General features: G+C 52.5%; 47 protein-coding genes (1 of these 47 cut by a window edge). 25 read left to right on the forward strand and 22 right to left on the reverse strand.

Features of this window, described 5'->3' with window-relative positions; translation table 11 throughout:
• Positions 1 to 179: 179 nt before the first annotated feature.
• Entirely contained in the window at positions 180 to 566 is a 387-nt protein-coding gene (locus J2I46_RS26880; protein WP_207332184.1) for a hypothetical protein, read from the reverse strand.
• Positions 567 to 761: 195 nt separating this feature from the next.
• Here J2I46_RS26880 and J2I46_RS26885 point away from each other — a divergent pair, with 195 nt between their 5' ends.
• Positions 762 to 1,874, forward strand: coding sequence for an alpha/beta hydrolase (locus J2I46_RS26885; RefSeq protein ID WP_207332185.1), 1,113 nt, complete (start codon positions 762 to 764; stop codon positions 1,872 to 1,874).
• Positions 1,875 to 1,971: 97 nt separating this feature from the next.
• On the opposite strand, the gene J2I46_RS26890 is transcribed toward J2I46_RS26885, so the two are convergent.
• Together J2I46_RS26890 and J2I46_RS26895 are read right to left on the reverse strand one after the other, a co-directional pair.
• On the reverse strand, positions 1,972 to 4,080 hold the full coding sequence (locus tag J2I46_RS26890) for a T9SS type A sorting domain-containing protein (protein ID WP_207332186.1): 2,109 nt from the start codon (positions 4,078 to 4,080) through the stop codon (positions 1,972 to 1,974).
• A 136-nt stretch (positions 4,081 to 4,216) separates the two neighbouring features.
• Positions 4,217 to 4,498: a hypothetical protein gene (locus J2I46_RS26895; protein WP_207332187.1), complete on the reverse strand. Its 282-nt coding sequence runs from the start codon at positions 4,496 to 4,498 to the stop codon at positions 4,217 to 4,219.
• A 53-nt stretch (positions 4,499 to 4,551) separates the two neighbouring features.
• Here J2I46_RS26895 and J2I46_RS26900 point away from each other — a divergent pair, with 53 nt between their 5' ends.
• Entirely contained in the window at positions 4,552 to 5,466 is a 915-nt protein-coding gene (locus tag J2I46_RS26900; RefSeq protein WP_207332188.1) for a cation diffusion facilitator family transporter, read from the forward strand.
• Positions 5,467 to 5,517: 51 nt separating this feature from the next.
• Positions 5,518 to 6,261 carry a class I SAM-dependent methyltransferase gene (locus J2I46_RS26905; protein WP_207332189.1) on the forward strand — a complete coding sequence of 248 codons (744 nt, stop codon included), beginning with the start codon at positions 5,518 to 5,520 and terminating at the stop codon, positions 6,259 to 6,261.
• Between the two features lie 67 nt (positions 6,262 to 6,328).
• Here the strand turns inward: J2I46_RS26905 and J2I46_RS32970 are convergent, their stop codons facing one another.
• On the reverse strand, positions 6,329 to 6,751 hold the full coding sequence (locus J2I46_RS32970) for a PaaI family thioesterase (RefSeq protein WP_207332190.1): 423 nt from the start codon (positions 6,749 to 6,751) through the stop codon (positions 6,329 to 6,331).
• Between the two features lie 60 nt (positions 6,752 to 6,811).
• The gene (locus tag J2I46_RS26915; protein WP_207332191.1) at positions 6,812 to 8,491 is read right to left on the reverse strand and encodes a VRR-NUC domain-containing protein; all 1,680 of its coding nucleotides are present in this window, start codon (positions 8,489 to 8,491) and stop codon (positions 6,812 to 6,814) included.
• Positions 8,492 to 8,630: 139 nt separating this feature from the next.
• Between J2I46_RS26915 and J2I46_RS26920 the strand changes: the two genes are divergently transcribed.
• The 3 genes from J2I46_RS26920 (at position 8,631) to J2I46_RS26930 (ending at position 12,071) form a co-directional block, all read left to right on the forward strand.
• The gene (locus J2I46_RS26920) at positions 8,631 to 9,599 is read left to right on the forward strand and encodes a DUF2157 domain-containing protein (protein WP_207332192.1); all 969 of its coding nucleotides are present in this window, start codon (positions 8,631 to 8,633) and stop codon (positions 9,597 to 9,599) included.
• Positions 9,600 to 9,604: 5 nt separating this feature from the next.
• On the forward strand, positions 9,605 to 10,780 hold the full coding sequence (locus tag J2I46_RS26925) for a hypothetical protein (protein WP_207332193.1): 1,176 nt from the start codon (positions 9,605 to 9,607) through the stop codon (positions 10,778 to 10,780).
• A 238-nt stretch (positions 10,781 to 11,018) separates the two neighbouring features.
• Positions 11,019 to 12,071 carry a hypothetical protein gene (locus tag J2I46_RS26930; protein ID WP_207332194.1) on the forward strand — a complete coding sequence of 351 codons (1,053 nt, stop codon included), beginning with the start codon at positions 11,019 to 11,021 and terminating at the stop codon, positions 12,069 to 12,071.
• 5 nt (positions 12,072 to 12,076) lie between these two features.
• Here the strand turns inward: J2I46_RS26930 and J2I46_RS26935 are convergent, their stop codons facing one another.
• Complete coding sequence (locus J2I46_RS26935; protein ID WP_207332195.1) at positions 12,077 to 12,496, reverse strand: hypothetical protein; 420 nt, start codon at positions 12,494 to 12,496, stop codon at positions 12,077 to 12,079.
• Between the two features lies 1 nt (position 12,497).
• The gene (locus tag J2I46_RS26940) at positions 12,498 to 12,884 is read right to left on the reverse strand and encodes a nuclear transport factor 2 family protein (protein ID WP_207332196.1); all 387 of its coding nucleotides are present in this window, start codon (positions 12,882 to 12,884) and stop codon (positions 12,498 to 12,500) included.
• Positions 12,885 to 13,023: 139 nt separating this feature from the next.
• On the opposite strand from J2I46_RS26940, the gene J2I46_RS26945 reads away from it, so the two are divergent.
• The gene (locus J2I46_RS26945) at positions 13,024 to 14,211 is read left to right on the forward strand and encodes a phosphoglycerate kinase (RefSeq protein WP_207332197.1); all 1,188 of its coding nucleotides are present in this window, start codon (positions 13,024 to 13,026) and stop codon (positions 14,209 to 14,211) included.
• Between the two features lie 85 nt (positions 14,212 to 14,296).
• On the opposite strand, the gene J2I46_RS26950 is transcribed toward J2I46_RS26945, so the two are convergent.
• A complete protein-coding gene (locus J2I46_RS26950) occupies positions 14,297 to 14,929 on the reverse strand; it encodes a peptidoglycan DD-metalloendopeptidase family protein (RefSeq protein WP_207332198.1) in 633 nt (210 codons plus the stop codon).
• 195 nt (positions 14,930 to 15,124) lie between these two features.
• On the opposite strand from J2I46_RS26950, the gene mdh reads away from it, so the two are divergent.
• Positions 15,125 to 16,054 (forward strand): malate dehydrogenase, encoded by a 930-nt coding sequence (mdh, locus tag J2I46_RS26955; protein ID WP_207332199.1) that lies wholly within the window; start codon positions 15,125 to 15,127, stop codon positions 16,052 to 16,054.
• 215 nt (positions 16,055 to 16,269) lie between these two features.
• Positions 16,270 to 17,463, forward strand: coding sequence for an aldose epimerase family protein (locus J2I46_RS26960; protein ID WP_207332200.1), 1,194 nt, complete (start codon positions 16,270 to 16,272; stop codon positions 17,461 to 17,463).
• A gap of 90 nt (positions 17,464 to 17,553) precedes the next feature.
• On the opposite strand, the gene J2I46_RS26965 is transcribed toward J2I46_RS26960, so the two are convergent.
• Entirely contained in the window at positions 17,554 to 17,850 is a 297-nt protein-coding gene (locus J2I46_RS26965) for a hypothetical protein (protein WP_207332201.1), read from the reverse strand.
• 239 nt (positions 17,851 to 18,089) lie between these two features.
• On the opposite strand from J2I46_RS26965, the gene ffh reads away from it, so the two are divergent.
• The 3 genes from ffh (at position 18,090) to J2I46_RS26980 (ending at position 21,525) form a co-directional block, all read left to right on the forward strand.
• Positions 18,090 to 19,409 carry a signal recognition particle protein gene (gene ffh, locus J2I46_RS26970; protein WP_207332202.1) on the forward strand — a complete coding sequence of 440 codons (1,320 nt, stop codon included), beginning with the start codon at positions 18,090 to 18,092 and terminating at the stop codon, positions 19,407 to 19,409.
• 103 nt (positions 19,410 to 19,512) lie between these two features.
• Positions 19,513 to 19,968 carry a hypothetical protein gene (locus J2I46_RS26975; RefSeq protein WP_207332203.1) on the forward strand — a complete coding sequence of 152 codons (456 nt, stop codon included), beginning with the start codon at positions 19,513 to 19,515 and terminating at the stop codon, positions 19,966 to 19,968.
• A 96-nt stretch (positions 19,969 to 20,064) separates the two neighbouring features.
• Positions 20,065 to 21,525, forward strand: a complete 1,461-nt coding sequence (locus tag J2I46_RS26980; RefSeq protein ID WP_207332204.1) for a S41 family peptidase — start codon at positions 20,065 to 20,067, stop codon at positions 21,523 to 21,525.
• On the opposite strand, the gene J2I46_RS26985 is transcribed toward J2I46_RS26980, so the two are convergent.
• Positions 21,511 to 22,791 (reverse strand): T9SS type A sorting domain-containing protein, encoded by a 1,281-nt coding sequence (locus J2I46_RS26985; protein ID WP_207332205.1) that lies wholly within the window; start codon positions 22,789 to 22,791, stop codon positions 21,511 to 21,513. The two genes, J2I46_RS26980 and J2I46_RS26985, sit on opposite strands and share 15 nt — an antisense overlap.
• Before the next feature lie 59 nt (positions 22,792 to 22,850).
• Positions 22,851 to 24,023 (reverse strand): AIR synthase-related protein, encoded by a 1,173-nt coding sequence (locus tag J2I46_RS26990; protein WP_207332206.1) that lies wholly within the window; start codon positions 24,021 to 24,023, stop codon positions 22,851 to 22,853.
• Positions 24,024 to 24,261: 238 nt separating this feature from the next.
• On the opposite strand from J2I46_RS26990, the gene mscL reads away from it, so the two are divergent.
• On the forward strand, positions 24,262 to 24,648 hold the full coding sequence (gene mscL, locus J2I46_RS26995; RefSeq protein WP_207332207.1) for a large conductance mechanosensitive channel protein MscL: 387 nt from the start codon (positions 24,262 to 24,264) through the stop codon (positions 24,646 to 24,648).
• Between the two features lie 81 nt (positions 24,649 to 24,729).
• On the opposite strand, the gene J2I46_RS27000 is transcribed toward mscL, so the two are convergent.
• Together J2I46_RS27000 and J2I46_RS27005 are read right to left on the reverse strand one after the other, a co-directional pair.
• Positions 24,730 to 25,047, reverse strand: coding sequence for a hypothetical protein (locus J2I46_RS27000; protein WP_207332208.1), 318 nt, complete (start codon positions 25,045 to 25,047; stop codon positions 24,730 to 24,732).
• Between the two features lie 256 nt (positions 25,048 to 25,303).
• Positions 25,304 to 26,299, reverse strand: a complete 996-nt coding sequence (locus J2I46_RS27005; protein WP_207332209.1) for a Gfo/Idh/MocA family protein — start codon at positions 26,297 to 26,299, stop codon at positions 25,304 to 25,306.
• 69 nt (positions 26,300 to 26,368) lie between these two features.
• Between J2I46_RS27005 and J2I46_RS27010 the strand changes: the two genes are divergently transcribed.
• Together J2I46_RS27010 and J2I46_RS27015 are read left to right on the forward strand one after the other, a co-directional pair.
• Positions 26,369 to 27,217, forward strand: coding sequence for a DUF481 domain-containing protein (locus J2I46_RS27010; RefSeq protein ID WP_207332210.1), 849 nt, complete (start codon positions 26,369 to 26,371; stop codon positions 27,215 to 27,217).
• Positions 27,218 to 27,280: 63 nt separating this feature from the next.
• Complete coding sequence (locus J2I46_RS27015) at positions 27,281 to 28,756, forward strand: tetratricopeptide repeat protein (protein ID WP_310589089.1); 1,476 nt, start codon at positions 27,281 to 27,283, stop codon at positions 28,754 to 28,756.
• 69 nt (positions 28,757 to 28,825) lie between these two features.
• Here J2I46_RS27015 and J2I46_RS27020 read toward each other — a convergent pair whose 3' ends face one another.
• Complete coding sequence (locus J2I46_RS27020) at positions 28,826 to 29,914, reverse strand: endonuclease/exonuclease/phosphatase family protein (RefSeq protein WP_207332211.1); 1,089 nt, start codon at positions 29,912 to 29,914, stop codon at positions 28,826 to 28,828.
• A gap of 198 nt (positions 29,915 to 30,112) precedes the next feature.
• Between J2I46_RS27020 and purE the strand changes: the two genes are divergently transcribed.
• From purE to J2I46_RS27045, 5 genes are all read left to right on the forward strand, one after another.
• Positions 30,113 to 30,592 carry a 5-(carboxyamino)imidazole ribonucleotide mutase gene (gene purE / locus J2I46_RS27025; RefSeq protein ID WP_229379968.1) on the forward strand — a complete coding sequence of 160 codons (480 nt, stop codon included), beginning with the start codon at positions 30,113 to 30,115 and terminating at the stop codon, positions 30,590 to 30,592.
• 70 nt (positions 30,593 to 30,662) lie between these two features.
• Positions 30,663 to 31,334 (forward strand): LysM peptidoglycan-binding domain-containing protein, encoded by a 672-nt coding sequence (locus J2I46_RS27030; protein WP_229379969.1) that lies wholly within the window; start codon positions 30,663 to 30,665, stop codon positions 31,332 to 31,334.
• Between the two features lie 215 nt (positions 31,335 to 31,549).
• Positions 31,550 to 33,412, forward strand: a complete 1,863-nt coding sequence (gene htpG / locus J2I46_RS27035) for a molecular chaperone HtpG (RefSeq protein ID WP_207332213.1) — start codon at positions 31,550 to 31,552, stop codon at positions 33,410 to 33,412.
• A 251-nt stretch (positions 33,413 to 33,663) separates the two neighbouring features.
• Entirely contained in the window at positions 33,664 to 34,707 is a 1,044-nt protein-coding gene (locus J2I46_RS27040) for an adenylate/guanylate cyclase domain-containing protein (protein ID WP_207332214.1), read from the forward strand.
• A gap of 187 nt (positions 34,708 to 34,894) precedes the next feature.
• A complete protein-coding gene (locus J2I46_RS27045; protein ID WP_207332215.1) occupies positions 34,895 to 40,081 on the forward strand; it encodes a DUF11 domain-containing protein in 5,187 nt (1,728 codons plus the stop codon).
• A gap of 3 nt (positions 40,082 to 40,084) precedes the next feature.
• Here the strand turns inward: J2I46_RS27045 and J2I46_RS27050 are convergent, their stop codons facing one another.
• The 3 genes from J2I46_RS27050 to J2I46_RS27060 all read right to left on the reverse strand — a co-directional run bounded on the left by J2I46_RS27050 (position 40,085) and on the right by J2I46_RS27060 (position 44,300).
• Positions 40,085 to 41,329, reverse strand: coding sequence for a BamA/TamA family outer membrane protein (locus J2I46_RS27050; RefSeq protein ID WP_207332216.1), 1,245 nt, complete (start codon positions 41,327 to 41,329; stop codon positions 40,085 to 40,087).
• A gap of 124 nt (positions 41,330 to 41,453) precedes the next feature.
• Positions 41,454 to 42,848, reverse strand: coding sequence for a thioredoxin family protein (locus tag J2I46_RS27055; RefSeq protein ID WP_207332217.1), 1,395 nt, complete (start codon positions 42,846 to 42,848; stop codon positions 41,454 to 41,456).
• A gap of 108 nt (positions 42,849 to 42,956) precedes the next feature.
• The gene (locus J2I46_RS27060; protein ID WP_207332218.1) at positions 42,957 to 44,300 is read right to left on the reverse strand and encodes a thioredoxin family protein; all 1,344 of its coding nucleotides are present in this window, start codon (positions 44,298 to 44,300) and stop codon (positions 42,957 to 42,959) included.
• 188 nt (positions 44,301 to 44,488) lie between these two features.
• Here J2I46_RS27060 and J2I46_RS27065 point away from each other — a divergent pair, with 188 nt between their 5' ends.
• Positions 44,489 to 46,369, forward strand: coding sequence for an ABC transporter ATP-binding protein (locus J2I46_RS27065; protein WP_207332219.1), 1,881 nt, complete (start codon positions 44,489 to 44,491; stop codon positions 46,367 to 46,369).
• A gap of 23 nt (positions 46,370 to 46,392) precedes the next feature.
• Here the strand turns inward: J2I46_RS27065 and J2I46_RS27070 are convergent, their stop codons facing one another.
• Both J2I46_RS27070 and J2I46_RS27075 read right to left on the reverse strand, forming a co-directional pair.
• Positions 46,393 to 48,750: a T9SS type B sorting domain-containing protein gene (locus J2I46_RS27070; protein ID WP_207332220.1), complete on the reverse strand. Its 2,358-nt coding sequence runs from the start codon at positions 48,748 to 48,750 to the stop codon at positions 46,393 to 46,395.
• Between the two features lie 236 nt (positions 48,751 to 48,986).
• Complete coding sequence (locus J2I46_RS27075) at positions 48,987 to 51,566, reverse strand: TonB-dependent receptor (protein WP_207332221.1); 2,580 nt, start codon at positions 51,564 to 51,566, stop codon at positions 48,987 to 48,989.
• Positions 51,567 to 51,831: 265 nt separating this feature from the next.
• Between J2I46_RS27075 and J2I46_RS27080 the strand changes: the two genes are divergently transcribed.
• Both J2I46_RS27080 and J2I46_RS27085 read left to right on the forward strand, forming a co-directional pair.
• Complete coding sequence (locus J2I46_RS27080) at positions 51,832 to 52,911, forward strand: sensor histidine kinase (RefSeq protein ID WP_207332222.1); 1,080 nt, start codon at positions 51,832 to 51,834, stop codon at positions 52,909 to 52,911.
• A gap of 77 nt (positions 52,912 to 52,988) precedes the next feature.
• Positions 52,989 to 53,762, forward strand: a complete 774-nt coding sequence (locus tag J2I46_RS27085; RefSeq protein WP_207332223.1) for a LytR/AlgR family response regulator transcription factor — start codon at positions 52,989 to 52,991, stop codon at positions 53,760 to 53,762.
• 63 nt (positions 53,763 to 53,825) lie between these two features.
• Here J2I46_RS27085 and J2I46_RS27090 read toward each other — a convergent pair whose 3' ends face one another.
• Both J2I46_RS27090 and J2I46_RS27095 read right to left on the reverse strand, forming a co-directional pair.
• On the reverse strand, positions 53,826 to 54,752 hold the full coding sequence (locus J2I46_RS27090) for a YsnF/AvaK domain-containing protein (RefSeq protein ID WP_229379970.1): 927 nt from the start codon (positions 54,750 to 54,752) through the stop codon (positions 53,826 to 53,828).
• Positions 54,753 to 54,799: 47 nt separating this feature from the next.
• Positions 54,800 to 55,276 carry a YsnF/AvaK domain-containing protein gene (locus J2I46_RS27095; protein ID WP_207332224.1) on the reverse strand — a complete coding sequence of 159 codons (477 nt, stop codon included), beginning with the start codon at positions 55,274 to 55,276 and terminating at the stop codon, positions 54,800 to 54,802.
• Positions 55,277 to 55,529: 253 nt separating this feature from the next.
• Here J2I46_RS27095 and J2I46_RS27100 point away from each other — a divergent pair, with 253 nt between their 5' ends.
• Positions 55,530 to 56,351 carry an aminotransferase class IV gene (locus J2I46_RS27100; protein WP_207332225.1) on the forward strand — a complete coding sequence of 274 codons (822 nt, stop codon included), beginning with the start codon at positions 55,530 to 55,532 and terminating at the stop codon, positions 56,349 to 56,351.
• 47 nt (positions 56,352 to 56,398) lie between these two features.
• Here the strand turns inward: J2I46_RS27100 and J2I46_RS27105 are convergent, their stop codons facing one another.
• Positions 56,399 to 56,905 (reverse strand): KdsC family phosphatase, encoded by a 507-nt coding sequence (locus tag J2I46_RS27105; RefSeq protein ID WP_229379971.1) that lies wholly within the window; start codon positions 56,903 to 56,905, stop codon positions 56,399 to 56,401.
• Positions 56,906 to 57,077: 172 nt separating this feature from the next.
• On the opposite strand from J2I46_RS27105, the gene J2I46_RS27110 reads away from it, so the two are divergent.
• On the forward strand, positions 57,078 to 57,671 hold the start of the coding sequence (locus J2I46_RS27110; protein WP_229379972.1) for a methyltransferase RsmF C-terminal domain-like protein. 798 nt of this gene lie beyond the right edge of the window; only the first 594 of its 1,392 coding nucleotides appear in the window; it begins with the start codon at positions 57,078 to 57,080; its stop codon lies off the right edge, out of view.

Below are 57,671 nucleotides of genomic sequence, written 5' to 3' on the forward strand. Positions count from 1 at the left end.
TCCCACGCTGACCAGCAGACCAAGGAGCCTTAATAAAAAATTCGTCATAAATGATTGGTTGAGCCTGATCGGCCCGTGTAGAGTCAGTAACGGTTGAGAATAGCAGTTACTCGTATGGTGCTGTGCCATACAGATATAAGCAGGCGCAATACATCGCCAACTGCCACGAAACGAATTACTTACCCGATGCGGGGGGGCTGGAAGATACCGTGCAGGGGCGCGGCATAAGGCGATTGCTGGCAGTACGGAACAGGGAGGCTCGGCGTTGCGTCTCCGCTGGCGTCAGCAAACGTAAATGAGAACAAATCGGTACAGAACAGGGCCAGCACTGGCATATGCTGAATGCGCTCGGTGGTTTCGCGGTCTTCGCGGTCGTGCTGGGCCTTTAGCTTTTTGGCCAGATAACACTTACCATCACAATTAAGCTGGGGCCGGTTGCGGTTTTCGCAGAGATTTTTGGCAATAAAATCACGGTTCAACTCAAACGACATCACAATCACCTCGCGGCTGAATAGCTGCAGCAGTAAGGAGGTGATAAGCGTGTAGGTGAGTAATTGGCGAAACATGACGTGTCATCAGTACGATGCCGCAAAAGTAAGGTTGAACTCTATTTGATAGGTAGACAGTATAACAATTTTTGAACCGTGTGATCTATCGAACGCCAAAAGCTAGGTACCGGGTCTGGCTGGATGTAATGCGTAGCTAACTGAAACAATAGGAAATGTGGCCGGGTTAATCGCCGTAATTAATCCAGCTACGTTATGAATCACAACTCACGAATTTCAGCAGTTGCCTATGGTTTTCTGCTGCTAACGGGCCTCACCTTTACAGCCTGTAAAGACAAAGACGCCTCACCTGCCGATGGAACCGGCATTCAGCCAACAGGCAATAAGCCCGACTGGGGTCCAACGATAGATCCTCAAAACCAGGCAGTTATCGAACAATTGATTGCGTTTGGTACGCCGCCCCTGCCTACGCTGACGCCCCGACAGGCACGGATGACGCCGTCGCCAACGGATGCGATGAAAACGTTACTGAAGAAGAACGACATTGAAGTGCCGGAGCGTAACGTGTCTATTAGTCAGCGTGTTATTCCAAGCTCAGCACCCGATGGTACGCTGTTGCGTATCTATACGCCAACCAGCGCCAGCGTGGCGGGTGGCTTCCCGGTTATTGTGTATTACCACGGTGGTGGTTGGGTTATCGGAAGTCTGAACCAGTATGAGCCGTCGTGTAAGGCACTGGCCGAAAAAGCGGGTGCCATAGTCGTATCGGTCGATTACCGGTTGTCGCCCGAGGCTAGATTTCCGGCGGCACATGAAGATGCGTATTCGGCCTACGTCTGGGTACGTAACAATACGGCTGCCATTGGCGGTAATTCAGCCAAAATTGCTGTAGCGGGTGAAAGCGCGGGCGGTAATATGGCCGTTGGCGTATCGCTGCTGGCTAAAGAGCGGGGGGTAGCCTTGCCAGTTCATCAGTTGCTGGTGTATCCGGTGGCCGACAATAACCTGAATACGGCCTCGTATAACCAGTATGCCAATGCACAACCGCTCAACAGAGCGGGTATCGTGTATTTCACCAGCAACTACTTCAACTCACCGGCTGATGGCGACAATCGGTTAATCTCACTGGTCGACGTGGCTAATCTGTCGGGCCTGCCACCGGCAACAATCATTGCCGCAGAGATTGATCCGCTACAGACAGAAGGGAAGTCATTGGCCGATAAGCTGCAGGCGGCTGGTGTAGCCGTTACGTACCAGTTGTATCCCGGCACCACCCACGAGTTTTTTGGCCTGGAAGCCGTTATCGGTAAGGCTGGTCAGGCGCAGGATCTGGCAGCTCAACAGCTGAAAGCATCGTTTGCCAAGTAAACCTGCTTGATTCAAAAACAAATAGCCTCTGTTTCTGCTAAGTTGGTTGTAAGGCCAACAGGCAGGAAATAGAGGCTATTCGTTTATTGGCCATGCATCAGCGTAGAAGTATCCGCCGTGCTGTTGGTAATTTATTGGCTATTTGCAAACTCACAGTGTAAATACCGGTCATTAGTCCCCGCATGTTGATAATGGTCAAATCACCGCTACGGGGTACGCGCTGAACAAGCCTGCCAGACTGATCATATAAGGCTATCTGCGCCGATGAAGCCGTTTCTTTCCAGTATACCTGAAGCTGCTCACTGGTCGGATTTGGGTAGATCTTTACGGAGGAGTCAACTTGTTCGGTAGCCGTAATTACGTAACTGATCAACGCAGATGAGGCCGACGAGCAACCGTTTTGCGTACTGACAACGTAATAACTCCCGGCTTCAGCAGGCGTATAACGTACCTGCGTTGCCCCGGAAATGGCGCTGCCAGATGAGGTATACCATTGGTTACCTGCACGTGCGGTCGACACTAGTTCGTCTGCCTGTTGGGCGACTACTGGCCGGGCAGGCGTCTGGTTCAGCGTAACGGCAATAGGCTCGCCCACATAATAGGGCAGTTCGCTGATTACACGCAATCGATACCCACTCCCAGCCGCTACTGTCGAGGCAACAGCTGCCGTAATGACGCTGGAACTAAGGTATTTACCTGGTTGTGGTTGACTGATCTGACCAATTCGTGTTGCACTGGTAAATTCGCCTTTAGCATCTGACAATTGAAGCGTGAGCGGACCTTCTGTGTAGGCGGCAAATCGTCCGGTGAGTGTGAGGCTTGCTGGCGATCCGGCACACACTACTTGGGCAGGTGAATTAATGGTAAGCGCAGCTGGGGAAAGTTTAGCCAGGTAGTAAGCCGGTGCGGTTGTCGACGTAGCTATTGTCGACGTACCCAGCGTTAGCGATGTGCTTGTCGACGCAGTAAAGAGAGCAGCACCATTTGCGTCCTGTTCTAGATGGAGCAGCGCATCGTTGCCGGTAGGGCTGTTCACCTGTACAGACCAAAGCGTTGACAGATCAGATGACAACCCCGTAATGCTGAAGTAATCGTTGGGACCGTACACCGTGCGTACGGGAAATGGGGGCGTTGATGGTAAAACCGTACCCATATACTGACCACCCAACAGCAACGTACCTGACGGATTTGAGCATAGCCAGCCAATGGATGCCGAATCGGCGTTGGCCAGGAAGCGCTTTGAGTTAATCGCTTTACCCGTGTTATCGAAAACACTGATGAGTTGTCCTTTTTCAATGGCCGACTTGCTTGCCATCTGGATATCTCCGTTGGCGAGTTGGTAATTAGCCAGAATAGTTACCTGATCGGTTTCTCCAACGGTTAGGGTTGAAAATGTCTCCTGGTAATTCGTTGTATAGGATGGTGGAGTCGATGGAGAGCCGCCAATAAGGTTCCTGTAGTCAGCCTTTATGTTCAAAGCGTCTTTCGTGATGGCAACATCAGTACCACTACCGTACGTATTTGGCGACAATGCATCTCGACTTGACAGAATATTACGTAAGCTTACGACTGAGCCATGCCGTGTTCCAGCTATACCAAGTGGTGATAAGACTAGGAGATTGGATAGCAGACTACTGTACGACTCTCTGATTAGCTGCCCAGCTGAAGTAAACTTGTAGCTGGTAGTCCCCTTTTCCAGACCTCGAGCATAGATACCTTGTGTATATACACTGTTCTGCTCATCAACTGTTATGTAAAAAGGTCCATCTGACCCTGATAGAATAGGTCGCGCCCATTGTAGTTTATGTGTGCTGTCTAGCTTAATCAGAAGTCTTTTGGCGATGTGAGACGTCTGCGAATCGGTAGACTGTAACGAATAGGTTGAGTCGCCTACGGTAAACGTTCCCGAATTTGTACTACTGGCAATAAGCAGACTCCCCGCCCGATCGGTAGCCAGCTTGTCAATGCCGGGCAGATTCGTGAATGTTTGTTGCCAACGCACAGTACCACGGGTATCGTACTGAATTACGGTATTGTTGGCAAAGGAAACGTAGGTATTACGCTGTGGATCAACCGCTATGGATACAGGCTTGGCGGGCAGAAGTTTTGCAAAGTCATACTGGTGGCTGGCCTGCCCTACTAATGTAAAAGGTATACCAATAACAAGTAGAACGGCTATCCGGGCAATTACATAGCGGTGATTCATATCGATAACCGTTAAGAGCGCTGTAGTGCCCAGTACAAACAGATACCTCGGTGGTCGAGTGGCCTGCAAGGTATCTGTTTGTTGAAATTTTTGTACTATTCGGTTTATAATGATTTATTGAGTGGAATTAGGGTACCTATATATCGGGCTCTTCGGGTTTGGCCAGCAGGTAGATCACCAGGCTGAACACCAGCGCCCCGGCCCCACTCAGCAGGAAAGTGAAAACGGTCAGGTTAAAATCGTCGCCGGGTAAAATGGGGCCTGTGCGGGCCAGCAGGTAGCCAATCCGGCCTATCAGAACCAGCGCCGTAAGAGTTGACCCCACCACGATGAGCCAGAGCACGGCTGGCACGCGAAACCACCGCCAGCTCACCACGCGGCCGTCGGGTGTAACATAGGTTTTAATCGATTTTTTCATGCCCTCCGGAAATACTGCGTTGCTTTGTAAACTGACCGACTAAAGATACAACAATGCACAACCATGCGCATGATCATTCGCACGCACATTCCCCTACCGTAACCACTATCACCCGTACGCTGATTATCGGGGCTGCGCTGAACATCGTTTATGTGTTGGTCGAATTTGTGATGGGCTTACAGACCAAGTCGCTGGCGCTGGTGGCCGACGCGGGGCATAACCTCTCGGACGTAGCCGGGATACTGCTGTCGTTGCTGTCGTTCCGGCTGGCGAAAGTGAAGTCGAATCAGCGCTTTACGTATGGGCTTCGGAAAAGCACGGTGTTGGCCTCGCTGGTCAATGCAGTATTGCTGCTGCTGGCGGTGGGTGGTATTTTGCTTGAAAGTACGCAGCGGTTTCGGCATCCCGAACCAGTGGCGGGCGGCGTTGTGGCATGGGTAGCTGGCATTGGTATTGTTGTCAACGCGGCGTCGGCGTTCCTCTTTTTTCGGGATAAAGACCACGACCTGAATATGAAAGGAGCGTATCTTCATTTGCTGGCCGATGCGCTGGTGTCGGTTGCGGTGGTGGTGTCGGGACTGTTGATTGGGTACACCGGCTGGTTCTGGCTCGACCCGGCAATGGGAATCGTAGTGGCGGCGATCATTCTGGTAGGTACATGGGGCCTTTTATCAGACAGCCTTCGCCTGTCCCTCGACGGTGTACCGGTAGGCATTGACCTGGCTGAGGTGCAGAAGATTGTGGGAGCAGTGCCTGGTGTGGTAGCTGTTGATCACGTGCATATCTGGGCTATGAGTACCACCGAAAACGCATTGACAGCCCACCTGACCGTAAAGCCGGATTTAACGAACAACCAGGTTGTATTGGTAAAAAAAGAAGTGCGTCATGAGTTAGAACACCTTGGTATTGAGCACGCTACGCTTGAAGTGAATGCTGGTGCTACTGGCCCTGAACCAGACAGCCATTAGCCCTGAACGTACCCGACTAGCTGTATCTGTTCCAATAAAAAAAACGCTGTTATGTCTGTACCACTCGATCGTTTCTCCGGCCATGCTGCCGATTATGCCCGCTACCGGATCGACTACCCCGGCGAACTGTACGATTACCTGTTGACCTACGTACCTGGCCGGCAAGCAGCCTGGGATTGCGCCACGGGGAACGGGCAGGCAGCCGTTTCGCTGGCCAATTACTTTGAGCAGATCGAGGCAACGGATCTCAGCGAGCGCCAGTTAGCCAGTGCAATCCAACGCCCGAACATCACCTACCAGGTAGCCACCGCTGAAGCCGCTCCATTTGCCGACGAAAGTTTCGACCTGGTTACCGTTGGGCAGGCCCTGCACTGGTTCGACGTACCTGCGTTTCATGCCGAAGTGCAGCGGGTGCTGAAGCCAAAGGGAATCATTGCCGAATGGGGCTACGGCCTCAACGAGGTCAACGCGCCGATTGACGCGCTGGTCCGATTCATCTACAACGAAGTAGTTGGCCCCTTCTGGGACCCGCAACGGCGGCATATCGAGAATGAATACCAGAACTTGCCTTTCGAGTTCGCCGATGTGAAACAAACGCGGGTTACGGCCCGGCGCGAGTGGCTGGTTGAGTGGTACATGAACTACCTCCGCACCTGGTCGGCGGTGCAGGCATTTCGCAAGCAGCACGGCTACGACCCCATCGACCAGTTCGACTCTGACTTCCGCCGCCTCTGGGGGCCCAACCACCGCGAGGTACGTTTCCCGATCTTCCTGCGGCTGGGACGGAAAAAATAAATAGTGGGCAGTCAGCGGTGCAGGGTAACGTACCTGAACGGGGTATACCTGCTGCCAACCCAACTGCCTACTTTTTTTTCAGCACATTGAACACGGCGCTTACCCGAACAATGCGTTCATCGTCTTTCATGATGAACGCATTGACAAAGGCTACTGCCTCACCAATCAGTTGAATATCAGTGTGTACCTCCAGCCAATCGCCTACTTTAGAGTTGCCGACAAAATCAGTGGAGAGGCTCACGGTAACGAGCGGTACGGGTGGCTTTTGCGAGAAAGCGGCGGCATAACCCATTGCCACGTCGGCCAGGGTAGTGTACACGCCTGTATGCGTAAAGCCGCGCCCGTTCACATGCTTATCGAGCACCATCATGCCGATAATCAGTTCATCGCCAACTTGCTGGCTGTATAAAGGACCTGCCGTTTCCAGGAACGGACTAGTACGAAAAATAGGCTCGAAGCCTTCCGGAATTTCCATAAAGAGCGATTTCACGCCAATTTACAACAGCCGAAAGGAATTTCTTGCGCAGTATATCTACCGGGCTTCCCCCAATTACACTGCCCAGATCACCCGCACGACTTTTCCCCGCACACCGATGGTCTGAAAATATTCAAGCCAGTGTAGTTGCTGGGGGCCGAGGTGATCGGTCGGCGATTTTACTTCCACGAAGCTGTAGTCCCCGGCTTCATTCCAGATCAGCAGGTCGGGGAAGCCACGGGTATGTTCGCGTACGTTCCGGGCCATCTCGAGCAAAATAAGCCGTAATTGCTCAATGTCCAGCACCTCGATCAACTGGTTCACCAGGCCCAGCAACTCATCGTTCCAGTCGACCAGCACGTTAGTGATGCCGTATTTGGCATTATAGGTACGGCCCACGTGGCGGCGCCAGTCATCTTTGGTAGTAAGCTCGGCCAGGCGCTTTTTCAGTAGTTCTTCGCGGCGCACGTAGAAATCGGGCAGGTAAAAATCAGACGGAGCGCGTTGCAACGGGTGGTGAATAGCGGCTACGTTGGCATCATAGATCACATCCCAGAACACCAGCCCGAATAGTCCGCGCCAGGGGTAGTTTTCGGTGAAGGCCGCGTCGTACCCTTCTTCCAGGTAATAGTTCATCACGCCCGCCTCAACATGGTGCCGGTATGCCGCCGGAATGTCGACGCTTTCGGCATCCGACAAAAAGCGCGTGGTAGCTTTCCGGGTACGTTTCCTGGCGGCGGTACCCAGAATCTTCTCCCGAAAATCCTGGGCAAAATAGCGTTCCTCGGCGTTCTGTGGCGTTACGGCAATCTCATCAATCAGCGCCAGTGCTTCGTCGACCAGGCCGTTTCTGAACAGCAGACGCACTCGGCGTTCGCGGGCCGGAACCCGGTCAGACAGTTCATAGACGGCCAGCGCCTGATCGGGTAGTTTCTGGCGCTCGAGGAATGCACCCACGCGGCAAACCAGCTTCTGATAGCCGGGAAAGGCAATTTCGGTCAGCTCAGGGCGGGTTTCGTTCCAGTTCAGAAACCAGTTGTAAATGGCTTCAGGCGGCGTCTCGGCTTCCTTTTGCTCGTAGAATGCTTCATTCGTCAGCGAAATCAGTAGCTTGTCTTCTACTTCTTTGCGCGTACGGAAACGGGCCGTCATTTTACTCTCGTCGTGCTGTTCGAAGTTCATCATGCCCATGTCGCGCATTACGAACTCGGTCATGTCAGAACCACGATTGCCGAAGAACAGGAACTTCACCATCATCACCTCGGCCTCAAAATTGACCTTTACCACGGTTTCGCGGGTGGTGAGGCTGGTTACTATCTCGCCAAAATCCAGCTCGTTCAGGGCATATCGGACCACTTCCTCCTTTTTAAGTGGCTTTAATGCGCGTAGTTCATCGGGCTCGAGCGGAAGCAGATCGAGCAGATCGGGCTTCGTAAATATGTCGAGTGCTTCATGCCCCATACCTTCATGGCGCGTCTGTAATCGCTCTACGAAGCCCGCGTTAAGCAACTCGCCCAGAGCAACCGGCAAATCGGAAATTTCGCGGTAGTTCAGTTTATTGACCCGAAAGAACACACCTTTGCGATTGCTGACCCTGACGTATAGGCACTGCGCATCGGTACTCAACGCATCGAACCGGTCCAGAAAATCGGTTTCGGCCTCGTTGAGCAGCCCTCCGTAGAGACGCCGCACGAAGTCGAGTACGTACCGGAAATTATGCCAGTAGTAGCGGGGTTGAAGAATAACTTTTGGCATCTCTTGAAAGGGTTTACCGTTTACTGTCTTCTGTTTTTCAGCTGCTTCACAGATCTAGGCAACACGCCTTGGCGAAGCAACTGAAAACAGAAGACAGTAAACAGTAAACTGTATTTCTTTAACAATATCTCCCTCATTTATGTCCCCATTTGATGTGCTGGCGGCCCTGAAACAGCGAGGTTTACTCGCAGAAAAACAGGCTGACGCACTGGCTGATTTTGAACGGCAACGCCCTGTTTCGCTGCACCACGAGTTGCGGGCGGCGCTCTACGTGGGCATCCTGCTGCTGACAAGTGGGCTGGGGCTGCTGATTTACGAACATTACGACGCGATCGGCGATATGGCCATTGTGGGGGGCATGGCCGCCCTGTGTATAGCTGCTTTTGCCTATGCCTGGAAAAACCGCCCGCCGCTCTCGACCGAACAGGCGCGAAACAGGTCCGTTTTTGGCGATTACGCCCTGTTGCTTTCGTGTCTGCTCTTCCTCTCGCTGGAGGGCTACGTGCAGTACCGCTTCAACCTGTTCGGTACGCGCTACGGACTGGTGACGTTCATGCCGGCGGTACTGTTTCTGGCCATCGCCTATCGGTTCGATCATCGGGGTGTGCTGGGCATGGGCCTGACCGCACTGGCGTCGTGGGTAGGCGTAACCGTGCGCCCGCTCGAACTGCGGCTACGCACCAACTTTTTCGATGAACCGACCGTGCTGGCGGCTATCGGGCTGGGTACGTTACTCATTGGTGGGGCACTTTTGCTGGAAAAGCGGCGTATAAAAGCTCATTTCACGTATACTATCCTGGTATTTGGGGGTAACCTGCTGCTGCTTGCCTTGCTGGCTGGGGTGTTTAATTTCGATGGGCGCCGCTGGCTGTATGGCATACCACTTTTCGCCGTTTGTGTCGGTTTCGATTGGCTGGCTCGCCGCGAGAATGTATTTCTGTACCGGCTTATGGGCGTCGTGTATGCCTACATCGCGGCAACGTACCTGATCCTTTTCCGCCTGCTCGATGGCATGAACTACCCAACCGAAGCCTACCTGATTTACTTTGTTGCTACGGGCGCCGGTGCCGTGTATTACCTGACTCATTCGTTCCGTAAACGTACCTGACCCCTATGAAAGCATACAACCTGACCTGGCTCGAAGAGCGCGATATCCGGCAACAGGCCGATCGCTGGCGCGCCCAACAGGCGTTGACCGATGAACAGGTTGAGCAGATTCGACAGGCATACCCCGTCCGGTTCAAGCAGACCGGAACAGCACTCGAAATTGGCTCATTTGTCTTTACGTTGCTGGCGGCGCTGGCACTCTACGGCCTGGTCAGTATCACGCTCGATATCAGCTCGAAAGGCTCGGGGCTGGTGTCATTGATCATGGCGGGCGGCACGTTCGCCGTAGCTGTATTCTCGATTCGGTCGAACCAGTTTTACCGCAACGGCATCGATAACGCATTGTGGCTCGTATCGGCGTTATCGGCGGTTTGGGGACTTGTGCTGGTGTTTTTCGAGCGAAATGACGTGTTTCCGCCATTCTGGGAGGTCTGCCTGATTGCCCTGCCCATTCTGCTGGCGTATATCATCTACACCGGTGATACCATTCTGACCTACTTTGCGCTGGCCGCTTTTTACGGCACTATCTTCGACGGACTGCTCGACATCAGTTGGGGTAAATCGGCGTTGCCGTTTGTACTGATGGGTGCCTCGGCAGGATTATTTGGGCTGGTGACCTGGCTCAGGCGATCAACGGCTAATTCAGTGTATTACAGCGACGTGCTGACGTTGGTGCAGTGGGTATCGCTACTAATTGGTATGGCCGCCGGGAATTATTACATCGTGCGGGAGTTGAACGCCGTTTTGCTGCCTACCCGCCACAGTAGTTCGCCCGACATTGCGCTGCCCGGCTTATTCTGGATCACGACGTTTGCCATTCCGGCGGTGTATGGCGTAGTTGGTTTTCGGCAGCGCAATCGTATGCTGCTGATTGTGGCAGCACTTGGTGTAGCAGGAGCTATTGCCACCGTGTACCATTACGTGGGTACGTGGCCGTTGTCTATCACGTTAGCTGTTCACGGAGGAATACTAATTGGCCTGGCTATCCTGCTGATTCGCTACCTGACTACTCCGAAGAACGGCTTCACTGATGCCATTGACGAAGAACCGCCGCTTGAATTACTCAAGCACGTGGGTCTGCTAACCACGTTGCAGGGAACGGCTACTGCGCAAAATCAACCAACAGGGCCACGCTTCGGCGGTGGTGACTTCAGCGGTGGTGGTGCTGGTGATCAATACTGAACGGCCTGGTTGCCGGTAACGATCATTGAATCGCACAACGGTGACAGTCTGATTGCATCAAGGGGATCCTGTCCCGTTGCCTCTAAATATTAGTTTGTCTGTAGTCTTTGTAGATAATAAGCCTTTCGGTCGTGTTAAGTATTAAACATGTGCCTATAACAAGTGACGAGGAGCAAACTGGAATGGGACGAATCGTCGCAGAGGCTAGCTGTTTGTAGCTGCCATTGGCGCTATTCTTATGTCTCGAAATGTATCGATTGAATACCTGAAAGCTGTGTTGGTCAGCGTCATGGTGTTTACCCACAGTTTTGCCTTGCTGGGAACACTCATTCCCGGCAACATTGGTAGTCAGGCGTATTATCTGTTTTCGGTGATAGGTACGCTCATTGTGTTTTCGGGATTCATTTTCTGCTTTGGCTATGCCTCCTATCATGCTTACCTGTCTAAACCGTTTGCGCAGGTTCGGCACAATCTGATAACAACCGCAAAGAATCAACTGATCAGCTATTACATCTCGGCCTTGCTGGCGGTGGCGGCGCTGCCTATTCTGGGTCGGGCCAACGGGGTGGTGCAACTAAGTGATGTGGGCGCGGTGCTCGGGTTTACCTATATCGCTCCGTACTCTGAATTCATGCTCGCCTATTTCCTGATCACGGTCATTACGCTGTTGCTATTCAAACCGCTGGTGGCCTTGTCAGCGTCGCCATTGGCAATGTTCATTACCGGGTTGCTCTCACTGGTCGCTACCGTGCTGATTCCGTACGACTTATTTATCGATAATCCGCTTGGCTTATTTGTAGGTAGTCGAAGCTACGCAGCCTTTCCGCTCGTTCAGTATGGAGTGTTTTACGTCATGGGGCTATACTTTGCCCGTTTCGCCATTGTCTGGAAATGGCCCATTGCCGTGATGGCTGTGGCCGGAACGCTGTTTTTTGGACTGATTTATCTGAAAACGGGCTCATTCCCGGTCCGATTTCCTCCGTCGATTGGCTGGATATGCGGTTCATGGGGAATTCTGTATGGGTTGTATTTGCTGATAAACTGGGGAGTGGCAAAGGGGTTTACTTCGCCGCTTTTGCTGATGATGGGCGGTAATACCCTGCTTTTTCTGTTACTCAGCAACATGATCCTGTTTGCGTTGAGCAGTCGGTTCAAGACTACGCCGCTTGGTGCCATGCTCATTGGCATCGCTGTGTTGATGGCCTGTTGCTATATGGTGCAGATTACCCGAAAACCATCCCCCATAAAGCAACCAAGCACCCCGGTCATCGAGCCAACTGAGCTTACCTGATCCGGTTATTTTTCATGATTTCCCCATTGGTAAGCTACATAGACGAGGTAGGCCACGATGGCAAACTGAATTTGCCAGGTACGTTGCTGAAACTGGTCATAGCCGATCAAATGCGCTTTTTCGTTGGCCCAGAGGGTGGCGGCCTGTCGCGAAACGATCGTTAGAAAGGGAACTGTAGCAAAGCCCAGAGCAATTACCAGCCGGTTGCCCATGGGGCTGCTAAATCCGGTGAAGGCTTGTTTGGCCGCGAAGAAAAGAAAGGCGAATACTACCGTCAGCAAGGGCCATGCCTGCCATTTGCTGATCGTCAGGTACGTGTTGAACAACTCGACAGTTGTAGCGTTCTCGGGTAGCAAAAACAACGTGCCGCCACACACCCCCGCCACTATCAGCAAATAGATAAGGTCAGCATATGCAGACTTCATCTTACTGAATATCAATCAGTTTACTGATGAGCCGGTCTTGCAGTACAAACACTGAATGACTTTCCATCGAAATGGTTTCGCCGGCAGTCATGTCGTTGAAATCAACGGCAAGGGTAGCGGTATAATCGATCTTTACGCTGATGACGTCGTCGGCCACTGTGCGGTCGAGCAGGGTTTGTTCGCGTTTGGCAAATAGTTGCGCCGCTTTCTCTGCCTGCTCGCGAAAGGCCGTTTTACCAGCCAGCGTCATGGTTGGGTGGCCGTTTGTCAGGTGTTCAAAAATGACATCCTCGGCCAGGCAGGCCATCATGCCCTCAATATCTTTGCGGTTGTACGCATCAACATAAGCGACTACTGTTTGTACGTTCGCTTCTTCAATACCAGTCATGCAGGTAAAACGTCAGTTTGGTAATTTGATACCGAAATAGGGGAATTTTAACCAAACTATCACACAATTAACGGCCCCACGTTTGTATTCGCGTACTTTTGAGCTGAAATACAAACCAGAAATAACCTTCCGACGCTCCATGCAGACCGTAGACTCCTACAATTTTGCCGGTAAGAAAGCCCTAGTTCGTGTCGACTTTAATGTGCCGCTCGACAAAGAATTCAATATTACCGACGACACCCGGATCAAAGCGACGATTCCTACGATCACTAAAATTCTGGCCGATGGTGGTTCTGCCATTATGATGTCGCACCTGGGCCGTCCGAAAGATGGTCCTACCGATAAATATTCACTGAAACACCTGATTCCCACGCTCTCAGAAACGTTTGGCCGTGAGGTGAAATTCGCCGACGACTGCATTGGCGAACAGGCCACTGAACTGGCCGCCAGCCTGAAACCCGGCGAACTGCTACTGCTCGAAAACCTGCGTTTCTACAAAGAAGAAGAAAAAGGCGATGTAGCCTTCGCCGAAAAGCTATCGAAACTGGGCGATGTTTGGGTGAACGATGCGTTCGGAACCGCCCACCGTGCCCACGCCTCAACGGCCGTCATTGGTCAGTTTTTCCAGGACCGGGTGTGCGGGTACGTGATGCTGGCCGAAATCGAGAACGCCGATAAACTGCTCAACAACGCCGAACATCCATTCACGGCCATCATGGGCGGCGCCAAAATATCTGATAAGATTCTGATCATCGAACGCCTGCTCGACACGGTTGACACGCTCATAATCGGTGGCGGCATGACCTACACGTTTACGAAAGCGCAGGGTGGCAATATCGGCAAGTCGTTGCTCGAAGCCGATAAGCAGGAACTGGCACTCGAAATCCTGAAGAAAGCCGAAGCCAAAGGCGTGAAGATTGTAATGCCGGTCGATAACGTCTGCGCTGACGACTTCTCGAACAACGCTAACCGCCAGGTAGTAGCCACCGGCCAGATTCCTGATGGCTGGGAAGGACTTGATATCGGTCCTGAATCGGTTAAATTGTTCAAAGAGATTGTGGCCAGCTCAAAAACCATCCTATGGAACGGTCCGATGGGCGTATTTGAGTTTCCGAACTTCGCTACAGGTACCAACGCCATTGCTGAAGCCGTGGTAAAAGCGACCGAAGAAAACGGTGCATTCTCGCTTATCGGCGGTGGCGATTCGGCTTCGGCCATCAACGGCGCTGGCTACGGTGACCGCGTTAGCTATGTATCAACCGGCGGGGGTGCCCTGCTCGAATACATGGAAGGCAAAGTGCTGCCCGGCGTAGCGGCATTACAGTAAGTTTAGTTGATTGGGTGACTGGTCGACTGGTTGATTGGTAGACTTCTGCGGAACAAACCAACCAGTTAACCAGTCACCCAATGCCTTAGAATACAAAGGGATTTGGATCGGGGCATAGCCCCAGCCAATAGTCCCGTTCCGATCCACGACATACGCCGGGGAAATCGCCCCGGAGGCCCAGCATATCGTTTATCAGCTGGAAATGCAGATGCGGTGGCCAGTCACCGTTTTCGGGGTAAGGGCCAAGCTCGGCCAGTTTTTCACCCGCCTTCACCTCTTTTCCTTCATACAAATTAGTTAGCGATGCGCGCGACAGATGCCCGTACAGGCTGTAGCGCGGAAAACCCGCCGTCTGGTGTTCCAGAATAATCGTGGGACCGTAATCAGCGTAGCGGGCGTTGTCGGCAAAGCTATGCACCACACCATCGACAGGGACGAATACCGACGTACCTGCCTCGGCCCAGAAATCGACGCCGAGGTGAATCGTACGCGGCTCTTCGTCGGTGGGCGTAAAGTGACCACTGTCGCGGTAGATAACCCGACTTTCATCGTATCCGCCAACGCCCACAACAGCCCCTGCCGCCCGAAGCTTACCAGATACGTACCTGGCAAACGTAGGGGTGTTGGTGAGGTCGAGGGCGGCCAGATCGGGGTTACTGGCGGTGAAATCGAGCACTACATAGGGGTCACGGGCAAAATCGAAGGGGAGCAAACGCATAAGTTGATGAAGCGTTGTTGATGGCTGGTGATTAGGTATTCATTAATAAACGGACAAAAAACGGCCTTAACGCATTATTCCAAGCTGCTTTTGGATTTTCTAATTAGATCAGTGGGGCTAATGCCTTGTTTTGCTGGGTGGTGTACCTGAACTTTACGCCCAGTCGATTTACCCGTTTTTAACACTGTTTCTCGCATGAAAATTACTGTAGTAGGAGCCGGAGCCGTGGGGGCTACCTGTGCCGATAACATTATCCGCCGCGAACTGGCCGAAGAGGTTGTATTGCTCGACATTAAAGAAGGCCTTAGCGAAGGTAAAGCCTTAGACATGTTCCAGACGGCCACGCTGTGTGGGTTTGATACAAAAATTACCGGAAGCACCAACGATTACGCCAAAACGGCCGGTTCGGGCGTGGTGGTGATCACGTCGGGTATTCCACGCAAGCCGGGCATGACCCGCGAAGACCTGATCGGTACCAACGCCAACATTGTGAGAGGCGTGACCGAAAATATCCTGAAACATTCGCCAGAGGCCATTATCATCATCGTGTCGAACCCGATGGATACCATGACCCAACTGGCCCTGCAAGCATCAGGTCTGCCCAAAAACCGGATCATCGGTATGGGCGGTATCCTCGATTCGGCCCGCTTCAAAACGTACCTGTCGCTGGCAATGGATTGCCCACCCAATGATATTCACGGCGCGGTTATCGGCGGTCATGGCGATACAACCATGATTCCGCTGACCCGCCTGGCTACCCGCAATGGGGTGCCCGTGAGCCAGTTTCTTGATGCCGAAACACTGCAAAAAGTGGCGGCCGATACAATGGTGGGTGGAGCAACGCTGACTAAACTGATCGGTACGTCGGCCTGGTATGCACCGGGTGCGGCCGTGGCTGAACTGGTTGAAAGCATTGTGCGCGACCAGAAACATATTTTCCCCTGCTGCGTAGCGCTCAATGGCGAATATGGTCAGTCAGACATTTGTCTGGGCGTACCGGTTGTCATTGGCAAAACAGGCTGGGAGCAGATCATCGATTACAAACTGACCGACGAAGAGCAAGCTACCTTCAACAAATCAGCCGAGGCCGTTCGGAATATGAACGAAGTGCTGAAAACGCTTTAAGAATTACTTATAAACCGCAGCGGCGGATTACTCTTCACTGAATTATGGTGAGATATCACCATGTGTATGCTTTACCTGCTATGAACTTGTTTCATCATAGGTTAGTAATGAGAAAACACGTCGGCCCACTGGTCGACGTATTTTTTTGTAGTAAGTCAGGAAGCCCTTTTTCTTTACGTTACGCCTGAATAATTGGCCCTATCATCCTTCTTTGCATGAAAAACTTAATCATTCCTGTCGCGGTGCTGACATTACTGTCTGGTGCCGGATGCCAAACTTCAACAAAATCAGGTGAGTCTGACAGCACTACTGCTGCGGCAACTGATTCAACTGCCATGTCTGATACCACTGCTGTCGATTACAAATTGCCCGATCCGAAAGCGTTTGAGAGCACCATCAACGGAAAAAAAACGGGTCTATACATACTTAAGGGGGCCAACATTCAGGTTGCCATTACCAATTACGGTGCTCGCCTCGTAAGCCTGCTGGTGCCTGATAAGAATGGAAAGCTGACCGATGTGGCTATGGGCTTCGGCAGCATCAAAGAATATGAAACTCCTGGTGCTGAGTTTTTCGGTCCGGTCGTAGGTCGGTTTGGCAACCGTATCGGTAAGGCTCAGTTCACGCTCGATGGCAAGACATACAAAACGGCCGAAAACAATAATGGCAATACGCTGCACGGTGGCCCAACCGGTTTTCATCGTCAGGTGTGGGATGCCAAGCAGACTGATGATAAAACGCTGCAACTAACGTACCTGTCGAAAGATGGTGAAGGTGGTTTCCCCGGCAACGTGACCACCACCGTTACGTATTCGATCGACGGCGACAATGGGCTAAAGATCGATTACAAAGCCACCACCGATAAGGCAACGCCTTATAACCCAACCAGCCACGGTTTCTTTAACCTCAATGGCGACGGGAGCGGTACGGTAAACAACCACCTACTGATGATCGACGCTGACAAATACTCGAAGGTCGATAAAGGCCTGATTCCGCAGGGAGAGCCCGCTTCGGTAGAAGGTACACCGTTCGATTTCCGGAAACCAACAGCGGTTGGTGCACGGGTTGATGAGAAAGACGAGCAACTCACCTTCGGTGGTGGATACGACCACAACTGGGTACTGAACCACAAAATGGGCTCGCTTGATAAAGTGGTGGAAATGACCGGCGATAAATCGGGCATCAAGATGACGGTGCTAACAACCGAGCCTGCCATGCAGTTCTACGGCGGTAACTTCTTCAAAGGCACCGATAAAGGCAAGTATGGTAAAATGACGCAGTTCCGGGGCGGTTTTGCACTGGAAGCTCAGCACTATCCCGATTCGCCGAACAAGCCGACGTACCCAACCACGATCCTGAAGCCCGGACAGACCTACTCACAAACGACTGAATACAAGTTTGATAAGTAGTTGCAGGATAGTGCCTTGCAAGCGAAGCGGCTCCGCAGCAGACCAGATTGGTTTACTAGCGGAGCCGCTTCGCTTATAAGAACTGTCGGGCTATTTATTCGTTTTCTTCTCAACAGAATGAACGTCGCGGAAGCAGCTCATGATCCGTGACCAGAAGCGCTTGCCGGGTTTGTCGGCCACTTTTGCTGTGGCTGCCGTGGCGGGTTTCGTTGATACCGTATTGACCTTTACGGAGGCTGGCTTCGTAGCGGTTGTCTTAGACTTCTGAACAGAAACTTTAGCCGATTCGGTGACGGGCTGTTGGGCCGATTGTGCCGGAGCGGGGTTACCAAGTAACCCAACCGAAACAAGGCAAATCAGGACGTAAGAGGCTGTGGTCCGAGGCATAAAAGTTCGCTGTAAGAGAAATAATTGGCTGCGTATTTACTATACGGTAAAGCAATCTATGACTTTTAGACGAAAGAGTGGGATTAAAATTGCGGACAAACATACATTTATTTTACTCTATAGGTTTACTACTTGTCTGAATGGGTAACCGGTTGCCTTAAATGGAATGCCAGATGCCCCTGCCTATAGGCGACTGCGTCTGAATCCGTTATCTTTGCTGATACTACGTTTACAACATTATGTTCGAGAACCTACAGAGTAAGCTTGATAAGGCCTTTAAAACCCTGAAGGGTCAGGGCCGCATTACCGAAATCAATGTTGCCGCTACGATTAAAGAAGTGCGCCGTGCCTTAACCGACGCCGACGTGAACTATAAAGTGGCCAAAGACGTGACCGACCGGGTGAAGGAAAAAGCCCTGGACCGGAAAGTCCTGATTGCCGTAGAACCTGGTCAGTTGTTTGTCAAGATCGTGCAGGAAGAACTGACCGAACTGATGGGCACCGAAGCCAAACCGATCAACCTCAAGGGTGAGCCGGCCGTTATTCTGATTGCTGGCCTGCAGGGATCGGGTAAGACTACGTTTTCGGGAAAGCTGGCGGCATATATCAAAAAACAGGGCAAAGGCGTGTTGCTCGTTGCCGCCGATATCTACCGCCCTGCCGCCATTGACCAGCTGAAAGTGTTGGGCGAACAGGTAGGTGTTGAGGTATTTGCTGAACCGGAAAATAAAGATGCCGTCTCGATTGTCCAGAACGCCCTGGCCCACGCCAGGAAGACAGGGAAGAAAGTGATGATCGTTGATACGGCCGGTCGTTTAGCAGTGGATGAGGCCATGATGCAGGAAATTGAGAAGGTGAAAGCTGCCCTCAATCCCGCTGAAACCCTGTTCGTTGTTGATTCGATGACCGGGCAGGATGCCGTGAACACGGCCAAAACCTTTAACGACCGCCTCAATTTCGACGGTGTGGTACTGACCAAACTCGACGGTGACTCGCGGGGCGGAGCAGCGCTGTCTATCCGGGCGGTGGTGAACAAGCCGATCAAGTTCATGAGCACCGGCGAGAAAATGGATGCGCTCGATGTATTCTATCCTGACCGGATGGCTAGCCGGATTCTGGGCATGGGCGACGTAATTTCGCTCGTTGAACGCGCTCAGCAGGCGTTTGACGATGATGAAGCGCGCCGGATCAACGCCAAGATGCGGAAGAACCAGTTCGACTTCGACGACTTCCTGAGCCAGTTGCAGCAGATCAAAAAGATGGGGAACATCAAAGATCTGATCGGCATGATTCCGGGCATGGGCAAGATGGTGAAAGACCTGGATCTGGATAATAAATCGTTTGCGCCGATCGAAGCGATCATCAGCTCCATGACGCCGAAAGAGCGGGCTCGGCCAGAGATCATCGACATCAGCCGCAAGAAGCGCATTGCCGCCGGGTCTGGCACCGATGTTCAACAGGTGACCAATCTGCTGAAGCAATTCGAAGAGATGCGGAAGATGATGAAAAAAATGAATAACATGCAGTCGTCGGGCAAACTGGCGAAGATGATGAAATAACCAGTGAATGAGTGAATGCGGTATGCCGCCCGGAGCGAACTAGATACTGTTTAGAACGCTTTGCGCTGGGCGGCGTACCGCATTTACTTGTCTGTATCATTCGATGAAGCACCTCTTCTTTCTCTTAGTTCTTGCCCTGCCCGCAACGGCCCTTTGCCAGGCTTCGGTTGGTTATTATCCCTTCAACAGTTTTGGCCTGTTTACGGTCAGTACAAACCCCGACAAGCTGGTTTGGCTGGATGGTCGGTTGCAGACCAACTCGCTATTCGAACAATTGAGTACCACGTTTTGCCCGATGGTGAATGTGAAGCGTACCGAGCGGGTGAATTACTACGTAGGGCCGGGCATACAGATCAACGCGCTCAATTCAGTGAATGGTGATAAGATTCTGGAAGGCTATTCACTTCACGTTGGCGTTCGGGCGGCACCGGTAGCCAGTTTGCCCAATCTGCGCATTGCCTTTGAACTGTCACCATCGGCCCGGTCGAACTTCAAATCAGGCGTGTTTTACTCCTATTTAGGGCTGGTCTGGCATTTCCGCAAACGGGCTGATCAGTAGGTTTGTACAAATTCGTTTTCATTTATTTTTAAGCCCGGCAACGCCACAGTTGCCGGGCTTTTTGCGTTATAGGTAGCAGAGTCAACAACGTAATCAATGAACATATCAACAAAACCTTTACGTACTGCTGTGGCGCTTTTCGCCGTGGGTACGTTGCTGCTGACTGGCTGCAAAAAAGACCCCGTCGAGATCAACCCAACTGGTACAACAACGGCCAGCAATGGGTACGTCGACAACTGGATCCTGGCCAACATGCGGTACGCCTATTATTGGGCCGACAAAATTCCTGCCCGCCCCGATACCACGCTGGCACCAGACGACTTCTTCGACTCGATACTGTATAAGTACAACGCCACTACAAACCCGAAAGGCGACCGCTTCTCGTGGATTCAGGAAAGTTCGGCCGACTTAACCGCATTGCTGAATGGGCAAACAACCACGTCCGGAATGGAGTTCGACCTGCTGCTTCGGACGCAGGGCAGCACCGATGTAGTGGGCGTTGTGATTTACGTACTGCCCGGTTCGCCCGCTGACAAAGCAGGTTTCAAACGGAACGATGTCTTCTACTCAGTTAACGGAACAGCGTTGAACACAACGAACGCAGGCATTGCCTACGGCAGTGGTACACTGACGTTTGGTTTGGCTACGGTTCAGAACGGGGCTTTAACGAATACGACCACAACAAGGGTAGTAACGCCGGTTGTCTTTCAGGAAAACCCCGTTTTTAAAGATTCGGTCTATGTTATTGGCGACCGTAAAATTGGGTATCTGATGTACAATCAGTTTGTGCCCGGCCCGAACGGCTCAACCACTCGTACGTATGATAATCAGGTTAATACGGTATTTGGTAAGTTCAAAACACAAGGTGTGAACGAACTGGTACTCGATCTGCGCTACAACGGTGGTGGCGATGTGCAATCATCAACCAATCTGGCCAGTTTAATTGTGAAGGGGTTAAACGGGCAGGCGCGAGTGCCGTTCGTACGTAAAGAGTTTAACCCACAATTAACAACCGATATTCTTAACGATCCTCAGGGGGGCAACGATTTTTTCTATAACTATTTCAGCAGCCCTGCCAACAATATTGGTGGCCAGTTGTCACGGCTCTATGTATTGACGACCGACCGGACGGCCTCGGCCAGTGAGTTGATTATTAATGGATTGCGGCCTTTCATGACGGTCAATACAGTCGGCTCAACGTCGGCAGGTAAAAACGTCGGATCGTTTACAATTACGGATGATAATAACGCCAGCAACCTGTGGGGTATGCAGCCTATTGCGTTCCGTTCGTACAACAAGAACAACGAATCGGACTACTGGACGGGCTTCACACCAACCGTGACAGTTGACGAACCCTACGGTGCGTTGTATCCCCTCGGCGATACCCGTGATGCACTGCTGGCAGGGGCCATTAGCCACATTCGCGGCCTGACAACCGGCGGGCGAGTAGGGCGCGTGAATCAGCAGACGGTAGTTGGCTCATCGTTGTCTCGCAAGCAGGGCGGCAGTGTGATCAAGCTACCACAGACTGTTTCGCAAAAGCTATTGAACCAGTAGTCGTTGTGTGAGTCGGTTGGCTCCTATGCTGGCCGTAATTAAATAAACGCCCGAAGGCAGATGACGTTGCGGAACCAGCGTTACCTCACCTTCGGGCGTTTCGTGTTGCTGGCAGTAGATAGGCTGCCCCGTAAGTGTGGTGATCAGGTACGTTGCATCAGGCAAATTTTCACTGCGCACCGTAATAGACGTACCTGGGTTGGGGTTGTTGGTGATGGTAAAGGCAGGTACGCTGTCGGTCCAGGTTGCCGTCACAATTTTGCTTATCGTGACGGCTCCGTCAGCGTCTGTTTGGCGCAGCCGATAATAGTTTGTCCCATTCCGTGGGGACCTATCTGCGAATTGGTAAGTGTGTTGCCTGGTTGCGTCTTCAGCCATCTGTACGCTGCCGATCGGCACAAATTCCTGTGCATCAGCGCTTCGCTCAATGGTAAACAATGTGGCTATCTGTGGCTGTTGAACAGATTGCCAACTCAGATCAACAGCGTGTTTGTTGATAGTAGTTTTAAGGTCGAGCGTCGATACTGGCAGTGATCCGTTAATATTACGAATGAGGATATTATCGAACTGGAAGACAGCCGAATATACATTGCTGGTTAGCCTCAGTTTGAAATCGGTCGTTGCTTGAGTGGGTGTGAGCACGGGTAAGCCGTCGAATACTTCGGTGGTGCCTACCCAAAGGTCATATGTATCATTGGCCAGAGGCTGTGTGCCACCGCCAGGTTGTAGGTACGTTATGGTGCGGCCGGTGTTATTGAGCACAAATGTCAGCGTCTTTTTTCCTGTAAACACGGGCGAATCGATGGCGCCCGCGCCGCCAGCCGGCACATGTCGTACTGAGAATTCATACCCTGTATTGGTAAAATTGAAGCCAAAACGAGCATATACGTCGGCATTGGTGGGATTTTGGACTGTGTTGTCGAAGCCGCTGCCGACATAGAAATCAACTACGTTGTTGCCCGCTGCGGCTGTTGATGACACCACTTCAAAATCCATCTGTATATACATTGAATTGGCTGATGGAGATAAATCAGTGCTGCGTGAAAAATGCCCTGATCCGGTACCTGATGATCGATCAAACTGTAGCGTATTGTTCGTAATTGTTCCACCGCTTGTAGCGTTGAATTGCCCCATACCCGGATTACTGACGTTGACGTAATTGGCTGGTACGCCTCCCGCCGAAAAATCCTGCTGAAAAAGGGTAGTCTGAGCGGAACAAACTCCTGTTACCAGACTGGCAAAACAGATAATAAGTACAATTCTCATGGCATACGGTATCGTTATCCGCTGCCAAGCTACTATTTTTCAGATCACTAACAAATAAGTTAGTAAACAAAAGTCTCCGAATTGTGTTGAATCGTGACTCGTTTGCCTGCGTAGGCTTCTACGTAGCCAATTACCTGAGCGTCAATGCCAAAGGAGCGCGACACATCAATTACCGTTTGTGCATGTTCAGGAGCAAGGTATACCTCCAGCCGGTGCCCCATGTTAAATACCTTGAACATCTCCTGCCACGAGGTCCCGCTTTCCTGCTGGATCAGATTGAATAGTGGAGGAACGGGCAGCAGATTGTTTTTAACGATGTGGAGGTTATCAATGAAATGCAGCACCTTAGTTTGCGCGCCGCCCGAACAGTGCACCATACCGTGAATCTGTCCCCGCAATTGGTCGAGCAGCAGTTTCACAACCGGTGCGTAGGTACGTGTTGGCGACAGGATAAGCTTACCCGCCGGAACCGTTTGATTGGCGCCTACCTCAACCGGCGATTGCAGATCCATGCTGCCGCTATAAATCAGGCTGCGGTCAACGGCGGGGTCGAAGCTTTCAGGGTAACGGTCGGCAAGTCCATGAGCCAGCACATCGTGGCGGGCTGAGGTGAGGCCGTTGCTGCCCATACCACCGTTATACTCGGTTTCGTAGGTTGCCTGTCCGTAGGAGGCTAGCCCAACGAGTACGTCGCCGGGTCTGATCTGGTCATTACTGATCACATCGGCGCGCGGCATGCGGGCAATAACAGTACTATCGACAATGAGTGTACGAACCAGATCGCCCACGTCGGCGGTTTCGCCACCGGTGCTGTGAATGTCGATGCCGTGGTCTCGCAGCATCTGTAGTACTTCTTCCGTACCATTAATCAGCGCCGCAATGACCTCGCCGGGAATCAGATTCTTGTTGCGCCCGATGGTGGAAGACAGGAGCATGGGTCCCGTAGCGCCTACACATAATAAATCATCCGTATTCATGACTACCGCATCCTGAGCAATGCCTTTCCAAACGCTCATATCGCCGGTTTCGCGCCAGTAGAGATAGGCCAGCGACGATTTAGTGCCAGCGCCGTCGGCGTGCATAATGGTGCAGTAGGCGGGGTCACCGGCCAGTGCGTCCGGCACAATTTTACAGAATGCGTTTGGAAACAGGCCTTTATCGAGGCGGGCAATGGCGTTATGAACGTCTTCCTTGTCGGCAGAAACGCCCCGTTGGGCATAGCGGTCAGTCATGTGCGCAAAGATAAGGCAAGGCGCGGACTGTCGTTGCCTGATAGTGTGGTTAACGTACCTGACACGTAAAGGATAGCGTACACGCTATTAACCAAGTAACCGTCTGTTCTATGGATGAGGCTTAAAAAGTGGCATTACCTGAGTACTTACTAAAAGGATTGTGGCTAATTTTGATCGTTTCTCTATATTGCTCATAAACAAAATAGAGTATGATTTTTCACTTAACAGCCTATTTGTTATGATCCGTGATTTTGCCGAATTCATTAAACGGGGAAATGCCCTCGATCTGGCCGTTGGCGTGCTTATTGGCGCTGCTTTTGGCTCTGTTGTCACATCGCTGACGGAGAACCTGCTGTCTCCCCTGGTTGGCCTGGCCCTTGGTGGTTTCGACCTGAGCGACTCACTGGTTGTGTCATTGACAGAAAAAGCACAGCTAAAATTTGGGGCGGTTATTCAGACGTTCATCAACTTTCTGATTACGGCCTTTGTCATCTTCTGGGTAGTACGCCTGTATAACAGATTGACGGGCGGTGCAATCGGCGTACCTGCGCCACCGCCGGGCCCTTCGCCAACCGAAGAATTGCTCGCCCAAATTCGCGATGAACTACGGAAGCGACCCCTGTAATATGATTAGGGCTTAGGGATGTTGGATTGCTTTGGCGCAGGCCACCAACCCGACATTCCTAAGCCCTAATCCTACGTGACTCTAGTTCACTTTGGCCGCTTTCTTATCCAGGGCTTTAGCGGATGCTTTCAGCAGTTTAGCATCGCTTTTCAGTTCTTTCTTTTCAGCTTTGGCTTCTTTCCGCTCAGCATCTTTCATGCGTGTTTTGGGGTCGGATACGCCCTTAATTTCAAGTCCTTTGTGCGTACGGGCTTCCATCCGCTTTTCTTCAGCTTTGGCCACTTTCTTCTCGGCCTTCATTTCTTTCTTGATGGCCTTACCTTGCTGCACGGCCTGTGCGTGGGCTCCCTGAACCAGAACAAATAGCAGCCCGAAAGCCGATAGCATTACCTTTTTCATGGTCGTTGAGTGTTTGTGAAGCAACGGTCAACCCCTGTGGCTGACCTGATTTTCTACGAACCGAAGACGCCTGAAAAAGTTTAACTTATTGATTATAAGATAATTAACTATATAAAATCAGTAGAATAAATAGATTTATGATAATGCATTCATTTACAATTTGTTTGTTCGGTGTCATTAATGGCTTTTTGATCCGAAGGGGCCAAATTATAATGTGCTGCCAGGTACGTTGCAACGTACCTGGCAACGCTGAACGTTATTCATAACTAATGCCCGCCGCCCGTCGTACATCATCGAGCAGGGTCATCAGGTTCCGGCTGTCTGCATGGCTCCAGAGGGGGCTTTCTGTCAGGCCTTCGTTCAGGCAATCCATGACATGCTGAGCTTCATAATTGTAGCCGTTTGTACTGCGTTCGTAGGTCTGCGTGACTGGCTCAGCGTCGGGTCTTTCAAGGGTAACGACGGTCGATTCGTGGAAACGACCGTGAATACGAATGGTACCCTCCGTGCCGTAAATCAGCGCCAGATTCTCGGTATTAGCCATAAACGTGCTGTTCAGCACGGCCATCGCACCATTCGAATAAGTAAGCACCATGCCGCACTGCTCGTCGGCGCCGGTAGGGGCCAGCGTGGCCGAGGCGATAAGGCTGGTGGGCATACCGTTGATGAGGTAACTGATGAAGAGCGGGTAAATGCCGATGTCGAGCAGCGATCCACCGCCTAACTCCTTGTTGAACAGCCGCTTATTGGGGTCGTAATCTGCTTTGAACCCGAAGTCAGCTTTGATGGTCAGCACCTTGCCAATAGCACCTTCGTCAATCCAGGATTTGGCTTGTTGAATGGTTGGCATAAACCGGCTCCAGAGTGCTTCCATCAGAAACGTTTGTCGGGCTTCGGCCACGCCAAGCATCTGATTCACATCGCCAATGTCCATTCCGAACGGTTTTTCGCAGAGAACGGCCAGACCGCCGTTCAGGCAAAGCAGCGTATTGGCGCGGTGATACACGTGGCGGGTGGCAATGTAAACCACGTCGATATCGTCGGCCATGGCGGTCAAGGCGTCATACGTACCCAGCGCTCGGGGCAGGGTACCGTCGGCGCGTGGATACTGGGCGGCAAACTCGTCGGCGCGGGCCTGATCGGTTGAGGCAACGGCTACCAGATCGGCATCGGAGAGGGTAACCAGATCGGAAGCAAACTTATGGGCAATGCGGCCTAGGCCCAGGATAGCCCAACGGATTTTAGTTGGCATGATTCTATTTTTAGCGCAATGAAGCGACTTTTGCGAAAATCATTGTGTCGCTTTAGTAAAAACAACGTTATGCGCTTTCTCCTTCTTTTTCTTCTGCTGGTACTTTCCCGGCCCGGCTTTGCTCAGAATACCGAACAGCCCGATCCGCTTCGCCCTTCCCTGCGCGACAGTACACAGATCGCCGCCGATTCGACCCGGATGGCCATCGACTCGATGCAGGGTAAACCCAAAACGGCGCTGGTTTTCAGGCCTGTATACCGGTTTCGGCTCACGGCCGACGGTACGTTCACCAGCGGCAACGTGAATCGGTCATTGCTGCAACTCGTCAGTGCGTTCGATGTCGAGGTCAGTAAGATTGCCAAACTATCAACCACGCCCTCGTTCGTATTTGGTCGGCAAAGTGGCTTGCTGGCCGAACGGGAATACTTCGGTGATGCTCGCCTGACTATGTTCTACGAAAACCGACTGTATTACCTGGCCTTTGGTTCATACGAACGCAGCAACCTCCGCCAGATTCTGAACCGCTACACGGCGGCCGCCGGTATCGGCTACAAACTGGTGTCGCACAAACGAGCCTACATATCTATTACCGATGTGCTCATCCGCGAATACACCGATTACATCGAATTGAGTGATATAAATATCTGGCGAAACTCGGCGCGTTTGTTTGGGGAATACAGCTTCGGCAAAGACCGGTGGAGCGTGTCGCATACGGTATTCTACCAGCCAGCGCTGTCGCGGCAGGAGGGGCAACCGTTCAATGTGCGCTGGAACGGCAGCATCAGTGTTCAGTATAAGTTCAGCACGTACCTGAGTTTTCGGAGCACGCTGGCCAATTCATATGAAAGTATTGTGGTGCCGGGTCGGGTCAATAACGACCTGCGCCTGACGGTGGGGATGACCTACGAGCGGAAATGAATAGGAGCGGCTAACCGGAACAAGCTATTCGGCTCAGGCCAACTAAGCGTGTAATTTTGTGATATGATGCGCTATCTGCTGATCTTCATGGTGCTGTTACTGGCTACAGGTGGCCGGGCGCAGGGGTTTGTCTGGACACCGGGGCTGCAGCGCGCCTATACCGATCTGACGAAAGGACGGCTACAAACGGCCCGGCAACTGGTAAGGGCTGAGCCTGATACGCCCGCCAATGGGCTACGGCTCTTCGTAGACGACTATGTTGATATGATGACCCTGCTCAGTTCGGACGATGATCAGCTGTTCGAAAAACTAGCTGATAAGGAGTCAGAACGACTCGATCAGCTGGATAGCTTCGATAAAAATTCGCCGTATAAGCGGGTAATACTGGCCGAAGTGAGACTGCACTGGGCGTTCGTCAAACTCAAATTTGGCAAGGAAGCGGCGGCCAGCTGGGATGTCATCAAGGCCTACAAGCTACTGGCCGAAAATCAACGCCTGTTTCCCGCTTTTCTGCCGACCTATAAATCGCTGGGCGTGATACGGGTTATGATTGGTTCGGTGCCTGATAGTTACGCCTGGGTGCCCCGGCTGCTGGGCCTGCGCGGCAGCGTGCGCGATGGTCTTGCCGATCTTCAGCGTGCACAGCGCGACTCTGTTTTCCGCACAGAAGCCCGCCTGGCCGAACTGCTGATCAGCGCGTATGTGCTTCGGTTCACCGAAAACGATGAAACCAACCTGAGCCGATTTGTGGCTGAATCGCCGGATAATCTGCTGGTCCGGTTTTTTGCCGTGACCACGGCCATGAAAAATGCCCATTCAGAACAGGCGCTGGCCTGGCTGGCCACCCGCCCCGGCGGACCGGCCTATGTGACGCTGCCGGTAATCGAAAATCTGCTGGGCGATATTTACCTTCAGAAGGGGGACTACGCTACGGCGTTGGGACACTACAAACGGTTTCTGGCTACGTATCGCGGACAAAACCTGCTGAAAGACAGTCATTATAAGCGGTTTCTCTGCTATTGGCTGGCTGGTGATGATACCCGGGCCCGGCCTGAGTTAACCCACGTTCTGGCAACAGGGCGAAGTACCGTTGAGGCCGATAAAGCCGCGCAGAAACTAGCCGGAACGTACCTGAAGTCATTTCCCGGCCAGCGCCAACGCGTATTGATGCAGGCACGGCTAGCGGCCGATGGAGGTTTTCTTGATCAGGCTATTGCTGTGTTGAAACCCTATTCTGAAGCCACGTTTCAAACTGTGGCGGAGCGGGCTGAATACCAGTACCGGATGGGGCGAATCTACCAGAAGCAGGGCAACGTACCTGCGGCTATCGGGGCTTTCGAGCGCTCAATCGTGTTGAGCGAGCCAGACCAGTTATCGTTTGGAGCTACTTCGGCGTTGCAGATGGGTTACCTCTATCAGCAGCAGCGCAACGTACCCAGGGCCAGGCAGGCGTTTGAAAAGGCGCTGAACTACAAACACCATGAATACAAAAACAGTGTCGACAACAAAGCCCGCGCCGCGCTGAACAGTTACCAGTAGTGGATACTGGATAGCGGATGTTAGGTCGAAGCCACCGGCTCTGTTCAGGTACGTGTCTGGCATCCAGCGCTAACTTTCCCGACTTTTTTTCACGATTTCCTGCGCTTCCTCAAGGTCGTCGCCTTCGGGTGCCGGTTTATCCTGAATTCGTTTCGGATCGGGATTATACGTGAACGAAACCAGGATCGGGAAATGGTCGGAACCGCAGGCGGGCAACCGGCGGAGCGTACGGAGTCGAAAATGGTGCGATACGAAAACATGATCGAGTGGCCAACGGAGAAAGAAATAGTCAGCGTGAAAGGTGCTGTAAAGCCCCCGCCCAATACGCGGATCGAACAGGCCGCTGATCCGTTGGAACAGGCGGGTTGTATGCGACCAGGCTACATCGTTGAGGTCGCCGGCTACCATCACGGGGCCGGTTTGCTGGCGGGCTTCCCGGCCAATCAGTACCAGTTCGGCATCTCGCTCAGTTGAACGATAATGCTCTGTCGGGCTGGGTGGTTGTGGATGAACGCCATAGAAATGAAGCGTTTTCCCCGACTTCATTTCCAGTTGTACGTAGATGGACGGAATGTCATCTTCGACAAGAAAACGCAGTTCCTGAGACTTGAACGGCAGTTTTGAGTAAAATAACATGCCGTAGGTGTTCTCCTGCGGATACAAGATCCGGTGCGGGTAATCGGCTTCCAGGGCAGACAACTCCTGTTTCCAGTGGGCGCTGGCCTCCAGCACCATAATCAGGTCGGGCTGATGTTTCTGGGCCAGTTGGAGCACTTTCGGGCACTGCGTGTTGGTCATCAGTACATTGGCTGTCAACAGCGTGATCGTATTCGGATCATCCTGCGCCCGTCTGTTTGTCGCTTTCGGATACCGTTGACGAACAACCTGCCTCGGGTGCAGGTAGGTGTAGGGCCAGAAAAGCCAGCTCTGATACAGTAACGCGGCCGTTAGCCCCGCCGGAGCCAGCAAATGAGGCCAACTGTACTCCTGTACAAAAACAGCCCAGCCAATCAGACCGATGGCTGCCAGCGCGGCTAGTTGGGTATGTGGAAAATCCCATATTCGTACCCACCAGTATTCGATTCGTAGCAAGTGAATAAACGAAAGGACTGTTATCAACAGTCCATACAGTAACCAGCCCCACTCAGTTGTTGTCATATACACCTAAACTACAGTTATCTCCTTCAGGTTTTTTTCAATTATCAATGAACAGGTAGCAGGAGCTTCGTCAGGGTAACGTACCCGGGCCACGTTGGTAACTGATAGCTATCCAATGATAACTGAAAAGTTGTTCGTTGAGTAAAAACTTAGGCACTAACGCCCTAAATGCCTGTAAAGTCCGTTATTTCGCAGTAAATGAAAGTAGGAATTATCATGGGTAGCATCTCCGACCGTCCGGTGATGCAGGAAGCCGCCGATGCACTGACGGAATTAGGCGTTGCCTGGGAGATGGATATCGTCTCTGCACACCGTACACCCGAAAAAATGCTTGACTACGCCAAAACGGCCCGTGATCGGGGCATACGCGTGATTATAGCTGGCGCTGGTGGGGCTGCCCATCTGCCCGGTATGGTAGCCTCGCTGACTATTCTGCCTGTGATCGGCGTGCCGGTCAAATCAAGCAACTCCATTGATGGCTGGGACTCCGTGCTGTCGATTTTACAGATGCCGGGTGGTGTACCAGTAGCCACGGTAGCACTCAATGGTGCAAAAAACGCGGGTATTCTGGCCGCCCAGATCGTGGCTACTGCCGACGAAGCCATTGCCCGGCGTTTGGCCGCCTATAAAGACGAGTTGAAAGAGAAAGTTGCCCAGATGAGCGAGCAACTGAAGTGACCTGATGATCCATACTGTTATGCCTGAAACTCCTGACAACGAACGCCAAAAGGGTAGTACCTCGCTACCTATGATTACCTTGCTGGTGCTGGTGGGGCTGATTGCGGCCCTACTCTACATCGGCTATGAGAGCCTGGCCGACGACACCGGTAATGCCCGCGAACTAACCAGCGTTCCTCTGGACACGACTGACCAGGCGATGGCCGGGCAAAACGATAATCCCGAAGACCTGTTGCCCGATACCAGCAGCCTTCCGGCGCCGGTTGATCTGTCGCAGGCACCTGCTCCGGCCGATGAGGATGTTGCCGATGAGCCGACTCCCAAAGCAGGAAATGAGGGCAAAGATGCGGGAACTGAAACAGACAGGCCGGTGAATGAAGAGGAAAAATCGGAGGCCAAACCCGAGAAGAAGCCGACAGACACAAAAGCGAAGGGTGGTAACTCAACCTACACGGTAGGCAATGGGGAAACCTTTTATGGAGTAGCCAACCGACTGAACATGAAGGTCAGTACGCTAAAAGCACTGAATCCTGATGTCGATGAAAACAGCGTTAAATCGGGGGTTACGAAATTACGCGTGAAAGTAAAAGCCATTCATACGGTTGGTGCCGGTGATGTGCTGCGGGTTGTTGCCGAGAAATATGGCGTCAGCAAGGAGGCCATCATGAAGGCCAATCATAAAACGAAAGACCTGGCTGTTCGGGGCGAGAAGCTGATTATCCCGCTTTCGTCGAAAGAGTGACGCGGTGGCAGGTACGTTGCCTGCTGTCAGAATATATGAATGACGCAGTCGATAGGCTTTTTCGGAAGGCTACGGGCTGCGTCATGTTGCGTTTTACCCAGGCCGCATTGACAATATAAGCTGTCAATCTGACAGGACTAGCCGGACTGGAACGCCTTTTGGTCGGTACAGATCAATACTCAGTTTACCCTTTACTCAGTTAACGCACGTTGAGCATGGAGACCATACAAAACGAGAAAGACGCATCCACGCGGGGCGAATCCACGCGGGGCCAAATTTCGATTCACACGGAAAATATTTTTCCGATCATTAAAAAATTCCTCTATTCGGATCATGAGATCTTCCTTCGGGAACTGGTCAGTAATGCCGTTGATGCCAGTCAGAAACTGCAAAAACTGGCCGCTTATGGTGAATTTGGCCAGGAAATAGGCGAATTGAAAATTACCGTCTCGGTTGATCCTGAAGCCAAAACGATCACCATCAGTGACCGGGGCATTGGTATGACCGCCGATGAGGTGAAGAAGTATATCAACCAGATTGCCTTCTCGGGAGCCACCGAATTCATCGAGAAATACAAAGACAAAAACACCGGCGAAGAAACCAATATCATCGGCCATTTTGGCTTAGGTTTCTACTCGGCGTTTATGGTGGCCGAGAATGTCGAGATCATTACCAAATCTTATAAAGAGGGTGCGCAGGCTGTGCGCTGGGTGTGCGACGGATCAACCGAATACGAACTGACTGAAGTCGACAAAGCGGACCGGGGTTCCGATATCATTCTGCACATTGCACCCGATTCTGAAGAGTTTCTTGATAAATTCCGCTTGCAGGGAATCCTGGAGAAGTATGGTCGGTTCCTGCCAATTCCCGTTGAATTCGATGGCAAGGTAATCAATGATGCTACTCCCATCTGGACCAAGTCGCCCAATGACCTGACCGACGACGATTACAAGACCTTCTATCGCGAGTTGTACCCCATGTCGGCCGAGCCGCTGTTCTGGATTCACCTCAACGTCGATTATCCGTTTAATCTGACGGGCGTGCTGTACTTCCCCAAACTGGACAACGACAAGTTCCAGATGAAGCGGGAGAAAATTCAACTCTACAGCCGGCAGGTGTTCATTACCGACGAAGTGAAAGACGTTGTGCCCGACTTCCTGATGATGCTCCACGGCGTGATCGACTCGCCGGATATTCCGCTGAACGTGTCGCGGAGCTTCCTGCAGGCCGATAGTAACGTGAAGAAGATCAACGGGTACATTACCCGGAAGGTTGCCGACAAACTGAACGAACTGTTCCAGGCCGACCGGGCTGGTTTCGAAGCTAAATTCGATGACATCGGCCTGTTTGTGAAGTACGGTATCCTGAGCGACGACAAGTTCTACGAAAAGGCCAAAGACTTCGCGCTGGTAAAGAACACCGAAGGCAAGTACTTCACCCTGAACGAGTATCGCGAGCATGTGCAGGCCAACCAAACCGACAAGAGCGAGCAGGTAGTGGTGCTTTACACAACCGACCGAAACCAGCAGGATGCCTATATTGAATCGGCCAAACGGCGCGGGTACGATGTGTTGTTGCTCGATACGATCATCGACGCGCACTTCATCAACACCCTGGAGTCGAAACTGGAGAAGACCACGTTCAAGCGTGTTGATGCCGATACGCTCGACAAGCTGATCGACACGGGCGTCGCCAATGAAAGTGTGCTGTCAGACGACGAGAAGACGAAGTTGAAAGAAGCGTTCGAGCAAACGTTGAACGACAAGTCGCTGATGGTCAGTGTAGAATCGCTGCCAACGGATGAACTGCCCGTATCGATCACCATGCCGGAGTTTATACGACGGATGAAAGATATGTCGGCGCTGTCGGGCGAAGCCAGCATGTTTGGCAATATGCCGGGTGGCTACAACGTCGTGATCAACGCCAACCATGCCCTGTCGCAGAAAGTGCTTGGCCTGGAAGGGGAAGCGCAGCAGACCCTGGCGAAGCAATTGTATGACCTGGCCCTGCTGGCGCAAAACCGCCTGACCGGCCCGAGCCTCACGGCCTTTGTGAAGCGCACCGTGGCAGGGTTGTAGGAAAGTAGGGGAGGAAAGGAGGAAGGGGAGAACGGCGGAACGGGAAAAAGTAGGGAAGGCAGAATGGAAGAAAGAGAATGTGCCGCATTAATACGCTGGCGGTCGTTTCCTTTTGTCCTCCTTTCTTTTCTTCCCGTTCCTCCATTCTCCCCTTCTTCCTTTCCTCCCTTTTCTACCTTTCCTCCTTTTCTGCATTCTCCCTTTCTTCCTTTTCTCTTTATCTTTATCAACGAAACGAATACGCCCGCTGCATGAAAGCAAAAATCCTTGTCGTTGATGATGAACCCGATCTCGAACTGTTGATCAAGCAGAAGTTTCGGAAGCAGATCCGCGAGCAGAAATACGAGTTTTCGTTCGCCCATAACGGTGTTGAGGCGTTAGCTCTGCTGCAACGTGAACCCGACATTGACGTAGTACTGGCCGATATTAATATGCCCGAAATGGACGGGTTGACCTTATTGGTTAAAATGGCCGAATTCAATCCGATCTTGAAAGCGGTGATGGTATCGGCCTATGGCGATATGGAGAATATCCGGATGGCCATGAACCGGGGTGCCTATGATTTTGTCTGCAAACCCGTCAATTTCGAAGATCTTGAGTTAACCATGCTGAAGACCATTCAGCATGTGCATGACCTGCGCCAGACGGTGCAGGCCGTGAAAGAGAACAATATTCTCCGCATGTACGTAGACGAGAGCGTGCTGAAGTTCATGACCAAATCGGGTTTTGAACAGTCGCTGACTGCCTCCGAAACGACCACGGCCACTATACTCTTTGTCGATATCTGTAGTTTCACGGCTATTGCCGAACGTGAATCGGCAGCCACGGTTGTCAGCCTGATCAACAAATATTTCGATGTGATGGTGAAGGAGATTCTGGGGCAGGGTGGGTACGTCGATAAGTTCATGGGCGACGCCGTGATGGCCGTTTTTCAGGGCGAATACCACCTCGACCGTGCTATAGAAACCAGTTTGGCCATCCGCGCCCAGATCCAGAACATTCAGGAAGAACTGTCGGGCAAACCCTACCAGCCCGAAGTATCCATCGGCATTAATAGTGGCGAAGTAGTATCGGGTAATATCGGATCGGTAGCCCTACGCCGTCTTGATTATACCGTTATCGGCGACGTGGTCAATACCGCTTCACGCCTGCAATCAACCGCCCAGGCTGGTCAGATTCTGATCTCGGAGGTATGTTACGAAAAAGTGAAAGAGTCGTTCCAGTGCGAAAGCGTAGGCGAACACAAACTCAAGAACAAGCAGGCCCCCGCCCGGTTGTGGAATGTGATGGCCTGACGAGCTGATCTGGCAGAACAGCAATAAATCCACCTTGTTTAAGTGTCGGTACACTTAAACAAGGTGGATTTATTGCTATCTACTTAGTTGTTTATTTAGGTTCGTATCACTAGTTTGTAACCCTAAATTACTGCTCTATCAACCCTGCCGGCTACTAATGCGGTTTTCTACTCCGTTAAGGCTCCTCATGAGCCTTTATTTGTTTGCTTCTCTGTCTGCGCTGGCGCAGACAACTCCCGACTCCAGCACATTTATTGACCCCCGCGACACACTTCGACGGCAACTCGACGAAGAACGCCGTCGACTGATTGACCCACAAACCGGTACTGTACCCTATGAGCGGTTGGATCAGGCGCGTCAGCAGGTTCTCCATCCAAAGTCGCAACCAGGCTCGACAACCAATCAGACTGGCATACCTGGCATTACATGGCAGGAGCGGGGACCAGGTGATTTTGCCAGTGTACGCACTATGCTGGTTGACCCGAATGATCCTACTCATAAAAAAGTGTGGGTAGGCTTGGCAGCGGGTGGTCTATGGTACACCAATGATATCACCAACACGACACCCACATGGACCTCGGCTTCCGATAATCTAGCCGGCCTTATGTTTGGTACATTAGCCGCTGACCCCTCGAATCCGCAAATTATGTATGCAGGCACCGGGGAAATGAATTACAGCTACAGCACCGGCATTTGGAAGTCGACAGATGGTGGCGTAACCTGGAATATACTTAGCAGCACTGTGCCAGGCGGTAACCACCCTTCGTTGGGTCGAGCGTTTGATTACGTAAACGGCCTTGTTGTGAATGCGAATGGCCAAGTACTTGTTGGTTCTCGTTATGGGCTGTTGAAATCAACTGATGGTGGCGCGAGCTGGCAATTTATACTGGCACCCAATCAGGGAATTGGTTTTGGTACGGCCACCGGGAGTTATTACAATGACATGGTGTCTGATCTCGAAATTGCTGCTGATGGATTAGTGTATGTCAGTCTCGCGTCTAGCCGTGTGTTTAAATCGACTAGTGCAGCGGCTACATCGTGGGCTGATATTACACCATCCGGCGTGACGGGCGATCGCACTGAAATTGCCGTGGCCCAATCGACTAGTGGATCCGGGCAAATCCTCTACGCCGTGTCGAGGCTTTATAACAACGTTGTGTATGGTCAGGATGTTAAATGGTTCAAAAAAAGCACCGATGCAGGCGCAACCTGGACCGATGTACCGATTCCAACCATTAGCACTGATAGCCATTTTACGTTTGGCTATGGTTATCAGTATATGCAGTTGACCGTTAGTCCAACCGATCCCAATATTCTGTTTGCAGGAGGATATGGCCTGTTTCGAAGCATAAACGGTGGTACTACCTGGACAGAGTTATCCGGATCGCCGGGTCGACTATATAACCAGCGGGCAATACAATTTATTCCTGGTGCTCTTGGTGTACTTGATGCATCGTTGCAAGGCATTTATTGGTTGGCAGACGGGGCCAATGCCGTTACGGTGTCGCCAAGAGCTGCATTACAAACGTCCGGAATCAGGGCTGGCGCTGCTTATACACTATCGATGAAGAGTAGTCCGGGCAGCAATTATTTTCTGGCAAGTATACAACCCAAAGGCATTGTACAAATGAATGCGGCAGGTATCGAGACGAGAAGCAATACCCTATGGGATACCCGAAGCACAAACTCATCGTTCATAGATGGCAACGAGCCCAGTCTGCAGGTCTTTGCCAACTACAATGACGTGTACTCTTATAACGGCACGTCATATACTCGGCTCCTGACAACTTATAATTCCCAGTTTGCTGCTGACTACGATAGTCAGAGCAATACGCTTTATGTATACAACTATGAGAATAACCAGCATGTCATACGACGTATTACAGGCATTGGCACCTCACCGGTAAGCACTTCATTTGTGCTGACAGGCTCTACCGACCAGGCGTTGTATATGAAGCTCAATAGCGACCGTACGACTCTGATTGTGGGTAGTTTTGGCGGCAAAGTTTACAAAATAACCAACCTCGCCCAGACCAGTCCGACCGTTGTCCGGATTGATAATGGTGCCCTGCCAGTAGCGGCAGTTTCATGTATTGACCTAGGGGCCACTGATAACGAACTTCTCGTGACGTTCTCGAACTATGGGGCACAGTCGGTTTGGTACACTAATGATGGTGGGAATCTTTGGCAAGGTAAGGACCAGTTGAATTACGGCCTGCCCGATATGTCTGTCTGGACAGCGTTATTCAATCCGCAGAACAGGCAACAAGTATTACTTGGCACTGATCTGGGCGTTTGGACGACGACCAACATAACGAATACCAACCCGGATTGGACGGTTGCGGGCGGGTTGCCTTTGTTGCGTGTCAATCAGCTTCGTTACCGCGCTTCCGATGGAAAGGTCGCTGCGGCTACCGTGGGACGCGGCATCTGGACAACCGACGCCTTTGCCATTCCGTATACCCTGCCAACTGTGACGTTGACTAGTGTAGATAACCGGACGCTGTGTGCAGGTAGTACAATGGCCGTTTCGTTTACTACATCAGGTACGTTCGATCCCTCGAACCAGTTTGAAGTCTGGATCTCCGATGCCTTAGGCAGTTTTTCCAACCAACGCCGTATTGGGGCTGGAGCCAGCAGTCCTGTATCGGTCACCCTACCAAGTAACAGTAATATACTACCTTATGGCACCAACTACCTGGTCAAGGTAGTAGCCTCTTCCCCTGAAATTGAAAGTGCGGCGAGCGAGCCATTGGCAATCGGTAATTTAAACTATGCCTACGTACTCGATCGTAGAAATAGCTCCGGTTCCGGGCAAATTTGTAGCGGTGGTCAAGCTACGTTGTCTATCCGTGCTCAAAATTACAGTGGGGTTTCAGTCGCTGTTGATCAGTACCGATGGACTAAAGATGGCGCAGTTATTAGTGGAGCTACAAATGTTTCATACACAGCTTCGTTGGCAGGCGTATATTCTGCCTCTGTAGTGCAGGCAGGCTGCGTACTAGTAGCGTCAACCTATTCATTGGGTTTCAGCAGTTCGCCTGGCGTATCATTGTCGTCAACTAACTATGATGTCAGCCAGTGTGCTGGCCAAACGGTTAAGGCATCTGCCCTTTATGTAGGCGATAATCCGTCATATCAATGGGTCAAAGATGGCACGAATGTACCTGGCGCTACTACTGCATCGTACGACATAACACAGACAGGCCGCTATGAAGTAGTGCTTCGAGACCAGTCTTGTACCTCAACGGCAGGTACGTTGCGTTATCAGTTCGGTTCGGCAGTTGATGCAACAATCCAATTTAGCTCCTCGGCCGATTCGCTGGTATGTGCTGGTTATAGCACCACCGCTTATGCCTACCTCAATAGTTCATCGAAGTTTGATTTTGTCCAATGGTATAAAAATGGGGTGGCTCTTTCAAATGAAAACAACGGGTATTACTACACACAAGGTCCAGGCGTTTATTCGGTTACAGCTCGGCAGGGCAACTGCCAAACTACATCCAATACGTTGACACGAAGGGCTGTTCAGTACGTACCTGTAACTATATCCAGTTCCGGCAGCAGCAACCTATGCCCTGGCGAAAGCCGAACGCTGTATGCACAATCAGCTACCAATTCGTCCTATCGTTGGCAGTTGAACGGAGTCGATATTCCGGGGGCAACCTCCTCATCCTATGCGATATCGAGTAGTGGCGTTTATACCGTACGAGATTCACTTGGGCGGTCCTGTGGCGCTGTGTCTGATGCGCTCTCGTTTACTTTTAATAATGCCATACAACCAAAAATTGTGGCTGGATCAGATATTAAGGCATTAGAGTCTTGTAACGGTGGTTATTTGTACGACATTGATTGGACAAGCGGCTCAAACAAACTATCGGGATATACGTATCAGTGGCAACGAGATGGCATCAATATCTCAACCGGACCGGCCCTATATGCCGGATCAACCGGTGTTTACACTGTTCGCGTTACCAACGGCGCCTGCACAGGTGTCTCGAGAGGTGTATTCGTAAAAGTGGGATCAATGCCCAAACCTACAATCACGGGCGTAGTACGGGAGCGTTGCGCCAATAATGTCGTGAATCTATATTGCTATGTGAATGGCAATAGCTCCTATCAATGGAAACGGAACAGTATAAATATCCCCGGTGCTACGCTAACTAACCTCTACGCTACTGAATCGGGTAAGTACGCTGTTGTGGTCACAGATGGGAGCTGTACAAGCGAATCTGATCCAATCGATGTGAAAATTGGTGAACCTACGGCGGCTACGATTACGGGCGATGCTGTGATTGGCGCGGGGCAAACAACGTACCTGCCTATTGTCTTTAGCGGGCCTGCGCCCTGGTCGGTGACGCTCAGCAACGGGCAGGCGGCTACAGCTGTAACGCAGAACCCGTACCTGATGCCGGTAACGCCCGGCGCAACCACCACTTATACCATTGGTAAGATAGCAAATGCCTGTGCTACAGGTACATCGTCGGGTAGCGCTGTGGTTACGGTTGGGTCGGGCAGTGCCGATGTATCGCTCGACATGGTTGTTAGTTCACGCACGCCGCGGGTGGGTCAGGTGGTTAGCTACTCGCTGATCCTGACCAATGATGGTCCGGAAGTAGCCAATGGGGTGCAGGTGCAAAGTAGGCTACCGTTGGGTGTTTCGTTCCTCAGCAGCGAGTCGCCAGCCATTACGAGTGGGAGTGGGGTTGTGAACGTGGCGGTAGGGACGTTGCCTGTCGGAATACCCACAACGTTTGTGTTCCAGACAATTATTTCCACTCCCGGCGTCATGTTAACCAATGCTCAAATCATTGGCTCACAGACTCCCGATCCGGATAGTCAGCCAAATTCGGGCGTTGGAGCCGGGCAGGACGACGAAGCGCAGGTAGATTTACGCACCACTGAGGAGGGGCCAATCATGGCGTCGGTCAATCCGAATCCGGCCGTATTGCCACGGGTGATCAGTAACCAGCCCACAGCCAGTTCGTCGGCGGTTGAATTAAGCCTGCAAATGAACCTGAACAAATTGCTGGTATCAGTAGCGCAGCAGGAGGTGGTTACAGCTACGTTAACGGTTCGTAACCGGAGCGCCATCACGGCAACGGGTGTTGTGGTGCGGGTACAATTGCCAAACGGGGCGGCTCAGGTTACGCCGGGCTGGCAGGTGGTAGACACGCAAACAATCAACGGGTTTCTGAGCTCAATTCCAGCGGGCGGATTGGCCACGCTTCAATTGTTCTGGCGCCCTTCGGCCGATGGTGACCTAAAGGCGCAGGTCTTCGATGTGGCCGAACCTGCTACCGGCTTTACGCCCGGCAATGGCTATTCGCAGGGCGAAAAAGACGAAGCCCAGGTACGTGTTCGCAGTAAATAATCGTTAGAACACCTCGTTCAGGTTAAAATAAAGTCCTTTTGAGCCGCCCGCGCCGAAGCCGTAATCAATGGCTAAATTGGTGCGGGCGCTTTTGTTTACCTTCACCCGAAGTCCACCGCCGAAGCCAGGCCAGATCTGAACGTTTCGTTGCTGAGACCCCACTTCCAGGCCCTTGGGGATACTACCCGGCCAGGGGCCAATTGTCTGGGCGTTGGCGAATAAAACGCCACCAATAAGGCCGTTGGCAGTAAGCTGCGTGCGGTATTCGGCTTCGGCGTAATAGAGTGAGGGGCCACGCAGGCGCCCCATCGCGTAGCCTCTTCCAGTGTTATTGTACGTATCCCAACCAGTGGCAGGAAGGTCCAGATAGGGTACGTTGCCGCCAAACGTAACCCAGTTAAAACTCCAGAGGGCCAGTTGCTTCTCCAGCCGCCCGCCGAGCGGAATGTACTTGCGATAGTCGAGCCAGAGGGCCTGATAATTGGTGCTGCTGCCCAACTCGCTCAGGTACGTTCGGAATTGCGCCAGCAGATATGATCCCCCTTCCGGGTTGTTGGGATTTCCCCGCCGATCCCGCAGTAGCCCCACTATGATACCTGAGGAAGTTGATTGCCGGTTCAGGCCATACCGAGCGTAGTCGGTTGTTTGTCCGGCAGAGTTACCATTCAGAATGTCGAAATGGCGATCAAGCGTATAGCCGATTCCCACCATGTAATCGAGGCCAACCGCTTTATACACGGTTTGATGTAACCGAACATGGTTGTAGTCTACGTCGCTGGCATTAGCCAACTGCGTGTGGCTTCCTAACCCGTAAGTCGTGGTCGGAAAGTTGTAGAACCGCCAGTCGACCTGAATATTGAATCCATGGCCGGGCGTCCAGATATTGCCGAGTGCGGTTGCCAGTACCTGATTGTATTGTGAATAACCACCATACAAATGAACGGTGGACAGCCGGGTATGCGGGGTATTTTTCGGATAGAACGACGAGGTAAGAATAGCGCCGCCGGTAATGCCCGTGGCTGGCTGGTAGTTGAGAGAGGGCAGTACTGCCCACTGCGGTTTTGTGCCTAAGCCCGAATCGGACCGGGGAGCAATGGAGATACCGAACCACTTCTTCGCCAGATCATAGGCGTCGATCTGCTCGGCACGAGATGTGCTGTCGGTGATAGACTGGGCGTATGTTAAGCTGGTTAATAGGAGTGGAACAATACCCAGTAGACTAGTAAGGCAGTGTAATGGTCTAATCATTCAGTGTAGCGGATAGTCAACTCGGTTAACTATCCGCTACGCCAAACGGTTCGCCCACGTTGCACAGATTGTATAAACGGCGGGTAGGTACCCATAACCGGCTACGAGTAAGCCAGATGCGGAATTACTTTTTTAGAGCTGCCAGCGTTTTTTCATAATCGCCTGTTTCTTCGCCGGTTTCTTTGGCTTTTTCCAGCGCTTCCTGCTCAACGGCAACCGCTTCAGCTTTACGGCCTACTTTACCTAACAGTTGGGCATGCGTGTCCAGAAAAGCTGCCTTACGGTCGAGCGAAACCATCCGGGTCGACCAGACAAGTGCTTGCTGAATGTCTTTGGCATCGCTCATTTTTTCGAAGTAAGTCCAGGCGAGGCTATTCAGTTTACCAGCTACCTGCTGGGTTTCGATGGTCTTCATCATCTCGGCATACCGTTTGAAATTCTCCGTAGCCTTCATTGAATCGGGCACCATTTTGGTCTGATCCATGAATTTCTGGTAACTGGCTGCGTCTTTTGCTTTCAGGGAATCGGGCGAAACCGCCAGCAACTCGTTACCGATGGCGGTGGCCATTTCTCGGTATTTGGGTACGTTCTTTGTTCGCAGGTAGAAATTCATGCGGCTGTCGTTGGCGGCCGTTTTCTGATCGGCCGCTGAAACAGCTTTCCCCGATAAGGCTGTGCGCAGTTTCAGTGAGTTGGCGATGGCCTGATCCAGTTCGGCTTCTGTTTTGGCCTGCCGTTCGTCGCGCCCAACGGCCTGGCTAACTGCCTGCATGGCAGCCTGAACGCTCTTCATGCGTGAGGGGTCGAGGCGCATGCTTTTGATCTCGTTCAGGAGGGGCTCAAACGCCGGTGATTTGGCGGTGGTAAGATTACCCGTTACGGCGTCGATGTTTTCTTTCGACAACCATTCGGCCTGTGGGGCAGCCGTTAGAAAAGCGTCGAGTGCTTCGGCGTTGGGCATGCCCAGTTTGGCCCGCTTTGTCAGGTACGTTCTCAGAAACTCGGCATCACGCTTGCCACCCTCATACTGCTTTTCCATAGCCGACAGTGGGTTTGGGTCGTTGGCTGCGCTGATCGCTTTATCGGCTTCGTCCAGAAAGCCTTTAATGCCGCCGTAGCCAACGGCCCGATGGATCAACTCGCCACTGGCCGATACGTAAAGCGAAGTAGGATAGGCCGTTACGGCGTATTTCCTGGCTACGTCGATGCCTTCGCCTTTCTCGGCGTCGATCTGGTAGCTGATGAAGTTGGCGTTGAACTTCTCGCCCACTTTAGCATCGGGAAATGCCTGTTTGGCCATCAGCTTACAGGGGCCGCACCAGGTTGTGTAGATATCGACAAAAACGGGTTTGTTCTGCTTTTTGGCTTCGGCCAGTACGTCTTTCCACGAACCGGTGAAAAATTTAATACCTACCGGGTCATCGTTCGCAGGTACGTTGGCGCGCGTCAGGCCGGTGGCGAAAACGAAGGCGAGCAATAAAGACAGTCTGATGGCGAAAGGACGTAGTAAGGCTTTCATAGATGTAAACTGATTAGTTATGAATAAGCGGCTGGAAATGTAACGATTTTATCTTAACTAATTATATAGTTGAAAGGCTGATTTCGTAAGTGGTAATCGTTCCCCGAATTAATGGCCAAACGTTGTCAATGTTTTCTCATAATCGGCAGGGTTTTCGCCGGTAGCTTTTACTCGTGCGATGAGTTCCTGCTGTTTGGCAATGGCTTCATTTTTCCTGCCCAGCCGATGGAGCACCCGTGTTTGGGCGTCCAGAAAAGGCCAGGCTGGCAGTAGCAGGGTAGCCCGCTCAGACCATGCGAGTGCCTGCTCAAGATCAGATGGGTTGGTCATGACAGATAGGTAGGCGGTCGTGAGTTTGTGCAACTCATTGGCAACGTGACCCGAATAAAATCCCTGCTGAGACTGGGTGGTGACTCCTGGCTTAGCAGGGATTTTTGCCTGCTCTGCCGAATAGGCGTCTAAAGCACGAAGTGAATCGACCGACATGGCCATGAATCGCTTACCGACGGCTAGCGCCAACGTGCGGTAACCAGCCTGGTTCCTGGTGCGTTCGTAGAATTCCATTCGTAGCTGATTGATCAAAAAAGCGTCATTATCAGCCGTCATTTTCCCATCAGACGAGATGTGATTGATACGCCGTTTCAGGTTAACCAGCCGGTCGAGGTCGGCCGCTGTTGTTGCCTGGATTGATTCTGTCTGGAGGATACGGTCAGCTTCTTTAATAATGGTCCAGCGCGTGTTGGCCGTTGCTTTGTCGTCGCCTTTCAAGCCGCTACCATACGCCAGTAGCCACTCGAACGACGACGACGAAGCAACTTGGTTATGTTTGGCAATCAGGACTATAGTTTCTGCCGACGACCAGTCTGTCTGTGGGATTTGGCTCAGGTACGTTGCCAGGGCTTCGGGGTGTGGTTGTCCTGTTTCGGCACGTTGAATCAGGTACGTTCGCAGGAATGGGGTATCACGGCGACCACTTGCATATTTTGCCTCCAATTCCGACAGTTTTGATGGGGCTTTGGCTGCTTTGATCGCTTCATCTGCGTCGGCAAGCAGCCCGGCAATATCGTCATACCCTTTGGAACGGTGAATAAGGATGCCATCCGGAGAAAAATATAGTAAGGTTGGAACAGCCATGATGGCGTACTCCTTACGTAACATGGGGCCTTCACCCTGTTCCATATCAATCTGGTAATTGATAAACTTCGCATTGAACGCAGCCGCCACCTCTGAGTTCGGGAAGGCCTGTTTCTCCATCTGTCGGCACGGGCCGCACCAGACAGTATGCACCTCAACGAAGATGGGCTTGTTCTGCTTCCTGGCCTCAGTCAGCAGTTCTTTCCACGAACCGGAAAAGAACTGTACGCTAGCTGGCCTGTTCATACAAGCTCCGAACGTAATGGAGAAAAAGGCCAGCCATACTACCAGCCGCAGGTAGTGGATTAGGTTTTTCATGATGAGTAAAGAGAAGGAATGAGATACGCTATGATGCTGGTGTTGCCCGGATTCCATACTGTTCGGGTCCGTATGTTTATTGACTGGTAGTGGGTATGGCGTTATGAAAGAAAGCAGTCTGGTTTACAGAACAGAACGGGTTGGCTGCTGGCTGAACCAATCCAGAACGGGGCTTGTCTTTTTTATAGATGATACCAACAAATACACCCCCGTCTGGCCCGCCCGTTGGCGCGGTACCAACAGGAAAAAAAGAAGAATCAACCGAGCAGCTCAGCTGGCGCGATCGGTTTGCGGCCTTGGGAAATCTGCCCGCCTTTTTTAAACTGGTGTGGGAAACGTCGCCCGCATTATTTGTCAGCAATGCGTTCCTGCGGCTGATTCAGGCAGCCATTCCGGCCCTATCGCTCTACGTGGGCAAGCTTATCATCGATCAGGTAGTGAACCTGACAAAGGCGGGTAGCGGAACCGATACAACGTACCTGTGGGAGCTGGTAGCGGCCGAATTTGGGCTGGCTATTATTTCCACCGCCATTGGCCGGTCTGTGTCGCTGATGGACGGGCTGCTGGGTGATAAGTTCGCCAACGCCACATCGGTCCGGATTATGGAACACGCCGCCGAACTGGATCTGGAACAGTTTGAAGACGCCACCTTTTACGATAAACTCGAACGGGCCCGGCGCCAAACCACAGGCCGAACGGTGTTGTTGTCGGGCGTATTTGGGCAGGTGCAGCAACTGATCTCGGTTGCTTTTCTGGCCGTTGGTCTGGCCGTGTATAATCCGTGGCTGTTGTTGCTGATTGCCGTAGCCGTAACGCCTTCGTTTATCGGTGATAATTATTTCAATCGAAAAAGTTATTCATTATCAAGAAGTTGGACGCCAGAGCGCCGCGAGCTGGATTACCTCAGGTACGTTGGTGCCAGCGACGAAACGGCCAAAGAAGTCAAGATTTTTAACCTGTCGGGCTTTCTCGTCGATCGGTTCCGGACGTTGTCGAACGAGTATCTGAAAAAGAATCAGGCCATTGCCATCAGTCGGGCGGGGTGGGGTACGTTACTGACGGCGCTGGGTACGGCAGGCTATTACGGCGCCTATGTCTGGATTGTGCAACGGGCCGTAACGGGGCAGATTTCGCTGGGTGATCTGACGTTTCTGGCGGGGTCATTCCGGCAGGTACGTGGTTCGCTGGAGGGTATCCTACTGCAGTTCAGCAGCCTGACGCAGGAGGCCATTTACCTGCAGGACCTGTTCGATTATTTCGCCATTCAACCGGCCATTCATTCGCCGCGCACTCCCTTGCCTTTTCCGAATCCGGTACGTACGGGGTTCACCTTCGAGAACGTCGGGTTCAAATATACGAACGCTGATCGCTGGGCGTTGCGCGGGCTGTCGTTTACGCTGCACATGGGCGAGAAACTGGCGCTGGTTGGTGAAAACGGGGCCGGAAAAACCACGCTCGTTAAGCTGCTGGCCCGTTTGTATGACCCGGCCGAAGGGCGCATTCTGCTCGACGGACAAGACCTTCGCGATTATGACCTGACCGACCTCCGGCGTAATATCGGCGTGATCTTTCAGGACTACATCCGCTTCAAAATGTCGGCGGGAACAAACATTGCCGTAGGTGATATCGACGAGCGAACGAATCAGCCCCGCATCGAATCGTCGGCGCAGCGCAGCCTGGCCGATTCGGTGATCGCCAAGCTGTCGGGCGGGTATCAGCAGCAATTGGGTAAGAGCTTCAATAAAGGCGTGGAACTGTCGGGTGGTGAATGGCAGAAGGTGGCGTTGGGCCGGGCCTACATGCGCGATGCTCAGTTGATTATTCTCGACGAGCCTACCGCCGCCCTTGATGCCCGCGCTGAGTACGAAGTCTTCCAACGCTTTGCCGATCTGACGCTGGGCAAAGCATCCGTGATCATTTCGCACCGGTTCAGCACCGTTCGAATGGCCGACCGGATCCTGGTGCTGGAAGGAGGGACGCTTCTGGAAATTGGTTCGCACGAACAACTACTGGCCATGAATGGACGCTATGCCGAACTTTTTGCGCTACAGGCGCGGGGGTATCAGTAGCGGAACCGTTGTGCCGGAACTCGTCATCGCATAAGCACCAGGCGGCCCTGCATAGGGGGAAGCTTGGGGTCGGGGTGGACAACGTACGTATATACGCCATCAGGTACGTCGTCGCCGTTGAGTTTACCGTCGAACCCTTCCTGATCGGCGCCTATAGCATGGTAAATAACGGTGCCCCAGCGATTGAATACGGTCACTTCGGCCATTGGGTAAGCTGCGAGATTAATCAGACTCCAGCGGTCGTTTATTCCGTCGCCGTTCGGGCTAAACGCCTCTGGAATATACAGGTGATCAACTACCGTGATGTGAATGGAATCGGTAGCTATACAACTGCCCGCGTTTTCAACCCAAAGTGTATAGGTGATCGACGCTTTGATGGATTCGATCTGGGCGGCGGGCGACTGGGTATCAGTCAGGTACGTAGCAGGCGACCAGCGGAACGAAATCGGGTCGCCGGTTAGGTTGGGTTGCAGTATAAGGGAATTACCCCGAAAGGTGAGCAGTTCCTCATCCATCTCGATGGTTGGTATCGGATGCACGATTGCCGTCTGGCTGGTTGTTACGGCACTGCATTCTGAGGCGGGGCGTACTGAATAGGAGATGGTGTGCTTCCCAAGACCGGCAGTGGCGGGCGTAAACACATTGCCCGACGTACCTGGCCCCACGAAAACACCCCCGGCGGGCGTTCCCATCAACACGTGTGGCAGAGCCTGGGTGCCGCAAAAATTCGGAATCGTAACGAGCGCTGGCGTCACCGGCGGCACGGCGCTGACCGTCAATGGTGGTGAGGTACCCCGGCAACCGTTGGCATCGGTGGCCGTAAGGCTGTAGGTACCCGCTGTTCGGGTGCTGTAGAGGGCGTCTGTCAGGGCGGGAATTGGCGTTCCGTTCTGCTGCCATTCGTAGGTGATTCCGCCATCGCCTGCCAGTATAAGCGGGTCAGCCGGACATACGCGGTTGAATCCACTGACAGATTGCAGGGTAGCTACCACGGCTGGGGCACGAACCAGTTTGATCTGATCGCTGCTGACTTTACAGCCCAGGGTAACGTGGGTGAGTACGGCCTGATAAAGTCCCGGCTGCGTGGTTGTGAGCGAATCACTGATCTGTCCGGCTATGATCTGCCCGTCGCGCGTCCATTGGTAACTCACGTCAGGTACGTCAGACAGATGTAAGACGGCCGATCCGTAGGTCGCGCATAATTGGCCTGCCGAGGTAAGTGTGGGCTTGGTATTCAGTGAGTTAATGGTCAGGCTCTGCGCGCTGCCCACCTTCGTACAGGTATTCTTCAGGGAAACCCGAACCGTATACTCGCCCTGTTCGCTGACAACCAGACTACTGCTGGTAGCATTGGCCAGATTTACTCCGTCGCGTTGCCATTGGTAGTTCCAGTCAGGGTTCAGGGTAGAAATCAGGGTCGTTGATTCGCCGGGGCAAAGGGTTGTTTTAGTAACGGTGGCTGGCAGATTGCTGATCTGCGCCGCCGGGTCGGGAGCCTGCGCCGGGGGGCAGTCGACAACCAGGAGCTGAAAGTCGCGCCGAACTTCCCCTATTTTCTGCCCATTCCGGTATTCGTCGACCCGAATGGCAAAGACAAACAGGCCTACTTCAGATGCCGTTACCGACAATTGACCCGTTTGCGGGTTAATGCTCAGGGACGGGCTGCCATGAATGGCGTTGGTTGCCGAAAAGCCCGATAAAAAGTTAACCGACGGATAGGGGCCTGCTGCGGTAGCGTTGCCATTCAGCACGTTCAATGGGGTTTCCATGCTGTAGCGTAGCTCGTCACCGTCGGGGTCAGTGCCGCCAAAGGCGTACGTAAACGGCTCACCCATACAAACATATTCGCCATTGACCGGCACAAATTGCGGCGACGAATTATTGATGTATTTTCCCGTGGTAGTCAGTGCTGGAAATTCCAGGTAGAAGGTAAAGCCCGTTTGGAGCGGACCACTCAGGTTGTTGATGCCTCCATTCCGGTTACGGGTTTGGTAGGAGAGATAGTAGCCTTCAGAGTCTGAATATTGCCCCGGCGATAATTGAATATCTGCCGTGAAGGTGGCAGTAATAAAATTCAGGTTGCGCTGAGTAGCGCAAAAGGCATTGTCATAAATAATAGATGATCGTCGCCCCGATTCTCTGGCTGTGAACACAACCATCTGCGCATTGTTGCGCTTACGATAAATGGCCAACGTGGCAGCGGTAACGGCTGCTGCCCGGTTATTATCTTCGAAGTAATTGGTGACCGTGACAATGAAATGGCCGGGTACGTCGCCAACGGCCCGCATCTCCAGATGCCCGCCAACCTGGTGGGTGGCCCAGACCGTCAGCGGAGACAGTAGGGCAAGACAACAGAGAACATGGTAAAACAGTCGGGCCATGCGCTAGTAAGTCAGGGGAAGAAGCAAATTACTCACGCTACAGGTAGCAACGAAACGCTTTGTGCATCAAGGCAATAGAACGCCGTTAAGTGTTGCTTTACCTGCCTCGCAGATACGTTGAAAACGCTGTGCTGGTTGCTTTTTTGCGCCCAAAACGATTGGCCCCTCATTTCCACGAAATGGTGTGGAAAGAGGGGCCGTGTTTGCTTGATGAAGTAGTGTCAGGTACGTTGCCGTTACCCCTGATCTTCTTCCTGGCTTGGTCCGCTGCTTTTCTTGCGCTTGCGGGGTTCAAACGTCATTTTGCCAATCCGGTAGCTGAACGTCATCTTGATGTTCTGGTTGTACATCCGGTTTACGCCGGTTTGCTGCAGGGTCGGCGATGAGAAGGTAGAGGTCATCTGAACGCCGCCGATGAAGTTTTCGGCCGCCAGGCCAATGCTTCCTGCTTTGTTGTTGATGTCTTTCCGAACCCCCAGCGAGTACATGTACATACCGCCCTGTTGACCCTGCAATTGCACCCGCGGGCCGCTCACGAAGGTATTGGCCTGAAGCCCCCAGCCCTTGCTGAACTGAAGCTGCGTGGTTAGTCGGCCGCCGATAACGAAGCCAGAATTCTTCTGCGTAATCGACTTGCCATCGAGGCCCGCCACCTGACCTTCCAGCGTGCGGTAGTACAGGTCAACGCCGCCGTTAATGCTCCATTTTGACGTGAGCTGCACGTTGGCAAACACGTTGCTACCCAGCGTCTGCTCGAAACCAACGTTGCGGAACGTGGTGACAATACCGCCCGGGATCGAATCGGATGGCAGACGTACCTGCGTAATGGCGTTGTTGGTCTGGCGGGCAAAAATGCTGGTGTTCAGATACACTTTCTTGATCGTCGTGCTGAGGCTCAGTTCAATATTGTCTGTCAGTTCGGGGTTGAGGAGCGGATTACCCTTGCTGATGTTCTGCGGGTTCGATGCGTTTACGTTCGGGTTCAACTGCTGCAGAAAAGGCCGCTGGATACGCCGGTTGTAGGCGGCTTTCAGCGTAGTGGTCTGGCTCAGTGATTTCGACACGTTGAGGCTCGGAACCAGATTGCCGTAGTCGGGAATGGCCAGCCGTTTGCCGGTAGCGTCGAACGCATCAATGTTGGTGTGCTCGTAACGGGCACCTGCTTTCACCGTGTATTTGCTTCGGCTGGCATAGGTGTAGGAAACGTACCCAGCCTGAATGCCCTGCCTGTAATCAAGCGATCCGGCGGTGTTGCTCAGGTCGGTGGTGAAAACCTCGGAGTTGCCGGTAGCAATCAGGTACTGCGATTCGCTATCTACCTGCCGCATCGTGACTTTACCGCCCGTTTCAATCAATTGGCGTGTTCCCAGCGGGGTTTGGTAGTCGGCCTGAAGCACCATCTCCTGGTTGGTGTTGTCGTTCAGGTTTTTCTGCCGGCGAAGGATCTCATTACCGCCGTTGAGGTAATTGGCCGTAAAGTTGTTGGTCACGTTGGCCTTGCTCATCTGCGCTGAGAAGCTCAGTTCCTGCTGCGGTTTGTAGGTGTGCAGGTAGTCGATGCTGGCATCAATGCTGTTCGACAGGTTCTTGCTCGATACATCCCGGTTGGTGGTGCTGAGATACAGGTTGTTCATGTACAGGTCGGTCAGCAGGTTTTGCTGCTGCGTGAAATTACGCGTTCCGAACCGGACACTGGCCGAGATAGATTCGTTGGGTTTCAGGTCATAATCGCCTCCCAGCGTGTAGGTGCCAAACAACGGGTGGTCGCTTGAGCTTCCCTGTTGTACCGTCCGTTGTGTACCGGAGGCCGTTTGCGTGGTCTGATCCAGGCTCGTTGAGGAGCGGTTGTACATGGCCCGGCCGTAGGCACCCAGCGTCAGGCCGAGTTTACCTTGCCGATACGCGCCGTTCAGGCCCAGGTTAGAGCCGCGTGTGCCGCCGCCAATGTCGCCGTTGAGGGTCAACCCGCGCAGCGTATTTTTCTTGGTCACGATATTGATGATACCGGCCGATCCTTCCGCGTCGTATTTGGCCGATGGGCTGGTGATCACCTCCACCGTCTTGATCAGATCGGCCGGAAGCTGTTTCAGGGCATCGGCCACGCTGGCGGCTACAATGGTGCTGGGCTTGTTGTTGATGAGCACGCGGATATTACTGCTGCCTCGAAGGCTAACGTTACCGTCCAGATCGATCGACAGCATCGGCACTTTCTTCAGAATGTCGGAGGCATCGCCGCCTTTGGCCGTCAGGTCCTTTTCGGCGTTGTAAACCAGCCGGTCTACTTTTTCTTCAATCATAGCGCGCTGACCCGTCACGGTCACCTCGCCCAGCAGCCGAACGTCGGGAGCCAGAATAACCGAACCCAGGTTGAGGTCGGAGTTTTTCGTCAGTTTAATTGGGGCTGAATTCCGTGTTTGGTAGCCGATGAATGAGTACTGTAATTTGAACTCGCCTTCGGGCAGGTTCTTGAGGTTGAATTTACCGCGTCCGTCGCTGATGGCCCCATCAACGGGCTTACCAGTGGTGGCGTTTATCAAAGCTACCGTAGCGTATTCAACGGGCTGGTTGGTCACTGAATCGGTGAGCACGCCACTCAGTTTGGCGCTGCCTTTTGGCGCTTCAGGTGCATCGACGCCCGGTACGAATTCTTTCTTTTTTCGGTCATCCTGGCCTTGTCCTGGACCACGCTGGCCTCCAGGGCCACCTCCCCAGCCACCCATACCTCCGCCACCACCACCTGGGCCGAATTGGGCGTTTGATACGGTCGGAATCGAAAGGATACCGAGAAGAAGTAGCGAATGTATAAAACGATTCATAGTCAACGTATTGTATAATTGTTGCAACAAAGGTTGGTGCACGGGGCGACTTACCGAAATGAGTGTAGAGACAAAGCCTGTATGTGCCGACAAGCAAGGCTTCACCCACGACGCCCCTCGTAGGGAGAGTCATAACTGTTGTAATGTCGTGTCAGTCAGCATAGGGAGCAGGCGCAGTTGAGGAAGCACTATTGGCTTATCGACACATCAGGGGGCTACGTCGACAGCCCGGAAGTAACTGTCTGAAAACGCGTACCTTCCGTTTATGAAAGTTCTTGAACGTAATCAGGTTTGGCTGCATGTACTGGGCTGGACCTTCTTTGCCGGGTTGCCGTTTCTGACGTTACCGTCGTTTTTCTGGAATCAGCAGGATCTGATCAGCATCGGTACGGCGCAGTTGATGACGGGCCTGGTCATCGCTACCTGCTTCTATTATAACCTGCGCCGGCTAACCCCCGATCTGTTGACGAACCACGAAGTAAACCGGTTTGTCTTCACGTTGCTGGGGATGTGGCTGGTTGTGATTCTGGTAAAACTGGCCTGCTTTTATGGTGTTCCGGCGGGGGTGCATTTCTCGCCAAAAGGCCGTCGGCGTCAGTTTTCGCCCTGGCCAGGCGCAGTAAGCGTATCGCTGTCGTTTGGTTTTGGCATTCTGCTCAGTTCACTCATCGCCCTGGGGCGGCATCATGCCCGGGTACGCGACCAGCAACAACAAATGGCGCTGGGCAAAGTGTCGGCCGAACTCGCCATGCTGAAATTGCAGGTGAGTCCGCATTTCCTGTTCAATACGCTGAATAATATTCGCTGGCTGGCCCGCAAAAAGGCCGATCAGACCGAAGAAGCGGTATTGAAACTCTCGCAGTTGCTGCGGTACATGCTTTACCAGGCGCAGCGCGATCATGTGCCGCTCGTGCAGGAGATAGAGCATTTACATCACTACATCGATCTGCAGCAGATGCGCCTGAATGAGCGGCAAACGGTTTCGTTTGATGTGGAAGGTCCGGTAAACGGGTTGCTCATTGAACCCTTGCTGTTTATCCCGTTTGTTGAAAACGCGTTTAAATATGGCCTGCATGGCCAGGAGGCGAGCCATATCCAGATTCATCTGCAAGTGAGCGAAACCACCCTGTCGTTTTCGGTATCGAACCCACTATTTGCGGCTTCCGGCGCTTCATCCGAAGACTCGGGCATTGGTATCGCCAACGTAAAACAACGGCTGGCCCTGCACTACCCCGACCGGCATACGCTGACCTACGGTGCCCGTTCTGGTCATTTCAGCGTGCATATCGTGCTGCAACTGCCAACGGTAAGAACAAGTGCACCAATGGCTTTTGCCACTAAATGAACGCATCCTGTCGGCATAGGCTTCTTCCCGAAGGGGCGCATGCCAACAGGATGCGTTAACCATTCCCATCTGAAAAAATGCGCTGTATCGCCATAGATGACGAGCCGTTCGCGCTGGAACTGATTGCCGACGACATTCGGAAAATCCCGTTCCTGAACCTGGTTGGTCACTTCAATAATCCGCTCGACGCCTACGATCTGATCCGGCGTGGCCAGGTTGACCTGATCTTCCTGGATATTCAGATGCCTACGTTGACGGGCCTGCAGTTTCTCAGAACGCTGACCAACCCACCCATGGTGATCCTGACAACCGCCTACGAAGAGTATGCGCTGGACGGATATACGTTCGATGTGGTCGATTACCTGCTGAAACCCATTCCGTTCGAACGGTTTCTGAAGGCTGTTTCAAAAGCCTACGACTTGTTTTTACTACGTCAGGGACGTACCCAGGCCCCGCCAGACCGAATGCCGGAGCGCCAGCCTGTTGCTGAGCCGATCGAAGAAGCACCGGCAGAAGTGACGGCCTCTCCCGAACAGAACTTCTTCTTCGTGTTTTCAGAATACCAGGAAATCAGGATTTTCTTCGATGATGTGCTCTACGTAGAGGGGCTGAAAGACTACGTGAAAATATATACCTCGCAGCAGGTACGTCCTATTCTGAGCCGCCTCACGCTGAAAGCCATTGAGGCCAAACTACCTGAGAAACTGTTTTGCCGGGTTCATAAATCGTTTATTGTTGCGTTGCCAAAGATCACTGCTTTTCAACGTACCCGCCTTTTCATCGGGCCGCAGGAAATTCCCGTGGGCAGCAGTTACGTCGACGAGTTTGAGCGGCAATATGGCGTGCAGTAACAAAAAACAGCCAGCCTCGGTGACGAGGCCGGCTGCGTTACGGCTCGGATACGAAATCCGGTATTATAAAGTACGAACGTTATTCTCTTTGTAAGTAGTATTTGGTTCTGCCATCGGCGGTATTTCTTCTACGTCGACATCGATGCGGCGAACTGTATCGCGAATCGTTTCGTCGTGTTCATCCACCTTCGTGCCAACAGTTACTTCTTCCACTACCCGTGCCTCTTTGCCAACTACGGCCCGTTCGGCGTATTCGGTCAGCGTTAGTTCACCTTCATCGAAGGTAGTGAAATCAGCGTCGGTAGCCACCCGGTTCACAGGGGTACGTTGCACAACCACTCGCTCTGAGCGTAGGCGGACATTCTCCTCAACGGGCCGCTCGATTATCCGGCTACGTACCCGAACGCCGCCCGTTTCAACCGTTTTCTTACCTACCTGCACGTTTTCTTCAATGACTGGCGCCGACAGCGTTCCGTCACCGCGAACCACATCCGACGTACGATCTGTATCGGTCACCGACTCGTTTGTTGTGGGTGCATCTGAATAAGTCGTGCCTGTGTTGGTATAGCCCGACACGCCTCCGGCCAGATCGGCGGTTGCCGGCGGTACCGTACCCGGAAATACCTGCCGGTTATATTGTTCATATTCAGTTGCTTTCTCGTCGATGTCTACGGCGCCGCAGGCATCCAGAATATCGGCGGCCCGCTCAGCCATATCGTCCGAATCGGCATGTACGGTTACAATAGAACTACGTTGGCCTACGGTTGTGTAGCGGCGGTCATCGTCGTTAGTACCGAACAGTGAACTGAAAAAGCCGCCAATTCCTCCTTCGTTGGCTGTATCATCGTCATCGGCCGCATCATGAGCGTAGTCGCTGGTGCGGATCGACAGGTCAATATTGGTCCGGTCGAAACCGCCATTTACCAGCCCTTCTACAGCACTTTGTGCCTCACTGGCTTTGTCGAAAACTCCAACTACGGTCTGTGCCATGATCAAACTGGGTTTGTTAAGTAATGAAAAGAAAATAGGCTAAGGCATTAAGTAAGCTTGTGAGCCGAATCAGACTGACTGGCTGTAGTTGGTTCAAGCCGATCGATAGCTACGGTCTCTGACTTTGTTTTAATTACTTGATGATCAATTGCCTGTTCCTGCCGTCGGGTAATTCTGACTTCTTCAACCAGCACGAGCCTGATCGTTGTTACTACTTCTTCCCGCACCACCGGCAGCACCAGCGTGTCGCCTTCCTGACGGGAAAGTGGCACCTCATCGACCACTCGATTGATGGGTACTCGTTCCACGTCTATCAGTTCATGCCTCACAGGTACGTCGATCGTTTGTGTTTCTTCATGCACCTGTTTAGCCACACGAACCCGTCCTGTTTCAACCCACTCGGTATGCACCTGCAACTGCTCTTCGATCACCGGAATAACCACCGTCGATGAAGGAGCTACCTGATCGTCGTTCAACATGAACGGACTCGATGGGCGGGGCGAATTTGGGTTAGGTGGAAACATTAACTATTAATCCGATAGAGTTAATGTAAAGAACGAATATTATATACGATGGTTATTAAAAAAGACGGATCGTCTGGTAATCACAACGGCTAGTGGCCGCTAATTAGTTGATTGCTTGTTGGTTATGGGTCATTAATTTTTTGTGATCAACACATCAACCCGTTTACTTGTCGTACTGGTTTGTCTGGCTTGTCCAGCTGTCTATATTTGGCGTGATGAAGCAACAGGATGCTTCGTCGTAAACGGCCTGCTGATGCCCTATTACGGTTATTTCAATGGAGCTATCCAGCCCGTCGATCAGATTGGCGTGGGCATTACGGATCTTGGCCTGTTACGCGGCTACGGCCTGTTCGACTATTTTCTGACCTACAACGGCAGGCCTTTTCAGTGGGATTTATATTGGGCACGCTTCGAGAAGTCGGCCGGGCGGATGAACCTGCCGCTGCCGCTTACGAAAGAGCAAACGTACCCAATCCTGCTCGATCTGCTGGCGCGGTCTGGTGAACCAAACGTGGCGTTTCGGTTTATCATGACCGGTGGCTACGCGCCTGACAGCATCAGTATTGTCACGCCAAACCTGCTCATGCTGTCAGAGCCTATTCACCCGGTGCCCGAGTGGCAGTATGAGCGTGGTATCCAGGTTATTCTCGATGACTATGTGCGGGAAACTGCCGAGGTGAAAACGACCGATTACAAGCGGGTGATGCTCTTACACGGAGCCATTCAGGCGGCTGGTGCGCAGGATGTGCTGTACCATAAAGACGGTGAGATCAGCGAACTGAGCCGCAGCAACGTTTTTCTGGTTATGGGCAACCGGCTTGTTACGCCCAACCGTAATATTCTCTACGGCGTTACCCGCCGCACGATCCTCGATTTAGCCAGAGACGATTTTCAGATCGAAGAGCGGCCGGTGCTGCTCTCCGAGTTATACGAAGCCAGCGAAGTATTTACGACCAGCACGAATAAAAAAGTACTGCCCATTGTCCGGATTGGTAATCTGCCAATTGCCGATGGGCAGGTTGGGCCCGTATCGAAACAACTGCTGGCGCGCTTTATGGCGTTTACGGGCCGCTAGTCAACAATACTGGTGTGGCCTCACTGCTGCGAGGCCACATCAGCCACTTACGGAATGATCCAGGTTCCCTGTGCCCGCATCACCTGCTCAATAACATCGCGAACGGCGCCATGACCGCCTGCTTTTGGCGATATGTAATCGCACACCGCCTGAATCTCATCAACGGCATCGGCCGGGCAGGTACTAAACAAAGCCGGGCGGCTCAGAATATGGTAATCGGGCAGGTCGTCGCCCATGTATAAGATCTCCGACTCAACCAGGTTGTCCCGTTTCATATAGCCCAGGTAGACATCGAGCTTGTGATCAGTGGGCCCGCCCATGAACACGTTTTTGATGCCCAGAAAGGCGAGCCGTTTCCGAACGCCATCCTGATTGCCTGCCGACAAAATAGCCACGTTATAGCCCGATTTAATGGCCCGTTCAATGCCGTAGCCATCTTTAATGTTGAACGTCCGGTACATCTCGCCGGAAGCCAGCGCGTTGACACTGCCGTCGGTCATCACGCCGTCGACGTCGAAAATAAAGGTCCTGATCTGTTTGAAACGGTCTGTCATGGAGCAAATGTATGCACGCTTTCCTTGTCCCGGCGTTATTCATGGCCATTTGCCTTTGGTGTCACGACTAGTTATTCGTAACTAAAATAGCAGATGACCGGTACGGCGCAGCGTAATGACACCGAAGGCAAATCACCACCTAATGACCGGTAGCATCCCTACCTTTGCCGGTATGAATCCTACTCAACTGCCAGAGGCCTTTCGGCAGCAGATGCAACAGCAACTTGGTACCGAATTTCCTGCTTTTGAAGCAGCCCTTGGTACGCTACCGCCGGTAAGCATCCGGCTGAATCCGCGTAAATCTGGTTTCGATACAACAGATAAAACACCTGTGCCCTGGTGCGAAGGAGCGTATTACCTGCCCGAACGTCCCGTTTTTACGCTCGACCCGCTGTTTCAGGCGGGGGCTTATTACGTACAGGAAGCGTCATCGATGTTGTTGGCCGAAGCCGTGCGGCAAACCATTGGCCAGCGGAAAGCTTATGCTGGTCAGCCACCCATCCGCGCGCTCGATCTCTGCGCAGCGCCGGGTGGGAAAAGTACGCTCCTGGCTTCGGCCCTGCCCGATTCCAGCGTGCTGGTCTGCAACGAAGTGATTCGTACCCGGATTCCCATCCTGCGCGAGAACATGGACAAATGGGGGTATGCCAATGTGGTAGTCAGTCATCATGATCCCGAAGAGTTTGCGCCATTGGCCGGTTATTTCGATCTGGTTATGGTTGATGCGCCCTGCTCGGGTGAAGGCCTGTTCAGAAAAGACCCGGCG

Source organism: Fibrella forsythiae, from assembly GCF_017353175.1.
Taxonomy (GTDB): Bacteria; Bacteroidota; Bacteroidia; order Cytophagales; family Spirosomataceae; genus Fibrella; species Fibrella forsythiae.

What these genes read in the sequence shown, in the direction of transcription:
- J2I46_RS27070 (WP_207332220.1), bottom strand. Translation starts at nt 48,750, where the DNA reads ATGGCCCGACTGTTTTACCATGTTCTCTGTTGTCTTGCCCTACTGTCT.
- J2I46_RS26920 (WP_207332192.1), top strand. Translation starts at nt 8,631, where the DNA reads ATGTCCCCATTTGATGTGCTGGCGGCCCTGAAACAGCGAGGTTTACTC.
- J2I46_RS27075 (WP_207332221.1), bottom strand. Translation starts at nt 51,566, where the DNA reads ATGAATCGTTTTATACATTCGCTACTTCTTCTCGGTATCCTTTCGATT.
- J2I46_RS26895 (WP_207332187.1), bottom strand. Translation starts at nt 4,498, where the DNA reads ATGAAAAAATCGATTAAAACCTATGTTACACCCGACGGCCGCGTGGTG.
- J2I46_RS27005 (WP_207332209.1), bottom strand. Translation starts at nt 26,299, where the DNA reads ATGCCAACTAAAATCCGTTGGGCTATCCTGGGCCTAGGCCGCATTGCC.
- J2I46_RS27015 (WP_310589089.1), top strand. Translation starts at nt 27,281, where the DNA reads ATGATGCGCTATCTGCTGATCTTCATGGTGCTGTTACTGGCTACAGGT.
- J2I46_RS26925 (WP_207332193.1), top strand. Translation starts at nt 9,605, where the DNA reads ATGAAAGCATACAACCTGACCTGGCTCGAAGAGCGCGATATCCGGCAA.
- J2I46_RS26985 (WP_207332205.1), bottom strand. Translation starts at nt 22,791, where the DNA reads ATGAGAATTGTACTTATTATCTGTTTTGCCAGTCTGGTAACAGGAGTT.
- J2I46_RS26980 (WP_207332204.1), top strand. Translation starts at nt 20,065, where the DNA reads ATGAACATATCAACAAAACCTTTACGTACTGCTGTGGCGCTTTTCGCC.
- J2I46_RS27050 (WP_207332216.1), bottom strand. Translation starts at nt 41,329, where the DNA reads ATGATTAGACCATTACACTGCCTTACTAGTCTACTGGGTATTGTTCCA.
- J2I46_RS26950 (WP_207332198.1), bottom strand. Translation starts at nt 14,929, where the DNA reads ATGCGTTTGCTCCCCTTCGATTTTGCCCGTGACCCCTATGTAGTGCTC.
- J2I46_RS27105 (WP_229379971.1), bottom strand. Translation starts at nt 56,905, where the DNA reads ATGACAGACCGTTTCAAACAGATCAGGACCTTTATTTTCGACGTCGAC.
- J2I46_RS26960 (WP_207332200.1), top strand. Translation starts at nt 16,270, where the DNA reads ATGAAAAACTTAATCATTCCTGTCGCGGTGCTGACATTACTGTCTGGT.
- J2I46_RS27090 (WP_229379970.1), bottom strand. Translation starts at nt 54,752, where the DNA reads ATGGCACAGACCGTAGTTGGAGTTTTCGACAAAGCCAGTGAGGCACAA.
- J2I46_RS26930 (WP_207332194.1), top strand. Translation starts at nt 11,019, where the DNA reads ATGTCTCGAAATGTATCGATTGAATACCTGAAAGCTGTGTTGGTCAGC.
- J2I46_RS27020 (WP_207332211.1), bottom strand. Translation starts at nt 29,914, where the DNA reads ATGACAACAACTGAGTGGGGCTGGTTACTGTATGGACTGTTGATAACA.
- J2I46_RS26940 (WP_207332196.1), bottom strand. Translation starts at nt 12,884, where the DNA reads ATGACTGGTATTGAAGAAGCGAACGTACAAACAGTAGTCGCTTATGTT.
- J2I46_RS27030 (WP_229379969.1), top strand. Translation starts at nt 30,663, where the DNA reads ATGATTACCTTGCTGGTGCTGGTGGGGCTGATTGCGGCCCTACTCTAC.
- J2I46_RS27000 (WP_207332208.1), bottom strand. Translation starts at nt 25,047, where the DNA reads ATGAAAAAGGTAATGCTATCGGCTTTCGGGCTGCTATTTGTTCTGGTT.
- J2I46_RS27045 (WP_207332215.1), top strand. Translation starts at nt 34,895, where the DNA reads ATGAGCCTTTATTTGTTTGCTTCTCTGTCTGCGCTGGCGCAGACAACT.
- J2I46_RS26900 (WP_207332188.1), top strand. Translation starts at nt 4,552, where the DNA reads ATGCACAACCATGCGCATGATCATTCGCACGCACATTCCCCTACCGTA.
- J2I46_RS26990 (WP_207332206.1), bottom strand. Translation starts at nt 24,023, where the DNA reads ATGACTGACCGCTATGCCCAACGGGGCGTTTCTGCCGACAAGGAAGAC.
- mdh (WP_207332199.1), top strand. Translation starts at nt 15,125, where the DNA reads ATGAAAATTACTGTAGTAGGAGCCGGAGCCGTGGGGGCTACCTGTGCC.
- J2I46_RS27100 (WP_207332225.1), top strand. Translation starts at nt 55,530, where the DNA reads ATGCCCTATTACGGTTATTTCAATGGAGCTATCCAGCCCGTCGATCAG.
- J2I46_RS27095 (WP_207332224.1), bottom strand. Translation starts at nt 55,276, where the DNA reads ATGTTTCCACCTAACCCAAATTCGCCCCGCCCATCGAGTCCGTTCATG.
- J2I46_RS27060 (WP_207332218.1), bottom strand. Translation starts at nt 44,300, where the DNA reads ATGAAAAACCTAATCCACTACCTGCGGCTGGTAGTATGGCTGGCCTTT.
- ffh (WP_207332202.1), top strand. Translation starts at nt 18,090, where the DNA reads ATGTTCGAGAACCTACAGAGTAAGCTTGATAAGGCCTTTAAAACCCTG.
- J2I46_RS26880 (WP_207332184.1), bottom strand. Translation starts at nt 566, where the DNA reads ATGTTTCGCCAATTACTCACCTACACGCTTATCACCTCCTTACTGCTG.
- purE (WP_229379968.1), top strand. Translation starts at nt 30,113, where the DNA reads ATGAAAGTAGGAATTATCATGGGTAGCATCTCCGACCGTCCGGTGATG.
- J2I46_RS26965 (WP_207332201.1), bottom strand. Translation starts at nt 17,850, where the DNA reads ATGCCTCGGACCACAGCCTCTTACGTCCTGATTTGCCTTGTTTCGGTT.
- J2I46_RS26975 (WP_207332203.1), top strand. Translation starts at nt 19,513, where the DNA reads ATGAAGCACCTCTTCTTTCTCTTAGTTCTTGCCCTGCCCGCAACGGCC.
- J2I46_RS27010 (WP_207332210.1), top strand. Translation starts at nt 26,369, where the DNA reads ATGCGCTTTCTCCTTCTTTTTCTTCTGCTGGTACTTTCCCGGCCCGGC.
- htpG (WP_207332213.1), top strand. Translation starts at nt 31,550, where the DNA reads ATGGAGACCATACAAAACGAGAAAGACGCATCCACGCGGGGCGAATCC.
- J2I46_RS27085 (WP_207332223.1), top strand. Translation starts at nt 52,989, where the DNA reads ATGCGCTGTATCGCCATAGATGACGAGCCGTTCGCGCTGGAACTGATT.
- J2I46_RS26915 (WP_207332191.1), bottom strand. Translation starts at nt 8,491, where the DNA reads ATGCCAAAAGTTATTCTTCAACCCCGCTACTACTGGCATAATTTCCGG.
- J2I46_RS26935 (WP_207332195.1), bottom strand. Translation starts at nt 12,496, where the DNA reads ATGAAGTCTGCATATGCTGACCTTATCTATTTGCTGATAGTGGCGGGG.
- J2I46_RS27080 (WP_207332222.1), top strand. Translation starts at nt 51,832, where the DNA reads ATGAAAGTTCTTGAACGTAATCAGGTTTGGCTGCATGTACTGGGCTGG.
- J2I46_RS26890 (WP_207332186.1), bottom strand. Translation starts at nt 4,080, where the DNA reads ATGAATCACCGCTATGTAATTGCCCGGATAGCCGTTCTACTTGTTATT.
- J2I46_RS26905 (WP_207332189.1), top strand. Translation starts at nt 5,518, where the DNA reads ATGTCTGTACCACTCGATCGTTTCTCCGGCCATGCTGCCGATTATGCC.
- J2I46_RS27065 (WP_207332219.1), top strand. Translation starts at nt 44,489, where the DNA reads ATGATACCAACAAATACACCCCCGTCTGGCCCGCCCGTTGGCGCGGTA.
- J2I46_RS26945 (WP_207332197.1), top strand. Translation starts at nt 13,024, where the DNA reads ATGCAGACCGTAGACTCCTACAATTTTGCCGGTAAGAAAGCCCTAGTT.
- J2I46_RS27055 (WP_207332217.1), bottom strand. Translation starts at nt 42,848, where the DNA reads ATGAAAGCCTTACTACGTCCTTTCGCCATCAGACTGTCTTTATTGCTC.
- J2I46_RS27040 (WP_207332214.1), top strand. Translation starts at nt 33,664, where the DNA reads ATGAAAGCAAAAATCCTTGTCGTTGATGATGAACCCGATCTCGAACTG.
- mscL (WP_207332207.1), top strand. Translation starts at nt 24,262, where the DNA reads ATGATCCGTGATTTTGCCGAATTCATTAAACGGGGAAATGCCCTCGAT.
- J2I46_RS26885 (WP_207332185.1), top strand. Translation starts at nt 762, where the DNA reads ATGAATCACAACTCACGAATTTCAGCAGTTGCCTATGGTTTTCTGCTG.